The 57,078-nt window shown below is 56.0% G+C and carries 56 protein-coding genes and 1 tRNA gene (2 of these 57 only partly in view); 20 read left to right on the top strand and 37 right to left on the bottom strand.

The window, feature by feature from the left end; all coding sequences use genetic code 11:
• The 3 genes in view from rpsR to rpsF are tightly spaced (at most 5 nt apart) and all read right to left on the bottom strand, a layout consistent with a single transcriptional unit that may run on beyond the window.
• On the bottom strand, positions 1-19 hold the beginning of the coding sequence (rpsR, locus tag ABK821_RS04505; protein WP_000135199.1) for a 30S ribosomal protein S18. Its footprint begins 209 nt before the window's first position; 19 of the gene's 228 nt are visible here — the first part of the coding sequence; it begins with the start codon at positions 17-19; its stop codon lies beyond the left edge, outside the window.
• Positions 20-23: 4 nt separating this feature from the next.
• Positions 24-338, bottom strand: a complete 315-nt coding sequence (gene priB, locus ABK821_RS04500) for a primosomal replication protein N (protein WP_138358634.1) — start codon at positions 336-338, stop codon at positions 24-26.
• Between the two features lie 5 nt (positions 339-343).
• Positions 344-739, bottom strand: a complete 396-nt coding sequence (gene rpsF, locus ABK821_RS04495) for a 30S ribosomal protein S6 (protein WP_138358632.1) — start codon at positions 737-739, stop codon at positions 344-346.
• Positions 740-1,077: 338 nt separating this feature from the next.
• Between rpsF and ABK821_RS04490 the strand changes: the two genes are divergently transcribed.
• Positions 1,078-1,353, top strand: coding sequence for a DUF1471 domain-containing protein (locus ABK821_RS04490; RefSeq protein ID WP_138358657.1), 276 nt, complete (start codon positions 1,078-1,080; stop codon positions 1,351-1,353).
• A 73-nt stretch (positions 1,354-1,426) separates the two neighbouring features.
• Here ABK821_RS04490 and ABK821_RS04485 read toward each other — a convergent pair whose 3' ends face one another.
• Genes ABK821_RS04485 through ulaA form a run of 6 tightly spaced genes read right to left on the bottom strand, consistent with a single transcriptional unit; the run spans position 1,427 to position 5,835 of the window.
• Positions 1,427-2,113: an L-ribulose-5-phosphate 4-epimerase gene (locus ABK821_RS04485; protein ID WP_138358630.1), complete on the bottom strand. Its 687-nt coding sequence runs from the start codon at positions 2,111-2,113 to the stop codon at positions 1,427-1,429.
• A complete protein-coding gene (locus tag ABK821_RS04480) occupies positions 2,113-2,967 on the bottom strand; it encodes an L-ribulose-5-phosphate 3-epimerase (protein WP_142502874.1) in 855 nt (284 codons plus the stop codon). Before ABK821_RS04480 ends, ABK821_RS04485 begins: the two co-directional genes overlap by 1 nt.
• A 9-nt stretch (positions 2,968-2,976) precedes the next feature.
• The gene (gene ulaD, locus ABK821_RS04475; protein ID WP_138358626.1) at positions 2,977-3,627 is read right to left on the bottom strand and encodes a 3-keto-L-gulonate-6-phosphate decarboxylase UlaD; all 651 of its coding nucleotides are present in this window, start codon (positions 3,625-3,627) and stop codon (positions 2,977-2,979) included.
• Positions 3,628-3,639: 12 nt separating this feature from the next.
• Positions 3,640-4,107, bottom strand: a complete 468-nt coding sequence (ulaC, locus tag ABK821_RS04470) for a PTS ascorbate transporter subunit IIA (protein WP_138358624.1) — start codon at positions 4,105-4,107, stop codon at positions 3,640-3,642.
• A gap of 9 nt (positions 4,108-4,116) precedes the next feature.
• Positions 4,117-4,422, bottom strand: a complete 306-nt coding sequence (gene ulaB, locus ABK821_RS04465) for a PTS ascorbate transporter subunit IIB (protein ID WP_138358622.1) — start codon at positions 4,420-4,422, stop codon at positions 4,117-4,119.
• Positions 4,423-4,434: 12 nt separating this feature from the next.
• Complete coding sequence (ulaA, locus tag ABK821_RS04460) at positions 4,435-5,835, bottom strand: PTS ascorbate transporter subunit IIC (RefSeq protein WP_138358620.1); 1,401 nt, start codon at positions 5,833-5,835, stop codon at positions 4,435-4,437.
• Positions 5,836-6,200: 365 nt separating this feature from the next.
• On the opposite strand from ulaA, the gene ulaG reads away from it, so the two are divergent.
• Complete coding sequence (gene ulaG / locus ABK821_RS04455; protein WP_138358618.1) at positions 6,201-7,265, top strand: L-ascorbate 6-phosphate lactonase; 1,065 nt, start codon at positions 6,201-6,203, stop codon at positions 7,263-7,265.
• A 117-nt stretch (positions 7,266-7,382) separates the two neighbouring features.
• Entirely contained in the window at positions 7,383-8,138 is a 756-nt protein-coding gene (gene ulaR, locus ABK821_RS04450) for an HTH-type transcriptional regulator UlaR (protein WP_138358616.1), read from the top strand.
• Here the strand turns inward: ulaR and yjfP are convergent.
• Complete coding sequence (gene yjfP / locus ABK821_RS04445) at positions 8,135-8,851, bottom strand: esterase (RefSeq protein ID WP_138358614.1); 717 nt, start codon at positions 8,849-8,851, stop codon at positions 8,135-8,137. The genes ulaR and yjfP overlap by 4 nt on opposite strands.
• A gap of 176 nt (positions 8,852-9,027) precedes the next feature.
• On the opposite strand from yjfP, the gene bsmA reads away from it, so the two are divergent.
• Both bsmA and ABK821_RS04435 read left to right on the top strand, forming a co-directional pair.
• On the top strand, positions 9,028-9,363 hold the full coding sequence (gene bsmA, locus ABK821_RS04440; RefSeq protein WP_138358612.1) for a biofilm peroxide resistance protein BsmA: 336 nt from the start codon (positions 9,028-9,030) through the stop codon (positions 9,361-9,363).
• Between the two features lie 131 nt (positions 9,364-9,494).
• Positions 9,495-9,770, top strand: coding sequence for a DUF1471 domain-containing protein (locus ABK821_RS04435; protein WP_171034802.1), 276 nt, complete (start codon positions 9,495-9,497; stop codon positions 9,768-9,770).
• On the opposite strand, the gene ABK821_RS04430 is transcribed toward ABK821_RS04435, so the two are convergent.
• The 6 genes from ABK821_RS04430 to ABK821_RS04405 all read right to left on the bottom strand — a co-directional run bounded on the left by ABK821_RS04430 (position 9,761) and on the right by ABK821_RS04405 (position 16,999).
• The gene (locus tag ABK821_RS04430) at positions 9,761-11,398 is read right to left on the bottom strand and encodes an isovaleryl-CoA dehydrogenase (protein WP_138358608.1); all 1,638 of its coding nucleotides are present in this window, start codon (positions 11,396-11,398) and stop codon (positions 9,761-9,763) included. The two genes, ABK821_RS04435 and ABK821_RS04430, sit on opposite strands and share 10 nt — an antisense overlap.
• A gap of 129 nt (positions 11,399-11,527) precedes the next feature.
• A complete protein-coding gene (gene rlmB / locus ABK821_RS04425; RefSeq protein WP_138358606.1) occupies positions 11,528-12,259 on the bottom strand; it encodes a 23S rRNA (guanosine(2251)-2'-O)-methyltransferase RlmB in 732 nt (243 codons plus the stop codon).
• Between the two features lie 79 nt (positions 12,260-12,338).
• Positions 12,339-14,786, bottom strand: coding sequence for a ribonuclease R (gene rnr, locus ABK821_RS04420; RefSeq protein ID WP_343178151.1), 2,448 nt, complete (start codon positions 14,784-14,786; stop codon positions 12,339-12,341).
• A gap of 37 nt (positions 14,787-14,823) precedes the next feature.
• Positions 14,824-15,249, bottom strand: a complete 426-nt coding sequence (gene nsrR / locus ABK821_RS04415; RefSeq protein ID WP_138358602.1) for a nitric oxide-sensing transcriptional repressor NsrR — start codon at positions 15,247-15,249, stop codon at positions 14,824-14,826.
• Positions 15,250-15,400: 151 nt separating this feature from the next.
• Positions 15,401-16,699, bottom strand: a complete 1,299-nt coding sequence (gene purA / locus ABK821_RS04410) for an adenylosuccinate synthase (RefSeq protein ID WP_138358600.1) — start codon at positions 16,697-16,699, stop codon at positions 15,401-15,403.
• 102 nt (positions 16,700-16,801) lie between these two features.
• Positions 16,802-16,999 carry a DUF2065 domain-containing protein gene (locus ABK821_RS04405; RefSeq protein WP_138358598.1) on the bottom strand — a complete coding sequence of 66 codons (198 nt, stop codon included), beginning with the start codon at positions 16,997-16,999 and terminating at the stop codon, positions 16,802-16,804.
• Between the two features lie 209 nt (positions 17,000-17,208).
• On the opposite strand from ABK821_RS04405, the gene ABK821_RS04400 reads away from it, so the two are divergent.
• Positions 17,209-17,502, top strand: a complete 294-nt coding sequence (locus ABK821_RS04400; RefSeq protein WP_343178152.1) for a hypothetical protein — start codon at positions 17,209-17,211, stop codon at positions 17,500-17,502.
• 45 nt (positions 17,503-17,547) lie between these two features.
• Here the strand turns inward: ABK821_RS04400 and hflC are convergent, their stop codons facing one another.
• The 9 genes from hflC to nnr all read right to left on the bottom strand — a co-directional run bounded on the left by hflC (position 17,548) and on the right by nnr (position 27,779).
• Entirely contained in the window at positions 17,548-18,555 is a 1,008-nt protein-coding gene (gene hflC, locus ABK821_RS04395) for a protease modulator HflC (protein ID WP_308560787.1), read from the bottom strand.
• A 2-nt stretch (positions 18,556-18,557) separates the two neighbouring features.
• The gene (hflK, locus tag ABK821_RS04390) at positions 18,558-19,814 is read right to left on the bottom strand and encodes an FtsH protease activity modulator HflK (protein WP_138358592.1); all 1,257 of its coding nucleotides are present in this window, start codon (positions 19,812-19,814) and stop codon (positions 18,558-18,560) included.
• Between the two features lie 65 nt (positions 19,815-19,879).
• Positions 19,880-21,160, bottom strand: a complete 1,281-nt coding sequence (gene hflX, locus ABK821_RS04385; protein ID WP_308560786.1) for a ribosome rescue GTPase HflX — start codon at positions 21,158-21,160, stop codon at positions 19,880-19,882.
• A 75-nt stretch (positions 21,161-21,235) separates the two neighbouring features.
• A complete protein-coding gene (hfq, locus tag ABK821_RS04380; protein ID WP_138358588.1) occupies positions 21,236-21,544 on the bottom strand; it encodes an RNA chaperone Hfq in 309 nt (102 codons plus the stop codon).
• A 90-nt stretch (positions 21,545-21,634) separates the two neighbouring features.
• Positions 21,635-22,585: a tRNA (adenosine(37)-N6)-dimethylallyltransferase MiaA gene (gene miaA / locus ABK821_RS04375; protein ID WP_138358586.1), complete on the bottom strand. Its 951-nt coding sequence runs from the start codon at positions 22,583-22,585 to the stop codon at positions 21,635-21,637.
• Positions 22,578-24,467 carry a DNA mismatch repair endonuclease MutL gene (gene mutL / locus ABK821_RS04370; RefSeq protein WP_395033823.1) on the bottom strand — a complete coding sequence of 630 codons (1,890 nt, stop codon included), beginning with the start codon at positions 24,465-24,467 and terminating at the stop codon, positions 22,578-22,580. The genes miaA and mutL overlap by 8 nt, the downstream gene beginning before the upstream one ends.
• A gap of 10 nt (positions 24,468-24,477) precedes the next feature.
• Positions 24,478-25,797, bottom strand: a complete 1,320-nt coding sequence (amiB, locus tag ABK821_RS04365; protein WP_142502885.1) for an N-acetylmuramoyl-L-alanine amidase AmiB — start codon at positions 25,795-25,797, stop codon at positions 24,478-24,480.
• Between the two features lie 16 nt (positions 25,798-25,813).
• A complete protein-coding gene (gene tsaE / locus ABK821_RS04360; RefSeq protein WP_138358580.1) occupies positions 25,814-26,275 on the bottom strand; it encodes a tRNA (adenosine(37)-N6)-threonylcarbamoyltransferase complex ATPase subunit type 1 TsaE in 462 nt (153 codons plus the stop codon).
• The gene (gene nnr / locus ABK821_RS04355; protein WP_395033822.1) at positions 26,268-27,779 is read right to left on the bottom strand and encodes a bifunctional ADP-dependent NAD(P)H-hydrate dehydratase/NAD(P)H-hydrate epimerase; all 1,512 of its coding nucleotides are present in this window, start codon (positions 27,777-27,779) and stop codon (positions 26,268-26,270) included. Before nnr ends, tsaE begins: the two co-directional genes overlap by 8 nt.
• Before the next feature lie 13 nt (positions 27,780-27,792).
• Between nnr and queG the strand changes: the two genes are divergently transcribed.
• A complete protein-coding gene (gene queG / locus ABK821_RS04350) occupies positions 27,793-28,932 on the top strand; it encodes a tRNA epoxyqueuosine(34) reductase QueG (protein ID WP_395033821.1) in 1,140 nt (379 codons plus the stop codon).
• A gap of 272 nt (positions 28,933-29,204) precedes the next feature.
• On the opposite strand, the gene ABK821_RS04345 is transcribed toward queG, so the two are convergent.
• Positions 29,205-29,280: transfer RNA gene (locus ABK821_RS04345), tRNA-Gly, on the bottom strand.
• Positions 29,281-29,464: 184 nt separating this feature from the next.
• Between ABK821_RS04345 and ABK821_RS04340 the strand changes: the two genes are divergently transcribed.
• The 9 genes from ABK821_RS04340 (at position 29,465) to ABK821_RS04300 (ending at position 39,129) form a co-directional block, all read left to right on the top strand.
• The gene (locus tag ABK821_RS04340) at positions 29,465-29,737 is read left to right on the top strand and encodes a hypothetical protein (RefSeq protein ID WP_395033819.1); all 273 of its coding nucleotides are present in this window, start codon (positions 29,465-29,467) and stop codon (positions 29,735-29,737) included.
• A 101-nt stretch (positions 29,738-29,838) separates the two neighbouring features.
• Positions 29,839-30,846 carry an N-acetyltransferase DgcN gene (gene dgcN / locus ABK821_RS04335; RefSeq protein ID WP_138358574.1) on the top strand — a complete coding sequence of 336 codons (1,008 nt, stop codon included), beginning with the start codon at positions 29,839-29,841 and terminating at the stop codon, positions 30,844-30,846.
• A gap of 1 nt (position 30,847) precedes the next feature.
• Positions 30,848-31,813: an N-acetyl-D-Glu racemase DgcA gene (gene dgcA / locus ABK821_RS04330; RefSeq protein WP_138358572.1), complete on the top strand. Its 966-nt coding sequence runs from the start codon at positions 30,848-30,850 to the stop codon at positions 31,811-31,813.
• An 18-nt stretch (positions 31,814-31,831) separates the two neighbouring features.
• Positions 31,832-33,703 carry an ABC transporter ATP-binding protein gene (locus tag ABK821_RS04325; protein WP_138358570.1) on the top strand — a complete coding sequence of 624 codons (1,872 nt, stop codon included), beginning with the start codon at positions 31,832-31,834 and terminating at the stop codon, positions 33,701-33,703.
• Positions 33,704-33,723: 20 nt separating this feature from the next.
• A complete protein-coding gene (locus ABK821_RS04320; RefSeq protein ID WP_395033818.1) occupies positions 33,724-35,265 on the top strand; it encodes a glutathione ABC transporter substrate-binding protein in 1,542 nt (513 codons plus the stop codon).
• Between the two features lie 62 nt (positions 35,266-35,327).
• Positions 35,328-36,257: an ABC transporter permease gene (locus ABK821_RS04315; RefSeq protein ID WP_138358566.1), complete on the top strand. Its 930-nt coding sequence runs from the start codon at positions 35,328-35,330 to the stop codon at positions 36,255-36,257.
• The gene (locus ABK821_RS04310; protein ID WP_138358564.1) at positions 36,257-37,141 is read left to right on the top strand and encodes an ABC transporter permease subunit; all 885 of its coding nucleotides are present in this window, start codon (positions 36,257-36,259) and stop codon (positions 37,139-37,141) included. The genes ABK821_RS04315 and ABK821_RS04310 overlap by 1 nt, the downstream gene beginning before the upstream one ends.
• Before the next feature lie 2 nt (positions 37,142-37,143).
• Positions 37,144-38,190, top strand: coding sequence for a P1 family peptidase (locus ABK821_RS04305; RefSeq protein ID WP_142502891.1), 1,047 nt, complete (start codon positions 37,144-37,146; stop codon positions 38,188-38,190).
• Positions 38,191-38,307: 117 nt separating this feature from the next.
• Positions 38,308-39,129, top strand: a complete 822-nt coding sequence (locus tag ABK821_RS04300) for a M55 family metallopeptidase (protein ID WP_138358560.1) — start codon at positions 38,308-38,310, stop codon at positions 39,127-39,129.
• Between the two features lie 3 nt (positions 39,130-39,132).
• Here ABK821_RS04300 and ABK821_RS04295 read toward each other — a convergent pair whose 3' ends face one another.
• The 6 genes from ABK821_RS04295 to ABK821_RS04270 all read right to left on the bottom strand — a co-directional run bounded on the left by ABK821_RS04295 (position 39,133) and on the right by ABK821_RS04270 (position 45,798).
• A complete protein-coding gene (locus ABK821_RS04295; protein WP_395033817.1) occupies positions 39,133-40,653 on the bottom strand; it encodes a serine hydrolase domain-containing protein in 1,521 nt (506 codons plus the stop codon).
• Positions 40,650-41,390 carry an ABC transporter ATP-binding protein gene (locus tag ABK821_RS04290; RefSeq protein WP_308560781.1) on the bottom strand — a complete coding sequence of 247 codons (741 nt, stop codon included), beginning with the start codon at positions 41,388-41,390 and terminating at the stop codon, positions 40,650-40,652. The genes ABK821_RS04295 and ABK821_RS04290 overlap by 4 nt, the downstream gene beginning before the upstream one ends.
• Positions 41,391-41,468: 78 nt before the next feature.
• On the bottom strand, positions 41,469-42,296 hold the full coding sequence (locus tag ABK821_RS04285; protein WP_138358554.1) for an ABC transporter ATP-binding protein: 828 nt from the start codon (positions 42,294-42,296) through the stop codon (positions 41,469-41,471).
• A complete protein-coding gene (locus ABK821_RS04280) occupies positions 42,297-43,196 on the bottom strand; it encodes an ABC transporter permease (RefSeq protein WP_138358552.1) in 900 nt (299 codons plus the stop codon).
• Positions 43,193-44,203: an ABC transporter permease gene (locus ABK821_RS04275; protein WP_138358550.1), complete on the bottom strand. Its 1,011-nt coding sequence runs from the start codon at positions 44,201-44,203 to the stop codon at positions 43,193-43,195. The genes ABK821_RS04280 and ABK821_RS04275 overlap by 4 nt, the downstream gene beginning before the upstream one ends.
• Positions 44,203-45,798: an ABC transporter substrate-binding protein gene (locus ABK821_RS04270; protein ID WP_308560779.1), complete on the bottom strand. Its 1,596-nt coding sequence runs from the start codon at positions 45,796-45,798 to the stop codon at positions 44,203-44,205. The genes ABK821_RS04275 and ABK821_RS04270 overlap by 1 nt, the downstream gene beginning before the upstream one ends.
• A gap of 198 nt (positions 45,799-45,996) precedes the next feature.
• Between ABK821_RS04270 and ABK821_RS04265 the strand changes: the two genes are divergently transcribed.
• Positions 45,997-47,061, top strand: coding sequence for a dipeptidase (locus tag ABK821_RS04265; RefSeq protein ID WP_343178157.1), 1,065 nt, complete (start codon positions 45,997-45,999; stop codon positions 47,059-47,061).
• A gap of 3 nt (positions 47,062-47,064) precedes the next feature.
• Positions 47,065-47,979, top strand: coding sequence for a LysR family transcriptional regulator (locus ABK821_RS04260; RefSeq protein ID WP_138358544.1), 915 nt, complete (start codon positions 47,065-47,067; stop codon positions 47,977-47,979).
• A 140-nt stretch (positions 47,980-48,119) separates the two neighbouring features.
• Here the strand turns inward: ABK821_RS04260 and ABK821_RS04255 are convergent, their stop codons facing one another.
• Positions 48,120-48,728: a TetR/AcrR family transcriptional regulator gene (locus ABK821_RS04255; RefSeq protein WP_138358542.1), complete on the bottom strand. Its 609-nt coding sequence runs from the start codon at positions 48,726-48,728 to the stop codon at positions 48,120-48,122.
• A 438-nt stretch (positions 48,729-49,166) separates the two neighbouring features.
• Between ABK821_RS04255 and ABK821_RS04250 the strand changes: the two genes are divergently transcribed.
• Together ABK821_RS04250 and ABK821_RS04245 are read left to right on the top strand one after the other, a co-directional pair.
• Positions 49,167-50,633 (top strand): aldehyde dehydrogenase family protein, encoded by a 1,467-nt coding sequence (locus ABK821_RS04250; protein ID WP_142502895.1) that lies wholly within the window; start codon positions 49,167-49,169, stop codon positions 50,631-50,633.
• Positions 50,634-50,676: 43 nt separating this feature from the next.
• Positions 50,677-52,128, top strand: coding sequence for a carotenoid oxygenase family protein (locus ABK821_RS04245; RefSeq protein WP_138358538.1), 1,452 nt, complete (start codon positions 50,677-50,679; stop codon positions 52,126-52,128).
• Between the two features lie 261 nt (positions 52,129-52,389).
• Here ABK821_RS04245 and ABK821_RS04240 read toward each other — a convergent pair whose 3' ends face one another.
• The 4 genes in view from ABK821_RS04240 to ABK821_RS04225 are tightly spaced (each overlapping or abutting the next) and all read right to left on the bottom strand, a layout consistent with a single transcriptional unit that may run on beyond the window.
• Positions 52,390-54,408, bottom strand: a complete 2,019-nt coding sequence (locus ABK821_RS04240) for a CocE/NonD family hydrolase (protein ID WP_138358536.1) — start codon at positions 54,406-54,408, stop codon at positions 52,390-52,392.
• Positions 54,405-56,030, bottom strand: a complete 1,626-nt coding sequence (locus tag ABK821_RS04235; RefSeq protein WP_343178158.1) for an ABC transporter ATP-binding protein — start codon at positions 56,028-56,030, stop codon at positions 54,405-54,407. The genes ABK821_RS04240 and ABK821_RS04235 overlap by 4 nt, the downstream gene beginning before the upstream one ends.
• Complete coding sequence (locus tag ABK821_RS04230; RefSeq protein ID WP_138358532.1) at positions 56,027-56,857, bottom strand: ABC transporter permease; 831 nt, start codon at positions 56,855-56,857, stop codon at positions 56,027-56,029. Before ABK821_RS04230 ends, ABK821_RS04235 begins: the two co-directional genes overlap by 4 nt.
• Positions 56,854-57,078: the final stretch of an ABC transporter permease gene (locus ABK821_RS04225; RefSeq protein ID WP_138358530.1), read on the bottom strand. 729 nt of this gene lie beyond the right edge of the window; only the last 225 of its 954 coding nucleotides appear in the window; the start codon falls outside the window, past its right edge — the gene reads right to left on this strand; its stop codon occupies positions 56,854-56,856. The genes ABK821_RS04230 and ABK821_RS04225 overlap by 4 nt, the downstream gene beginning before the upstream one ends.

Genomic DNA, 57,078 nt, shown 5'->3' with positions numbered 1-57,078 from the left:
GACGGAAATAACGTGCCATATGGCTAGTCTCCAGAATCTATCAATTCAATCTGCTCGGCATGCAGAACCATTTTACTCAGGCCGTTCTTTGCCTTGTGGCAAGAGATGAACCCTCGAACGGTTATGCGGCTGCCGACCGTTATACTGTGAGTAATGGCCTGGTTCTCGTGTCCGCTAACAATCACGGGCATCTGGCACCACGCCTGCCGGTGAAAACCGGCTTCCTCCTGCACTGAACGATGCTCAAGCACGAACTGGCAGTGTGGAATTCCTGACGGGCTGACCTTACGAAGTGGAGTCCTGCATACCATGCCGGACAGCTCCAGACGATTGGTCATCAGGATTACTCTTCAGAATCCCCAGCTTCAGAATCATCTGTGGTTTCGTTAGCGAAATCTTCGCGACGCTCACGGCGCTCGTCTTTCGCTTTAACCATCGGAGATGCTTCGGTAACGGCGTGCTTAGTACGCATTACCATGCTGCGGATAACGGCGTCGTTGAAGCGGAAGTTAGTTTCCAGCTCATCGATCACTTCCTGCGGCGCTTCAACGTTCAGCAGAACGTAGTGGGCTTTGTGCAGTTTGTTGATCGGATAAGCCAGCTGACGGCGGCCCCAGTCTTCCAGACGGTGGATCGTACCTTCTGCTGCAGTGATTGCACCAGTGTAACGTTCGATCATACCCGGAACCTGTTCGCTCTGGTCAGGATGGACCATAAAAACGATTTCGTAATGACGCATCGAATTGCTCCTTACGGATTATTCAGCCTCCTGTCTGGGTCAGCCGCGGCCCATGGAGGCAAGGAACGTGTTAAAGGGCGGCTGAAAAATTGACGCGTCATAATACGTGCGAGCGTGGATTAAGACAAGTGAATTGTGCAAACAATTCGCACTTAGCGCCAAACTCAGCGCCGCCAGTGATTTAAAATTAACCAACGACAGAAACGACATTTTTTTGAACAACTGCATCAAAAATGGTCGCGATACGCCAGACAGGCAGCGATTACACTTAGATCAGAAATATCCATAACCCAAAGGAACCCAGGTTAACGTCAGGACTGTCGTAAGGAGAGCAGATGATGAAATCCATCCTCATAACCCTAATGGCAGCGCTTTTGTTAAGCGCCAACGCGCAGGCTGCTATTAAAATCGACGCCCGCCAGGCCCGTAACATGGACGATGTGCAAAGCCTCGGCGTTATTTATATCAATCACAATATCGCTACTGAACAGGAAGCGGAGCAGGCGCTTAATCAACAGAGCGACGCTCAGGGCGCGAAGTATTTTCAGCCGATCCTGATTCATGAGCCAGGAAGCCACGGCCTGATTCACGCAAGCGCGGTCATTTACCGCTAATGCTTCGCCTCTCGACTTCGCTCTGTATAAGGGCGAAGCCGTAAGACGATGACGAACGATTTTTCCGCGTCTTTCACTTCTGTCCATAATAGGCGTTTGGCCCGTGTTTACGCATAAAATGTTTGTTCATCAGCCAGCTATCAATAGGCTTCAGTTGCGGATTAATACCGCAAGCAATCCACGCCATCCGCGCCACCTCTTCCATTACTACCGCGTTGTGCACTGCCTCGTGCGCATCCTTACCCCAGGCAAAAGGCCCGTGCTGGTACACCACAATGCCCGGCGTATGTAGCGGTTCTGCCTCGCCCAGGGTTTCGATAATCACCCTGCCGGTGTTCAGTTCGTAAGCCTCTTCAACTTCGCTGGCGCATAGTGCTCTGGTGCAGGGAATATCGCCAAAGAAGTAGTCCGCATGGGTCGTTCCCAGCGCGGGAATGGCCAGGCCCGCCTGCGCCCAGGCCGTCGCATGGGTCGAGTGAGTATGCACCACGCCGCCGAGGCCCGGATAGCGACGATATAACGCCAGATGCGTCGCGGTATCGGAAGAAGGGCGATATTCTCCTTCAACCACATTGCCATCCATATCCACAATGACCATATCATTCACTTTCATGCTCTCGTAGGCCACGCCGCTGGGCTTAATCGCCACCAGCCCGCGTTCACGATCAATGGCGCTGACGTTACCCCATGTAAAAGTCACCAGTCCGTAGCGCGGTAAATCCATATTGGCGTCAAAGACCTGCTGTTTGAGCGTCTGCATTATGCTACCTCCAGCAGGCCTGCGCTGACCATCCGCGCTTTCACCCAATCGCGCGCTTTCACCACCTCCGCCGCCGGATCGTCAGTGGTTTCACTCCACATTTCGATCAGCCAGGGGCCACAGTAGCCGCACTGCTTGAGCGTCGTAAAACAGCGCTCAAAATCCACTATCCCTTCGCCGAACGGCACGTTTTTAAACACGCCGGGTTTCGTGTCTTTAACATGCACCGCCACGATATGCCCCATCCCGGCCTGAAGCTCCATCTGCACGTCGTTATCCCACGCAGAGAGATTGCCGATATCCGGGTATATCTGGAACCATGGATTATTCAGATAGTGGGCGTAGCCCAGCGCCTTGCTGATGGAATTCATCAGCGGATAATCCATAATCTCCATCGCCAGCGTCACCTGCGCGCGGCTCGCCATCCTGACACTCTCTTGCAATCCATCACGGAAACGACAGCGCGTCTCGTTGTTGGCTTCCTGATAGTAAACGTCATAACCGGCAAGCTGGATGACGCGGATACCCACATCCTGGGCCAGTTGGATGGCTTTACGCATAATGTCCAGCCCCTGTGCCCGCACTACGTCATCTTCGCTACCGAGCGGAAAACGTCGATGAGCGCTCAGGCACATAGAAGGGACGCGAATCCCGGTTTCCGCAATCGCGCTGACCAGCGCCAGGCGTTGTTCCCGGTTCCAGTCGAGCCGCGCCAGGCGAGCGTCGGTTTCATCTACCGACATTTCGACGAAGTCAAAACCTAATTCTTTCGCCAGCCGCAGGCGCTCCAGCCAGCACTCCCCGGCGGGGAGCGCTTTTTCATAAATGCCGAGCGGAACTTTTTTCGACAGCATATCCGCTCCTTAGCCCCAAATCTGGGCAATGGAACGTTTAAACTGCCGTGCAGCTTCGACCGGAGAAGCCGCGTCGCGAATACTGCGGCCGGCGATAAAGACGTGAATCGGAATCCCCTGGAACAGCGGCAAATCGTCCAGTGCCAGACCACCGGTTACGGTGACTTTAAATCCCATCTCAGACAGGCGTTTGATCGCGCTGATATCCGCTTCGCCCCACGCTACGCCTGCGGCCTGCGCATCGCGGCTACGGTGATAAACCACCTGCTGAATACCCGCGTCGCGCCACGCCTGCGCCTGCTCCCAGGTCCAGTAGCCGGTCAGTTCGATCTGGACATCGCCGTCAAACGCTTTCGCCACATCCAGCGCACCTTTAGCAGTGTTGATATCGGCACAGCAGATCACCGTCACCCAGTCGGCGTTGGCTTCGAAGCACATACGGGAGAGGATTTTACCGGCATCGGCAATTTTGGCGTCCGCCAGCACGATTTTATGCGGATACAGCGCCTTCAGGTCGCGCACGGCGCGCACGCCCTCGGCGACGCAAAGGATGGTTCCGACTTCGATAATATCGACTTCTTCGGCAATCAGACGCGTCGTTTCATACGCAGAGGACATGGTTTGATTATCCAGCGCAACCTGTAACATAGGTAATGACATATGATGTTCCTTTTAAACAGCCGCCGCATTGGCGTTATCGATTAAATCAAGAACGTCCTGCTCAGTGCGGCAGGCGCGTAAACGGTCGAAATTCGCTTCGTCTTCAAACAGGTTAACGATCTGCATGATGCCCACTTCCTGGTGGGTAGTGGCATCGACGGCCGCCATAGTGATCAGAATATCGACCGGATCGTTATCCTCATGATTGAAAATCAGCGGCGTTTTTAAGGTCACCAGCGCAAAGCCGGTTTTCTTGACGCCCTCTTCCGGACGCCCGTGGGGCATCGCCAGACCGGGTGCAATCACAAAATAAGGGCCATGTTGAGCAACGCCATCCAGAATGGCCTGGTAGTAGCGCGGCTCGACCACATCGGCTTTAACCAGTAAATCAACGCCCAGCTTTACCGCTTCCTGCCATGTGCTGGCATCGGCCTGTAAAAGGATGGAATTATTCTCCACAAGAGAATCACGTAATTTCATTTGCCATCCTTACTTCATATCCTGCGGAAAATGCGCTTTGATCACTTCCAGCAGTTTCGGGCCAAAATCCGCAGGCGACAGCATATTGCGTACGCCAACCACATATTTATTGCCGGAAACGCTAATCTCACCGGCGATATGGGTGGAGGCGATGATGATATCCGCGCCGCTTAATTCGCTTTTATATTCACCCACCGCGCAACTGTTCACCGTGTGATCGATATTTGACTGGGTCAAAAACTGGTCCACTTTCATCTTCATGATCATGGAACTCCCTTGCCCGTTGCCACATACAGCCAGAATACGTACGGTCATCGTCAGAACTCCTTATTGGGCAGAAGAATCTGCCAGTTGTTTTTCCGCGTCCTCTTCAGCACGCAGCGAGCGCCCTGCAAAGAACATATAAGCCAGCGCAATAATGATCATGACGACCATAAACGCGATGCCGACAGAGGCAAAACCCTGCATCATCGGCGGCGCCAGAATCGACCAGTCCGCCATCCCCATCCAGGCGCTCATGCCGGTAAGCTTGACCGCCCAGACGCAGCCAAAGATTTCAATCATCCCCATCACCAGACAAATCTTCAGCGCCGCACGCCAGCCGCCGAAGTGATTAGCGAAGACTCCGATGGTCGCGTTAGAGAAGAACATCGGGATAAAGCCCGGGATAATCAGAATGGAAGAGCCACAACCCACCAGAATACCGACAGCGATCAGCTGGCCGATGGTCCCCCACATAAAACCCCAGACGACGGCGTTTGGCGCGAAGCTATAAATCGCCGCGCAGTCAATCGCCAGAACGGCGCCTGGGATCAAGCGCTGGGAGATGCCATTAAACGCTTCGGAGAGTTCAGCAACGAACATACGAACGCCCTGGGTGATGATGAAAATAGCCACAGCAAATGAAAAACCGGTTTGCAGGATATAGATCGTCCAGTGGGTTTTCCCCGCCATCGCCTGTACGGTATTGATACCGAAAGAGAGGAGAATCGCGCCGAAGAAAACGGTCATCACAATCGCCGTTGAGACGATATTGTCATGGAAGATATGCAGCCAGCCCGGCAGTTTAAGATCTTCAACGCTCTCTTCTTTTTTCCCCAGATACGGCGCAACCTTATAAGCAATCCATGACGCGAACTGTTGCTGGTGACCAATGGAGAAACCGCAGCCGTCGGTCACATCCTGGGTTGGCTTATACATCATATTGGAAGTGATCCCCCAGTAGAGCGACACCAGCACCGCGGTGCAGATAATGGTGGTCCACATTGGGTAACCGAAGATATAGAAAAAAACGGCAATCAGCCCGGCCTGCTGGAACATGATGTGCCCGGTCAGCATGATGGTACGGATACCAGTAATACGCCGCAGCAGGACATAGCAGATGTTCAGCGCCAGCGCCAACAGCACCGCATAGCCGACCCAACTGTATGCATTCCCCATCCGCTCAATCGTCGCCATCATCGAAGCGTAAGTATCAGAGATAGCGCCGTTAATACCGTAGACCTCGGACATTTTCGCCACCACGGGTTTAAAGGTGCTGGTCAGAATGCCGGACCCCGCCTGCAACAACATGAAGCCGATGATGGTTTTAATCGTGCCTTTAACAATAACGCCTGCGTTTTTACGCAACAGGATATAGCCCAGGCAGGTCACAATCCCCAACAGCAGCGGGGCGTTGGTCATGACCTGATTAAAGAAAACGGTAAAGATGTTGTAGAGAATCTCCATAACACACTCCAGAAGGTGGACGCGCTGAACTCAGGCTACGCCCAGGATTTGTTGTTGCAAACACTCTAATAATCAAAAATAATCACAACAAGATTATATTTGATTAAATGTGACGCACACCGCAAATAATCATTTAATCTGTTGTTGTAGTAATTCTCATTTAACAAAAATAAAAAATAATCAATTAAAATCAATTAAATAAAATTTAATGCGTATCATAAAGTAAGCCTGTTCCACCGTCTAACCCTCCATCACTGTCCTGTAAAGGACAAAACTCAGGATTGCATTCCTGAATAAATGATGACAGTATTTGTCAAAACAAATCATTAAATGATTACTTATGATAACCATTGAGGGAAAAATCAATGAGTAAAGTACAAACCATCACCCGCGAATCATGGATTCTGAACACGTTTCCGGAATGGGGTAGCTGGCTAAATGAAGAGATTGAACAAGAGCAGGTTGCACCGGGTACTTTTGCCATGTGGTGGCTGGGTTGTACGGGCATCTGGCTGAAATCGGCGGGCGGAGCCAATATCTGCGTCGATTTCTGGTGCGGTACCGGCAAGCAAAGCCACGGTAATCCGCTGATGAAAACGGGCCATCAGATGCAGCGCATGGCGGGTGTCAAGAAGCTCCAGCCCAACCTGCGTACCACGCCGTTTGTTCTGGATCCATTCGCCATTCGCCAGATTGATGCCGTACTGGCCACCCACGATCATAACGATCATATCGATGTAAACGTTGCGGCCGCCGTGATGCAGAACTGCGCCGATAACGTACCGTTTATCGGGCCGCAAACCTGCGTCGATCTGTGGATTGGCTGGGGCGTACCGGAAGCGCGCTGCATCGTAGTGAAACCGGGCGATGTAGTGAAAGTGAAAGACGTGGCGATCCATGCCCTTGATGCTTTTGACCGTACTGCGTTGATTACTTTACCGGTCGATCAAAAAGCGGCGGGCATACTGCCGGATGGCATGGATCGGCGCGCGGTGAACTATCTGTTTAAAACATCGGGCGGCAACCTGTATCACAGCGGTGATTCCCACTACTCCAACTACTATGCGAAGCACGGTAATGAGCACCAGATCGATGTGGCGTTAGGTTCTTATGGCGAGAACCCGCGTGGTATTACCGACAAAATGACCAGCGCTGATATTCTGCGTATGGCGGAGTCGCTGAATACCAAAGTCGTGATCCCGTTCCATCACGATATCTGGTCAAACTTCCAGGCGGACCCGCAGGAAATCCGCGTGTTGTGGGAGATGAAGAAAGATCGGCTGAAGTACGGCTTTAAGCCTTTCATCTGGCAGGTTGGCGGGAAGTTCACCTGGCCGCTGGATAAAGACAACTTCGAATACCACTATCCACGGGGATTCGACGACTGCTTCACCATGGAACCGGACCTGCCCTTCAAGTCCTTCCTGTAAGCCTTCTTCGGCGAGCGATTAACGATTAGCGCTCGCCGGAAATTATTCCGTCGGCATTAGTATTTTCACCTGATTTCAAATATCATCTTTGCTTATCACTTTTAATCGGATTTGCTCATGACGGAAGCGCAAAGACATCAAATTTTACTGGATTTGCTGGCACAAACGGGATTTGTCACCGTGGAGCAGGTGATTTCCCGGCTGGGAATTTCTCCGGCGACGGCGCGTCGCGATATCAATAAACTCGATGACAGCGGCAAACTGAAAAAAGTCCGCAATGGCGCGGAAGCAATTAGCGAACAGCGTCCGCGCTGGTCGCCAATGAATATTCATCAGGCGCAAAACCATGACGAAAAAGTACGCATCGCCCACGCGGCTTCGCAACTGGTCAACCCTGGTGAAAGCATCGTCATCAACTGCGGGTCGACCGCTTTTCTGCTTGGTCAGGAACTGTGCGGTAAACCGGTGCAGATCATCACTAACTATCTGCCGCTGGCTAATTACCTGATCGATCAGGAACACGACAGCGTTATCATTATGGGCGGTCAGTATAACCGCAGCCACTCCATCACCCTGAGCCCACAGGGCAGTGAAAACAGCCTGTATGCCGGGCACTGGATGTTCACCAGCGGCAAAGGACTGACTGCCGAAGGGCTCTATAAAACCGATATGCTCACGGCGATGGCGGAGCAGAAGATGCTTAACGTCGTCGGTAAACTCGCTGTGCTGGTCGATAGCAGTAAAGTCGGGGAACGCGCCGGAATGCTGTTCAGCCAGGCCGGGCAAATCGACCTGGTGATTACGGGAAAACAGGCCAATGAAGCGATCCTCAGACAGCTTGAGGATCAGGGCGTCAAGGTCATTCGCGTTTAAAGATGACGCTGGAAAAATGCCACCGTCGCCGCTAACGCTTCAGGCGTAATGCGGTGACGGACGCCTTTCTGCCAGATGCAGGTCAAATTGTCGGCCAGATCGTTTTGCTGCAACGCCTGCTGAAGACGGAGCGTCTCGTCCGGCGGCACAACATCATCTTCATCGCCGTGCCAGAGCAGCAGCGGCCGACTGGCAAGCGTCGCCAGTTGCTGGCTGACGTCCCACTCCGCCAGTTGTTCTGCACGCAGTGAAGGTGAAGGGAAAAGCGCCTGTGAGAGTGAGCTGAAATAGCCAGACCCCATCAGGCAGGCCACGCATTTCAGCTCCGGATGATGCGTCATCACGCCCAGGGCCGTCATGCCGCCCATTGACGCTCCGGCAACTGCCAGCCTGTCGTCGGCAAGCCATCCCTGAGCGCGAATCGCCTCCTGCAATGCCGGGAATTCGACAAAATTCTGCATCAGGATCGGCCAGAAGCGCTGCATTCGCCCTTGCGCGTCCCCTTGATAGCGTGCACCGTGTTCCGCCGCATCAGGCATAATAACCCGAAACCCGGCCTCCGCCAGCGCAACGGCAAAATAGCTATAGACCAGCTTAGAAGAGGTAAAGCCGTGATAAAATACGATACACGGCAATGGTGTATCCGCTGCGTTCTGCGGGTATGCGTGGAGAACATCCCCACCCGCAAGGTCACGCATTTCTAGTGCAATCATTTACCGTCTCCCTTCTCTATAGTGATGTTTTGTTATTACTCAAGTAACTTGTTCGCACATAGCGCATAATCTTGAGAAGCAGATTACGCTTTCACGATATTTTCATTCGAAAATCGCGTACCGGATAACACTTCGGGAACATTCCCCGAAAATGACATTAAGGCTACCACTACACTATGACTATCAGGAAACGAGATAGGGTTATGCGTAGGTTTACACCGTGGTTACTGGCTATCGCCTTAACTGGCTGTAGCGCCCTGCAAGGGACGCCAGAAGCGCCGCCGCCAGCAACCGACCATCCGCAAGAGATCCCGCGTAACCAGACGAAGGGTCTGCAGAAGATGGGGACGGTGAGCGTATTACTGTACGGCTCGCCGATGGATGTAGAAGCTGCGCTAAAGGCCAAAGCAGAGGCCGCTAAAGCGGAATACTATGTCATCATCATGATTGATGACACCCAGGTTCCCGGTCAGTGGTATTCGCAGGCAATTTTATACCGAAAATCGCGGTAATCTTTAAGCCAGCTTTACTTTGCTTTGCATCCATTCACATTCTCCTGTGCATAATACTGTTCAGCCAGCGGTAATTCTGGCGGGACGCCAGTAACGGAATGCCCTCAGGACGATGTGGAATGGAGCTGACGATGAAAAGAACCTTTACCCTACCCGGTATGATGCTGGCCCCCGTCACCGCCAATACCTCTGCTCAGCCAGCAGAATTGGCCAGCGCCGATTGCGTAACGGGCCTGAATGAAATTGGTCTGATTTGCGTTAACAACATCTCCGGTAGTCAACAGGATGTGGAACACGCTATCGCTGTGCAGGCCGATGAGCATGGCGCATCCTGGTATCGTATTGTTCAGATGTACGAAGATCAGCAACCAGATAACTGGCGGGTACAGGCCATTCTCTACGCCTGAGGCGCCTGGCGACCACGTCCCATTGCCCGTAATAATAAATCGTCCAGCGTCTGCGCATCCAGGCGCATACCACCGCGCGTGTCGAGCATCATACGGCACCATGACTCAGCCAACGGTGGCGAAGCGAAGCGCAATACCTGCGCGCCAACCCCAAGCAGATAAACCAGCCGGGTAATCTCTCGCCCCTGCTCTTCCAGAGGCCGCCGTAGCCTTTGTTGCAACTGCCGCCAGGTGCGATCGAAATGGCGATTCTGTCCTTTCACCTCCGCACATTCCGCCGCCAGAAGCTCCAGCGCCTGGGGTTGCTTGATGAGAACGCGCATCACATCAAGACACATAATATTGCCCGACCCTTCCCAGATACTGTTTACCGGCATTTCACGATATAAACGCGGTAATTCGCTCTCTTCGCAGTAGCCTGCGCCCCCCACAACCTCCATCGCCTCGGCGACAAACGACATCCCGGATTTGCAGATAGCAAACTTCGCCGCTGGCGTGAACAGCCTTGCCCACAGTGCCTCCTGCACATCGGTACGCCTGTCCCAGGCGCGCGCAAGACGGAACAAAAAGGCCGTTTGCCCTTCGAGTTGCAATGCCATCTGGCCAAGTACCTGACGCATCATCGGCTGATCGGCCAGATTTTTACCAAACGCCTGACGGCGCATAGCGTGATAGAGCGCCACCGAATAGGCCCGGCGCATCAGCGCGTGGCTACCCAGGGCACAATCAAAGCGAGTCAGCCCCCCCATTTTGAGGATTTGCCGAACGCCATCGCCCTCTTCGCCTACCAGCCAACCGCAGGCGTCGAAGAATTCAACTTCGCTACTGGCGTTTGACCGGTTACCCAGCTTCTCTTTCAGCCTTTCCAGGCGAACACCGTTGCGCTGGCCGTCCGGCAGCAGGCGCGGGACAAAAAAGCAGGATAACCCGGCCGACGTCTGCGCCAGCACCAGATGGGCATCACTTTGCGGGACCGAAAAAAACCACTTATGCCCGACAAGATGATAAAAACCTTCGGCGGTTTTCTCCGCTCGCGTGGTATTGCTCAGAACATCAGACCCACCCTGCTTTTCGGTCATGCCCATGCCAATAAGTAGCCCGCGCTTCTGGCTGCCCGGCACCAGATGAGAATCATAGCGATCGCTTAACAAGGGGGATAACCAGTCGCTAAATAGCCTGGGTAATGAACGCTGTAGCAGCGGGATCGCGGCAAAAGTCATCGTGATGGGGCATAAGGTCCCCGCCTCTACCTGGGCATGCAGCATAAAGCGGGCGGCCCGAGCGACAAAAGCGCCTTCACGCACCTCTTCCTGCCAGGCGAGATTATGTACCCGGTTTGAGCACAATCCCTGCATCAGCAGGTGCCACGCAGGATGAAAACGCACATCGTCAAGGCGCGAGCCCGTCGCATCGTAGCGCAGCAGTTCCGGCGGGTTGCTGTTGGCCAGGCGACCCAGTTCCAGTGATTCTGCCGTCCCCAGCTGTTGGCCAATGCTCGTCAGAAGATCGCCATCCCAGCCCGCGCCTTCACGCACTACGGCTTCACGCAGAGCGCTATCGGACAAGAATAAGTTACTGTTACACAGCGGCGTAGGTTGGTTGAATACCGTATGAGTTTGCCAGTGCATGGTGTTTCCCTCCTTCAATGGCGTCGCCATTAAGTATGGTCACCGGGAACAAACCACGCCCGCGAAAGCAGTCACAAAAAAACCATCCCGAAGGATGGTTTGGGGCTTTTGGTTTTATAGCGGCTTTAATTAGCTGCGCTGGCGTACCGCTTCAAACAGGCAAATCCCGGTGGCGACAGATACATTCAGCGACGAAACGCTACCGGCCATGGGAATACTGATTAATTCATCGCAGTGCTCGCGGGTCAGGCGACGCATACCTTCGCCTTCCGCGCCCATCACCAGCGCCAGCGAGCCGGTCATTTTGCTCTGGAACAGCGTATGGTCGGCCTCGCCGGCGGTGCCGACGATCCAGACGTTCTCTTCCTGCAGCAGGCGCATGGTGCGCGCCAGGTTGGTAACGCGGATCAACGGAACATTTTCCGCCGCCCCGCAGGCCACTTTTTTCGCCGTAGCATTCAGCTGCGCGGAGCGATCTTTCGGCACAATCACCGCATGCACGCCAGCGGCATCGGCGCTCCGCAAACAGGCGCCGAGATTGTGCGGATCGGTCACGCCGTCGAGGATCAAAAAGAACGGCTGATCGAGAGAGGCGATCAGATCCGGCAGATCGTTCTCCTGGTACTGACGCCCGGGCTTCACGCGGGCAATAATTCCCTGATGAACGGCACCCTCGCTTTTCTCATCAAGGAACTGACGGCTGGCGACCTGAATCACCACCCCCTGTGCTTCCAGGGCATGGATCAGCGGCAGAAGGCGCTTATCCTCGCGGCCTTTCAGAATAAAAACCTCCTGAAAGCGCTCAGGAGCGCGTTCCAGCAGTGCCTGCACCGCGTGGATGCCGTAAATCATTTCACTCATTTATCTACTCGTTTTAATTTCTGTTATCAGTTCCCTTTCTCCGCTCTTCCCGCGATACAGGGAGTTAAGGGAATCCAATTTACTCAGCGATTTTCTTTTTCGCCGCGCGCTTAGCTTTGGTCGCGGCGGCGATTTTTTGCGTTTTCGCCGACGGCTTCTTCGCTTTCTTCTCGCCTTTTGGCTGAGCGGCCTTCGACTGAGATTTGCCTTTCGGTTTGCGGAATGCGCTATCCGGCTCGAAGTTTACCTGCTTCCCAGCCTGACGACGACGCCCGGATGATTTACCCGCAGCACCTTTTTTTGCCTTTTCACGCTCGGTCTTACCGACGTTGCGCGGCGCCCGTTCGCTGGAGATAAGCGAGAAATCGATCTTACGCTCGTCCATATTAACCGCTTCAACGCGCACTTCTACCCGATCTCCCAGACGGTACGTCTGACCACCGGATTCGCCAATCAGACGTTGCCCCACCTGATCGAAACGGTAGTAATCGTTGTCGAGCGAAGAAACGTGCACCAGACCGTCAATAAACAGTTCATTGAGACGCACAAAGAAGCCGAAGCCGGTGACGCTGGCGATCACGCCTTTAAAGACGTTACCCACCTGATCCAACATAAAATCACACTTCAGCCAATCCGACACATCACGAGTAGCTTCATCCGCGCGACGCTCGGTCATCGAGCAGTGGACGCCCAGTTGCAGCATCTCTTCCATGCTGTAGTGCCAGCCGCCTGTCTCGGTGCTATTGCCTTTATGCCCCTGCTGCTTCGCCAGCAAATACTTGATAGCGCGATGCAGTGACAAATCGGGATAGCGACGAATCGGCGAAGTGAAATGGGCATAAGACTGGAGCGCAAGGCCAAAGTGGCCGCGGTTTTCCGGATCATACACCGCCTGTTTCATCGAGCGTAGCAGCATGGTTTGCAACATTTCCGCATCCGGCCTGTCGGCAATAGATTCCAGCAATTCCGCATAGTCGCGCGGTTCCGGCTTATTGCCGCCGGGCAGCTCCAGCCCCAGTTCCGCCAGAACGGAACGGAACGCGGTAATCGCTTCCGTACTGGGTTTATCATGAATACGGAACAGCGCTGGCTCTTCAGCCTTCTCAACAAAACGCGCGGCGGAAATGTTCGCCAGAATCATGCACTCTTCAATCAGTTTATGCGCGTCATTACGCTGAGTTTGCTCAATGCGTTCAATACGGCGTTCAGCATTGAAGATAAATTTCGCTTCTTCACTCTCAAATGAGATACCGCCTCGCTCCTCACGTGCGCTGTCCAGCACTTTGTAAAGGTTGTGCAGCTCTTCGATATGCTTCACCAGCGGCGCATACTGTTCACGCAGATCCTGGTCGCCCTGCAGCATATGCCAGACCTTGGTATAAGTCAGGCGGGCATGGGAGCTCATTACCGCTTCATAGAATTTGAAGCCGGTCAGCCGACCTTTTGCCGAAATCGTCATCTCGCACACCATACACAACCGGTCGACCTGCGGATTCAGGGAGCACAGACCATTAGACAGCACCTCCGGCAGCATCGGGACCACTTGCGACGGAAAATAGACTGACGTACCGCGGCTACGCGCTTCGCCATCCAGCGGCGTGCCCGGGCGCACATAGTAACTGACGTCAGCAATCGCAACCCACAAGCGCCAGCCGCCGCCGCGTTTCTTCTCGCAATACACCGCGTCATCAAAGTCGCGGGCATCTTCGCCATCAATGGTGACCAGCGGCAGGCTGCGTAGATCAACGCGCCCTGCTTTCGCCTCTTCCGGCACCTGCTCTTTCAGTCCGGCGACCTGTTTTTCTACCGCAGGCGGCCAGACGTAGGGGATTTCGTGGGTGCGCAGGGCCATATCGACCGCCATGCCGGTTCCCATGTTGTCGCCCAGCACTTCAACAATTTTGCCGACCGCTTTAGTGCGGCGGGTTGGGCGTTGGGTGAGTTCAACCACCACCACGAACCCCATTCTCGCGCCCATCACCTCTTCCGGAGGGATCAGGATGTCAAAGCTTAAGCGGCTGTCATCCGGTACCACAAAGCCCACGCCCGCATCGGTAAAGTAGCGGCCGACGATCTGCCCGGTTTTGGGCACCAGCACGCGGACGATACGCGCTTCCCGACGGCCTTTACGGTCAGCGCCCAGCGGTTGCGCCAGCACCTGGTCGCCGTGAATGCAGGTCTTCATCTGCTCAGAGGACAAATAAAGGTCATCTTTACGGCCCTCCACGCGCAGGAAGCCATAACCATCGCGATGACCGATAACGGTACCTTTCAATAGATCAAGACGTTCCGGCAGCGCATAACACTGGCGACGCGTGAAGACCAGTTGACCATCGCGTTCCATGGCTCGCAGCCGACGACGCAATGCTTCTTGCTGTTCTTCACCCTCAATATTCAGTTCTGTAGCCAGCTCATCCCGGCTGGCGGGTTTTTCGCGTTTTGCTAAATGATCGAGGATGAATTCCCGACTCGGGATGGGATTGGCGTACTTTTCAGATTCGCGCTCAAGGAAAGGGTCTTGTGACATGTCGGTTCCTCCGTTGTCATCTCTGGTGAAGTTTACGTCACTCCACCAGCAATAATTTATAAAGCGGTTGATTCTTTTCAACCAAATCGGCCAGCGTGTAGTTGTCCAGTTCCTTGAGAAAACTTTGCGCGGCTTCTGCAAGCGCCTGTTTCAGACGACAGGCAGGCGTAATATGGCAAAATTCGCTGCTGCAATTAACCAAAGTGAGCGGTTCCAGATCGCGAACGACATCCCCCACACGAATCATATTTGCGGGTTTACCGAGGCGAATACCTCCGTTCTTTCCCCGAACGGCCATGACATAGCCTATCCGACTTAACTGATTGATTATTTTAACCATATGATTACGTGAAACGCCGTAAACCTCCGTCACCTCAGTGATGCTGGTCATTCTTCCTTCCGGTAGCGACGCCATATAAATCAGCGCGCGTAACCCGTAATCAGTGAAACTCGTTAACTGCACAATCAACCTCAGGGAAAAGAAATACAGGATGTGTCGGTAGACGTCATTTCTATTGATGATAAACCAGCCAGCGCTCAGGCCGCTAATTTATTTAAAATGGGCGGGCTAACAGCAAAACAAGAGGCGCCTGAACGGCGCCTCTGGAAGACCATTATGCGTCGAACGGATCGCGCAGAATCATCGTCTCGGTACGGTCAGGACCGGTGGAAATAATATCGATCGGTACGCCGGTGAGTTCTTCAATGCGCGCGATGTAGTTCAGCGCTGCCTGCGGCAACCCGCTGCGATCTTTCACGCCAAAGGTGCTTTCAGACCAGCCGGGCATGATTTCATAAACCGGCTCAATACCTTCCCAGTTGTCGGCGGCCAGCGGAGTGGTGGTCACTTCTCGGCCATCCGGCATACGGTAAGCGACACAGATTTTCACCTCTTTCAGGCCGTCCAGCACGTCCAGTTTGGTCAGGCAGAAGCCAGACAGGGAGTTAATCTGCACCGCGCGGCGCACCGCGACAGCATCCAGCCAGCCGGTACGACGACGGCGGCCAGTCGTTGCGCCAAATTCATTACCCTGCTTGCACAGGAACTCGCCGGTTTCATCAAACAGCTCAGTCGGGAACGGACCCGCGCCGACGCGAGTAGAGTAAGCTTTGATGATGCCCAGAACGTAGTCGACATAACGCGGCCCCAGACCGGAACCCGTCGCCACGCCACCGGCGGTGGTGTTGGACGACGTCACGTACGGATAGGTACCGTGATCGATATCCAGCAGCGTACCTTGCGCGCCCTCGAACATCACGAAGTCGCCGCGCTGACGCGCCTGAGCGAGCAGGTCGGAAACATCAACCACCATCGCTGTCAGAATGTCGGCAATCGCCATCACATCATCCAGCACTTTCTGGTAATCAACCGCTTCCGCTTTATAGTAATTCACCAACTGGAAGTTGTGATATTCCATCACTTCTTTCAGCTTTTCAGCGAAGGTGGCTTTATCAAACAGATCGCCAACGCGCAGACCGCGACGAGCCACTTTATCTTCGTAAGCCGGGCCGATACCGCGGCCGGTGGTACCAATGGCTTTCGCGCCACGCGCTTTCTCACGCGCAACATCCAGCGCCACATGATATTCAAGGATAAGCGGGCAAGCTTCAGAAAGCAGCAGGCGCTCGCGGACGGGGATCCCACGGTCTTCCAGTTCTTTCATCTCTTTCATCAGCGCAGACGGAGACAGCACCACACCGTTACCGATGATGCTGGTGACATTCTCGCGAAGAATACCTGACGGAATAAGATGGAGGACGGTTTTTTCACCGTTGATTACGAGAGTATGGCCTGCGTTGTGACCGCCCTGGTAGCGCACAACATATTTAGCCCGTTCAGTCAGAAGATCGACGATCTTTCCTTTACCTTCGTCACCCCATTGGGTGCCCAGTACGACGACGTTGTTACCCATTTTTCAAAATCACCGTTTGCTTAAAAATGGATTCTACCATCGCTTTTTCAGAGTTACAGCACTTTTTGCACGCTAAAACCGGCAAATCCGACCACTTTTTGATCAGCCAATCGTTTTCCTCAACATGTAGTAGATGACGACTCCGGCAACCACAAGCCCCCCGCCAAACCGGCGTAATAAATTATCTGGCAGTTGGCTCATGGTAGCGACCATCCGACGCCACGCGCGTGGATAAAGCAGTGGCCCAAGCCCTTCAAGTATTAAAACCAGCGCCAGTGCCAGCCAGATAGTTGAGTTCATTTTTCACCTTATATATAAACGCCGCGCCGTACGGACGACGGGTTGCCCACGTTATGTTTGCTTTCGCAGCATATTGTCCGCTATTTCACTGCTATTATGAATCAATTTTATAAAATAAAATTTATAACCTGTTGTATTAAATGTTCTTTTTAAAGCGTCAATTATAATGTCGCATATCAGATTCAGATGCGGGCAATAAGATAATCAGGATGATGATTATCGGAGAATTGATCGCTGTTGAAATCAATGTGGTAAGCGGCGCCTGCGGGCGACAAAGTGGTTTTGGCGCTCAGGGCCAAGCCAACAAAGCAAGTTCTGCAATATTCTTTCCCTGCGACAATCTGAATGTTGATTTGCCCATATTTGGTCCGGTGAATATTCCCGATATTGTTGAAAATACTGGCGCAATGATCAGCGGCGCTATCGTAGAAACGCCAGCACGGGTCCCTGTTGTCGATGAACTGCTGAATGGGCGCCCTCGTCACTCACTCTGCGCAATGTAAAAAGGCGCCTGATTACGGCGCCTTTTTTACTTACATCATCACTTATCAGCGAATTGCCGCCGCCTCAGGCGATTTCATATAGCGGAAGAAATCGCTGTCCGGGCTGAGCACCATCACATCCTGATTGCTCTGGAAGCTGTTCTCATAGGCGCGCAGGCTACGGATAAAGGCATAAAAACCCGGATCCTGACTGAATGCATCAGCAAACAGCTTCGCCGATTCAGCATCGCCTTCACCGCGCAGGATACGCCCCTGACGTTCAGCTTCTGCCAGCGTTTTCGTCACTTCATAGTCCGCTGCCGCGCGCAATTTTTCAGCTTCTTCCTGACCTTGCGAACGATGACGACGAGCAACCGCTTCACGCTCGGCGCGCATACGGTTGTAGATCGCTTCAGAAACTTCGGCAGGCAGGTTAATCTGCTTGATCCGCACATCAACCACTTCAATACCCAGCGCGGCCATACTGTTCGGGTTAATCACCTGCACTTTACCGTTAGTTTCTGCTTCGATACGCTCCGCCGCTTTGGCAATCGCATCATCGGCAGCCGGCGTGCTGACTTCATCTTCGGTCCCGGCGGAGCCGGAGTTCAGCGCATCGCGCACTTCCAGAGTCAGACGACCACGGGAGTCGGTTACGATGTCTTTCACATCCAGACGACCAATTTCAGAACGCAGACGGTCAGAGAATTTACGCTTCAGCAGCACCTCGGCCTGGGAGACGTCGCCGCCGCCGGTCGCCAGGTAGTAGCGGCTAAAGTCACTGATACGCCATTTGATATAGGAGTCAACGATCAGGTCTTTTTTCTCTTTGGTGACAAAGCGATCGGCCTGGTTATCCATCGTCTGGATACGCGCGTCCAGGGTCTTCACTGATTCAATGAAAGGGATCTTGAAGTGCAGACCCGGTGCGTATACCAGTGGTTTGTTTTCATCGTCGCGCAGCACTTTACCAAAACGCAGAGTAATGCCGCGCTCGCCTTCTTTAACCACAAAGATGGACATGTAGAGCACCACCAGCACGATGACAATTATCGCGATAACAGATTTACGCATCGTTATTCCCCCTGACGCTGGTAGTCGTTACGCTGCGCGTTGGCGCGGCGTTGGTCCATAATGGTGCCTCCCGTTGAGGTCTGAACATTACTGGCGCTGCTTGAACTGGACGCAGGCGGAAGACGCAACAGATCGCTTGCACTACTGCTATTGCTCTTTACCGCTGGCGCACCCGCGCCTTTCAGCATCTGATCCAGAGGCAGAACCATCAGGTTATTCCCTTTATCGTTCACCAGTACTTTGCGAGTATGGCTCAGCACTTTTTCCATGGTTTCGATATACAGACGCTCGCGAGTGATTTCCGGCGCTGCTTTATACTCAGGCAGGATCTTGGCAAAACGCGCCACCTCACCCTGTGCTTCGAGAACAGTCTGCGTCTTGTACGCCCGCGCCTCTTCAAGGATACGCTGCGCCTGACCGTTCGCCCGCGGCTGAACTTCGTTAGCGTAAGCTTCAGCCTCACGAATGTACTGCTGTTCGTTCTCACGCGCGGCAATCGCATCGTCAAACGCGGCTTTCACTTCCTCCGGCGGACGCGCGGTCTGGAAGTTAACGTCCAGCAGGGTAATCCCCATGTTATATGGACGGATCGTCTCTTCCAGCTCACGCTGGGTATCGCTACGAATCACGGTACGACCTTCCGTCAGGATACGATCCATGGTGTATTTACCGATAACCCCGCGCAACGCGCTGTCGGTCGCCTGACGCAGGCTGTCGTCGGCATTGGTTACGCTAAACAGGTAACGCTCCGGATCGGTCACGCGGTACTGCACGTTCATCTCAACGCGCACCACGTTTTCATCAGACGTCAGCATGACACCGGAGGCCGCCAGCTCGCGTACGGATTCAACGTTAACCGCCTGGACATTATCAATAAAGGTGGGTTTCCAGTTAAGACCGGGCTCAACCAGATGGCTGAATTTGCCAAAACGGGTGACAACACCGCGTTCAGCTTCCTTAATGGTATAAAAACCGCTGGCGGCCCAGATAATAACCGCAGCAGCAGCAACGATACCGACAATACGTCCCCCCATTGGGCCACGCGATCCCTGGGAGCCGCTACCGCCGCCCAGTCCACCTTTTCCGCCGCCCAGGCCGCTAAGTTTTTTACTTAGCTTACGGAAGATATCATCCAGATCGGGCGGCCCTTGTTCGCGACCACCTTTGTTGCCATTTCCCCCAGAGTTGCCGCCTTGGTTATTGCTGCTTCCCCACGGGTCGCGGTCCTGTCCGTTATTACCGGGCTGATTCCACGCCATGTATATGCTCCATATTTGTTTTTGATATCCCCACAGGGGTTAATATCTTCAGGCAAGCTGCAAGGTCAAATCACGTATTCAACCAGCGCTGGCTCTTGTTTACAGAGGCGACGCCAGTCAACGATCGGCATGCGCACCTGCAGACCAACGCTACCGTCATCCTCCATCCACTCCTTTTCTATCGCCTGAAGCTGATAAAACCGGCTCCGCAGACGCCCTTCCTGGGGCGGCAGATGCAGCGTATGCTGGGCCACCTCACCCGAAAGTCGCTCCGCTAAAGCCTGAAAAAGAAGTGGCACACCGACCCCGGTCTGAGCGGAAAGCCAGACCCGAATCGGTTTATTTTCTTCATCCCGATCGATACGCGGCGCAAAATCATCCAGCATGTCGATTTTGTTCATGATCAGCAGCGCGGGGATCTCATCGGCCTCGATTTCGGCGAGGACTGTATTCACAGCATCAATATTCTCCTGCACGCGAACATCCGCCGCGTCAATCACATGCAGCAGCAGCGCCGCCTGACGTGTCTCCTGCAGGGTCGCTTTAAATGCCGCGACCAAATCGTGCGGTAAGTGGCGGATAAAGCCCACGGTGTCGGCCAGAACGGTTTCTCCCACATCAGGGACATCAATCCGGCGCAGCGTTGGGTCAAGCGTGGCGAACAGTTGGTTCGCGGCATAGACCTCAGCTTCAGTGATCTGGTTGAACAGCGTTGATTTCCCGGCGTTGGTATAACCGACCAGCGACACGGTGGGAATATCGGCTTTGGCACGTGACCGCCGTCCCTGCTCACGCTGTTTTTCAACTTTTTCCAGTCGTGACAGGATCTGCATAATACGATTACGCAACAATCGACGGTCAGTTTCGAGCTGGGTTTCCCCCGGACCGCGTAAACCAATCCCGCCTTTTTGTCTTTCAAGGTGGGTCCAGCCACGAACCAGACGTGTTGCCATATGACGCAACTGCGCCAGCTCAACCTGTAGTTTCCCTTCGTGGGTACGCGCTCGCTGGGCAAAAATATCTAAAATCAGACCGGTTCTATCAATAACCCGGCATTCGCATAAGCGCTCAAGGTTTCGTTCCTGCGCCGGACTCAGGGCATGATCGAAGAGCACGACCGACGCACCGGTCGCTTTTACGGCTTCCGCAATTTCGACAGCTTTACCTTCACCAACAAAATACTTCGGGTGCGGTGCTTTACGGCTACCGGTAATCACCTGCATTGCTTCGACACCGGCGGAAGAGGCCAGAGTTTCAAACTCCTGGAGATCTTCCATATCTTTGTCTTGCGAAAAATAGATGTGTACCAGTACCGCCTGCTCACCGGCATCATAACGGTCAAACAAGCGTAAACCCCTTATAAAATACCAGCGGGGAACGCAGAAAATCTGGCTCCCCGACGTGGAAAAACAGCACTGACCTTATTCGGTGTCTTCGCTGTCTTGCTGCGACGCAGACGACCCCTGCGCACCACCACCGTGGTGATAGTTGTTTGTACCGCCACTCGCGTTATTGCTGTGGTGTGACACCGGACGAGACGGGACAACGGTAGAAATTGCGTGCTTATAGACCATCTGGCTGACCGTGTTTTTCAACAGAATCACGAACTGATCGAAAGACTCAATTTGCCCCTGCAGCTTAATACCATTCACCAAATAAATAGAAACCGGAACACGTTCCCGACGCAAAGCGTTCAGGAACGGATCTTGTAAAGATTGCCCCTTAGCCATTCTCTCTTTTCCTTATATGTATGCTTGTTTTGTACTCAGAACCTTACGATTCTTAAAAATTACGCACGATACCCGTTCAATTGTACACGTTCAGTCCAGGCTAGCACCAACAACCTGTAATACTTTGTTGAACGCCTGTTCAGGTTGTTCACTGTCTAACCAGTGAACCCCTTCCCAACCGCGCAACCAGGTCACCTGACGTTTCGCCAACTGTCTCGTAGCGCAAACACCTCGATAAACCATTTCATCATACGGGATCTCGCCATTGAGGTATGACCACATCTGGCGATATCCGACACAACGAATGGAAGGCATATCCGTATGCAAATCTTCCCGGGCAAATAGCGCCCGTACTTCAGCTTCAAAACCTGAAGCCAACATCTGATGAAAACGCTGTTCTATGCGTTGATGGAGCAGTTCACGGCTCGCCGGGGCGATGGCGAACTGATGCACCTTATACGGCAGAGCATCACCTGACGTTTGCGTCAGTTCCGTTAAAGTTTTACCCGAAATGAAAAAAACTTCCAGTGCTCGGGAAAGTCTTTGCGGATCATTTGGATGAATACGCGCGGCGGCAACCGGATCGATCGCCTGTAACTGCTGATGTAACGCGTTCCACCCCTGCTCTGCGGCTTGTCGCTCAATTCTGGCCCTGACCGCTGGATCAGCGGAAGGTAAAGGCGACAACCCCTCCAGTAACGCTTTAAAATACAACATCGTTCCGCCGACCAGCAGCGGGATACGCCCGGCAGCGACAATTTCCGCCATCCCGGCCAGCGCATCGCGCCGAAAATCCGCGGCGGAATAAGCCTCAGCCGGATCGAGAATATCCAGCAAACGATGCGGCGCAGCGCGCAGCTCTGCGGCATCAGGCTTGGCCGTCCCAATATCCATTCCTCGATAAATGAGGGCGGAATCAACGCTAATCAACTCCACTGGCAAAACTTTACGTAAGGCGATCGCCAGCGCGGTTTTCCCGGAGGCCGTCGGGCCCATTAAAAATATTGCCTTAGGCAGGCTCGCCTCGGTTACATCACTCATCTTTCAGGGCATTCATCGCCGAATGTAAATCAACAGGTTGCAACAGACCACCCGGCGGCGCCTTAACCAGTTGCGGACATAAACGTTCAACGTCCGCCAGTACAGCAACCGCCTGCGCCATATTCCACTGCGCATGCTCGCTCGCCAGATTACGCGCCATCCACTGAGCGATATTGCCAACATCGAATTTTTGCTGCTGCGCCAGGTAGCCTATCAGTTCAGGAATCAAGATTTGTAAATTTTGTTGTCGTAAGGGTAAAGGCACCGCACGAATAGTCACGTGCTGCGCATCGGGCTGCAGCTCAATACCGACCTGGGCCAGCGTCGACCGCGCGTGGTTCAGCGCGTCTTTTTCCTTTTCGGACACCTTTATCCGCAGTGGAATAAGCAGCGGCTGAGCGCAAACCGCCTCCGCGCCAGGCGTCAGCTGCGCCTGACGCAGCCAGCGTTCAGCAACCGGCAACGCCAGTAGTGCTAACTGCCCGTCGCGCTCCAGCAGCGCACAATCGCCATCGACAATCGTCAATACGCGGCCAAAGCTTTGGCTGTGCCCCGCCAGACCTTCCTCTGCCGGAGCAGGTGATTTCGCTTTTCGCTCCGCTGCCGGGGTATCCAGCAACTGGCGATACAGCGCTCCCTGCTGTTTTTGATAGCCGGGCTGAGCATGCGGCCAGTTAGCGCCACCAGAGGAACCGGAAGCCGAGGGCTCTCGTGAACCTCCGGCATTAAAACGCGGCGTAGCGGGCTCGTCGCGATAGCGGGGAGCCTCCGTTTCACGCGCGACTGCCGGCTGAGCGAAATGGTTGCCGCCTGCCGCGATACGGTTTTCCGGCACCATCCGCGGCGCGGGTTCACTGCCCTCTGCCGACAATGGCGCCTCCAGTTGCTGCTGAAGCACGCTCAGCACGCCCTGATAGATAAAATCATGCACCAGCCGCGACTGATGAAAGCGCACTTCATGCTTCGCCGGATGAACGTTCACATCCACCTGATGCGGATCGATCTTCAGATACAGCACAAAGGCAGGCTGCTGATCGGTGCCCAGTTTATCTTCGCAGGCCTGGCGAATCGCGTGATTAATCAGGCGATCGCGCATCATCCGTCCGTTGACGTAGCAATACTGAATTTCCGCCAGCGACGGGTTGGTGTGCAGAGGATCGGCCACCCAGCCGCTGAGCATGAGATCGCCGTGCTGCCACTCAATAGCCAGCGCATGCTCAAGAAAAGGCGTACCGCATATGGCGCCAAGCCGCCGCTCACGCTGGCTGTCCTGCGACACGGCGCGATACTGACGTACCGCTTTACCGTTATGACTCAGGTTGATAGTGACGTCAAAACGCGCCAATGCGATACGCCGCACAATTTCATCAATATGGCCAAACTCGGTTTTTTCGGTACGCATGAATTTGCGGCGCGCGGGAGTGTTATAGAATAAATCCAGCACTTCCAGCGTCGTCCCCACCGGGTGGGCCGCCGGTTTGACGGTCACCGCCTGATCGCGCCCTTCAGCATAGGCCTGCCAGGCCTCCTGCTGTTCCTCAGTGCGCGACGTCAGCGTCAGTCTGGCCACGGAACTGATACTGGCTAACGCTTCTCCGCGAAAACCGAGGCTGATTATCGCCTCCAGGTCGTCAAGCGACGCGATTTTGCTGGTTGCATGACGCGCCAGCGCCAGAGCCAGTTCGTCTTTTTTAATACCGCAGCCGTTATCACGAATACGGATCAGCTTCGCGCCACCGCGCTCAATATCAATATCGACGCGTGTCGCCCCGGCGTCGAGGCTATTTTCCACCAGCTCTTTAACCACCGACGCCGGACGTTCCACGACTTCACCGGCGGCAATCTGGTTGGCGAGCTGCGGCGGCAGAACCTGAATCGGCATGGACGTCTCCTTAATTTAACAACATACCGTCCGACGCACCTGCACTGGCCGTCTGCGCCGCCGCTCCACGCGGCGCCGATTGCAGCGGATGTTGCATAAAGTAGTTACGCAGACCGTGATAAATTGCTTCCGCGATCTGCTGCTGGTAAGCGTCACTGGCCAGCAAGCGCTCTTCCCCGGTATTGCTGATAAACCCCGTTTCAACAAGGATTGACGGGATATCCGGCGAGCGCAGCACGCCGAGACTTGCATGCTCTGGACGGCGCTTATGTAAATCGCCGATACGTTGTAGCTGACTTAACACATAAGTCGCCACATCATACCCGACGCGCTGGGAATGACCGAACTGTAAATCCAGCACCGCCTGACTCAGATAGGGATCCGACTGGCTATTGGCCAGCACATCGCCCGCACCGCCAAGTAGCTCGGACTGTTTCTCATGCTGTTCGAGCCAACCGGCCATTTCACTGTTTGCCCGGCGATTGGAGAGCACCCAAACCGAGGCGCCTGTCGCATCGCGGTTCGGTGCCGCATCGGCGTGAATGGAGACCAGGAAGTTAGCGTTTTGCTTACGCGCGACCTCGGAACGGCCCATTACCGAAATAAAATAGTCGCCGTCACGGGTCATCACCGCTTTAAACTGCGGGTCGGCATTCAGTAACGTGCGAAGCTTACGGGCAATCGCGATGGTGACATTCTTCTCTTTTGTGCCGTTCTGGCCGATAGCCCCCGGATCCTGACCGCCGTGACCGGCATCAATAGCGATAATCACTTTATCGTTGGTCGATACGGTGCGGGCCGCAGAGCCCGTTGCGGTACGCGTACTGGTCACCGCAGTGAGCCGGTCATTATCGGCTTTAAACGGATTACGCGGCGGTTCACTCGGACGAGCAGGTTGCAGAACGGGCTTCTCGACCTGTTTCACCACCACCGGCGGTGGTGGTGCGTCGGCATTAATGGTGAACACCACGGTATAGTTAGAGCCGTGTTGTTGTTTCACCGCCCGCGTTTTCCCATCGGCGGTTAAATCAACCAGCAGGCGTAACGACTGGAGGTTCTGCGGTGCACCGGAACGAATGCTTTTCACCAGATTATTGCCGCTAAACTGCAGCGGTAGACCCTGAAGCACACCTGTTTGCTTGATATCCAGCGCCACCGTACGTTTGCCCTGAGGGCTAAACGAATATTCAGGATCGCCGATAAAGTTAAGGGTAATGCGGGCCTGCTTATCTCCGTTTGAGACCTGAATATCGGATAAACTTGCCGCAGAGACCTGAATACTGAACAGTATCAGTGCGGCGGCCAGCCAACTGATTATGCGATATATCATCCCGTCGTCCTTCAGGCTAATTCGCCAAACGCGCCAATAAAGACTCACCCAATGCGGAGACCGCCGTTACGCGCGCCTCACGCCCTTGCGCCTGATACTCAAGGTGAATTTCGACATCCGGTTCAGGCAGGACACCCGTGCCCTGTTGCGGCCACTCCACCAGGCAGATGGCATCGTCAGAAAAATAATCGCGGATCCCCATAAATTCGAGCTCCTCAGGATCCGCAAGGCGATACAGATCAAAGTGGTAGACCACGAAACGATCAAGGTGATAAGGCTCGACCAGGGTATACGTCGGGCTTTTGACATTGCCGCGGTGACCGAGCGCATGCAGAAAACCGCGGCTAAAGGTCGTTTTCCCCGCACCTAAATCGCCATACAAATAGATAACCGTGGCGCCAGTGCACGCCTGTGCTACGCGGTCGCCAAGGTGTAAAGTGGCCTGTTCATCAGGTAAAGGAATCACTCGGTTAATCATGGTCTACGTCAATCACATCCGGGTTAACAACACGCCTGAGCGTGGAAAAAAGATCGGTCGCCAGCATGCCGCGCGTGCCATTTCTGGCCGCAAGCTGGTCGGCGGCTTCGCCATGAGCAACGCATCCGGCGCAGGCAGCATCATATGGCGTCAGACCTTGCCCTAACAATGCGGCAATGATACCAGTCAGTACATCGCCCATCCCACCGCTGGCCATTCCTGCGTTACCGGCATCAATAATGCCTGTTGCGCCAGCGTCGTTACTGACAATCGTGCCCGCCCCCTTAAGCACAACAACGCCGCCATACCGTTTTACCAGACGTTGTGCAGAATGTAAGCGATCGCTTTCAATTTCTGCCACACTCACGTTCAGCAGACGGGCGGCCTCGCCGGGATGCGGTGTCAGCACGCGATTGTGACGTTTATCGGGATTGATTGCCAGCAGGTTAAGCGCATCCGCATCCCAGACCATCGGTTTACGAAAATTCTCCGTCTGGCGCAGCGCATTTTTGCCCCACTCACTCTGCCCCAGCCCCGGGCCAATCGCGACGATATCAGCCCATTGCAGGCTTTGTGCCAGCGAGCGCGCTGTCAATTCATGGACCATCAGTTCCGGCCTGGCGGTCAGAATCGGCCCAATATTGTCTTTATGGGTCAGAACCCGCACCAGTCCCGCGCCTGCGCGCAACGCGGCTTCGCCGGTCATGCGGATAGCCCCCGCCGTTCCCGGTTCGCCGCCGATAATCACCAGCTTACCGTGGTCGCCTTTATGCGATGTGGGACGTCGCGGCGGCAGCCACTCCGCGAGCTGTGAAGCATCAAAACGGTTTAATCGCGTAGATTGCCCTGCCAGCCAGCCCTCAAGCCCCAAAGCATGATGATGCAGATGGCCCACGACATCGCGGGCTTTACCGGTCAGCAGGCCGGGTTTGAGCGCGATAAAGGTAATGGTATGCGCGGCATTGATCGCCGCCCCCGGCGTCGTCCCGGTCTGCGCGTTCAGCCCCGAAGGAATATCCAGCGCCACAACCGGGGCAGGATGCGAGTTCGCATGGGCGATAATCTCGGCTATTTCTTGCCGCGGGGAGCTGTGCAGCCCGGTTCCCAGCAGGCCGTCAATAATCAGCGTGATATCTTCCGGCCAGACAATGTTTGCAGCATGGATCGTACCGCCAGCGCTCAACCACGCTTCACGCGCGGCACTGGCCTCTTCCGGCAACGGTTTCTCGCTCTCCAGCGCCAGCAGGGTAACCTTAATCCCCTGCGCCTGCGCCAGACGGGCCACCACATAACCGTCGCCGCCGTTATTACCATGACCGCAGAGAATCAGCCAGTGCTGGCTGGCCGGATATTGCGCGCGGGCAAGCTGGAAGGCCGCTTCACCCGCGCGGCGCATCAGTTCAAATAGGGTAAGCCCGAGGCTATCCGCCGCCTCTTTTTCCGCCTGCCGTAGCGCATCTGCCGGCCAGATGATGTGTGGTATACTGTCAGAGTTTTTTGTCATCGTATGGTCCATCATGTCACAACCCCTCGATCTCAATCAGTTAGCGCAGCAAATCAAACAATGGGGCACAGAGTTGGGGTTCCAGCAGGTCGGTATTACCGATACCGATCTCAGCGCCAGTGAGCCTAAACTGCAGGCATGGCTGGATAAACAATACCATGGCGAAATGGAGTGGATGGCGCGCCACGGAATGATGCGCGCGCGCCCTCATGAACTCCAGCCCGGTACATTACGCGTGATTAGCGTGCGGATGAACTACCTGCCCGCTAACGCCGCTTTCGCCCGTACCCTGAAGGATCCCGCGCGGGGTTACGTTAGCCGCTATGCCCTCGGTCGGGACTATCATAAGCTGTTACGTAATCGCCTGAAAAAATTAGGTGAGAAGATTAAGGAACAGTGTGCTTCGCTCAATTTTAGACCTTTTGTCGATTCCGCGCCGATTCTTGAACGTCCTTTAGCCGAAAAAGCAGGGCTTGGCTGGACAGGTAAGCACTCACTCATCCTCAGTCGCGATGCCGGCTCGTTCTTTTTTCTCGGAGAACTGCTTATCGACCTCCCGCTGCCCGTCGATCATCCCGTCGAAGAAGCGTGCGGACGCTGCGTCGCCTGCATGACTATCTGCCCAACCGGCGCTATCGTCGAGCCCTATACCGTTGACGCCCGGCGCTGCATCTCCTATCTGACCATCGAACTGGAAGGGGCGATCCCGGAAGAATTTCGCTCGCTGATCGGTAACCGCATTTACGGCTGCGATGACTGCCAGCTCATTTGTCCGTGGAACCGCTTCGCGCAACTCACTGATGAAGAGGACTTTAGCCCGCGTAAGGCATTACACGCACCTGCGCTCCAGGAGCTGTTCACCTGGAGTGAGCCTTATTTCTTGAAAGTGACTGAAGGGTCAGCCATTCGGCGTATCGGTCATCTGCGCTGGCTGCGTAATATTGCCGTCGCATTGGGAAATGCGCCCTGGGATGAAGCGAATCTTACGGCTCTGGAAAGTCGCCGAGGTGAGCACCCACTTCTCGATGAGCACATAGAATGGGCGGTTGCGCAGCAAATTGACAAGCGAAATGCCAACGTGATTGAAGTGCAATTGCCGAAGAAACTACGGCTGGTAAGAGTGGTGGAGAAAGGATTGCCGCGAGATGCCTGAGTGATTCACAGGCTGTGGATAAAAATAAAAATGCATTGCGTTTCAATGAGCAGTCATTCGTCAAGTGATCGAATTAACAATTTTCATTGAAATTTAATACTTATGTTTCAATAACATAAAAACACACCGTTTACACCGCAGACAATTTCCTCGTGAAAAGCCGCCAAAAACAATCTGTGGATAACTCTGTTCACAGTATTTTGCATGGCCTGACGGAAATCATCTCTGACGCGATCTTGCGCTGTGGATAAAATAAGTACCGGAAGAAATTTTGGAGCGGGAAACGAGACTCGAACTCGCGACCCCGACCTTGGCAAGGTCGTGCTCTACCAACTGAGCTATTCCCGCTTAATTGTCGTTTCAAGCTGCCTGAGCACTAACGGCTTTGCCGCAACCTGAAATTCAGTGATTAGAATGGAGACATTCAAATTCTGAACGTGGAAAGATAATTTAAAATCATGAGCTTAACTTATTGATTTTAATAACCTTTACACCTATCCTGCAACAGGATGGACGGCATTATGGACTAACCATGAGGCAATGGCAAGCCCTGTTCTTAATTTTATGCACAACTGAACAATTTCCATACAGAAAAAACAACAACGCCCCCCATACGCCCGACCGTCACGTCCCTGTATCAGACAGGAGCGCCGATGAGTTTTTCATCGCGAAGGACACAGCTCGCTATGCGCGTCGAGCGGTAAATATCAATGATTTTCTTATCTCTCACACGGATGATTTTCCCCACACGCCCTTAAAATCACCATTTTCCCCCGTCAAACATCAGTTTTTCTTCTGGATATAGCCTGAAGTTATATCCTGCCACTAAACAAGCATTCCTCCCTCAGCCCGCAGCATGGAATAGTCAGTACAGATCCTTTTCACCTGTCTGATACGAGAAACATCATGCTGATCCCTCAACCCTATTTACTCTTTCTTGGTGATGTCACCGATCCCCTGGCGGCAAAAACGGCGCGCGGTATTCACGTCTGGCGGCCGGAACAGTGCGTTGGTGAAATCAAACTGGCGGGTTGCACCGTCAGCCTCGGTCTGGAAGAGATCGACATTGCCACCGCCAAAGCGCGCGGGGCAAAAACCCTGGTACTCGGTACCGCCAACGCCGGAGGATATCTGCCGCCGCACTGGCTGGATACTGTACGCAACGCTATCAAAGCCGGAATGAATGTCGCCAGCGGCCTGCACCATCGTCTGGCAGATGAACCGGAGCTCGTAGCGTTAGCGCAGGAATTTGGCGTGGAACTGTTTGATATCCGCCACATGCGTCCGAAGCTGAGTGTTGGCAGCGGTAAAAAACGTGCCGGTAAGCGTGTGCTTACTGTCGGCACCGACTGCTCAGTCGGCAAGATGTACACCTCACTGGCGCTGGAAGCGGCAATGCGCGACGTCGGTCTGAAGGCCGATTTCCGGGCCACCGGCCAGACCGGTATCCTGGTTGCCGGAGCCGGTATCGCCATCGACGCGGTCATTGCAGACTTTATCGCCGGCGCGGCGGAAGCGCTGTCCCCCGCCAACGAAGACGACCATTGGGATATCGTCGAAGGTCAGGGTTCACTGTTCCATCCTTCCTATGCAGGCGTATCGATGGGGCTGATCCACGGCGCCCAGCCACAATGGCTGGTGATGTGTCACGAAATGGGTCGCCAAAAAATGCGCCATCTGCCGCATCAGCCGATGGTCAGCCTGAAGGATTGCGTCGACGCCAACCTGCGCGCCGCCGCTGTCACCAGCGACACCGTGCAGTTGGCGGGTTTTGCCATCAACACCTCAAACTACAGTGAAGAAGAAGCGCGCGCTTACTGCGCCGAAGTCAGCGCCGAATTTGGCGTGCCCGCCACCGATCCGGTGCGCTTTGGCATCACGGAAATCGCAGCCTTCCTGAAGGAGCGCGGCTAAGATGCGACGTATGCAGATAGAGGTGCTGGAACTGCCGCTGGCGCGCCCGTTTGCCATCTCACGCGGCACACGCACCGCGGTGACGGTGATTCGCGTCACCCTGGAGCAGAATGGCTTTATTGGTCGTGGTGAATGCACGCCTACCCCGCGTTACGACGAAACGCCGGAAAGCGTCAACGCCGAACTGGAAACGATGCGCGGCGACATCGAAGCCGGTCTCAGCCGAGTCGATCTGCAAACCCGTCTGCATGCGGGTTCAGCGCGTAATGCGCTGGACTGCGCGCTGTGGAGACTGGATGCCGCACTGGCGAAACAGACGCTGTGGCAGATGAGCGGCCGGACTCCCCCCGTCTCGGTCATCACCGCCGAAACACTCAGTCTGGATAGCGTGGACAATATGGCGCGGGCCGCCGCTGACGCGGTGTCACGTGGCGCCATCCTGCTGAAAATTAAACTCAACCGTGACGATATTCTGGAAAAAGTGGCCGCGATCCGTGCCGCCGCGCCCCACGCCACGCTGATTATTGATGCCAACGAAGCCTGGTCCGGTGTCGATCTGCACAGCCTGTTCAACGCGCTGTTGCCCTATAACATCGCGATGATCGAACAACCGTTACCGGCCGGTCAGGACCAGGATTTACAGCGTTTCACTCATCCAATCCCGGTCTGTGCCGACGAGAGTTGCCACACGCGGGAAGATATCGCCCAACTGCGTAATCGCTACGAGATGATCAACATCAAACTGGATAAATGTGGCGGATTAACCGAAGCGCTGGCGATGGTGGCAGAGGCGAAAAAGCGGGATATGCGTCTGATGGTGGGCTGTATGCTGGGTTCATCGCTGGCAATGGAAGCCGCGCTGCCGGTGGCGATTGCCGCCGAACATATCGATCTCGATGGCCCGATCTGGCTGGCGGCAGACAGTTCGCCGTTCCTCTCCTATTCCAGAGGTCAAATCTGGCTATAACCCGCACACGGAGCAACGATGACGGACACTTTACCCATGCAGAACGCCGCCAGCGTTGCCGGTTCCGCCTCTGCGCCGGTACTCGCTATTCAGGATCTCAGCGTCAGCTTTCGCGGCCGTAGCGGCGTTAACCAGGCGCTGAAAGGCATCAACTTTGAGATACACCAGGGCGAAATCGTCGCCGTAGTGGGCGAAAGCGGATCGGGAAAATCAGTCACCTCGCTGTCGGTAATGGGGCTACTGGCTGCCTCAGGTCATATCGATCACGGCAGCATTCAGTTCCGCGATCGTCATGGTCAATTACATCACCTGGAAAAACTCGACGAAACGCAGCGCAATGCTTTGCGTGGTCGTGAGATGTCAATGATTTTTCAGGAGCCAATGACGTCGCTGAACCCGGTACTGCGTGTCGGCGATCAGCTGACGGAAGCCCTGCTCGACCAAAAAATTTGTGGTAAAGCCGAGGCGAATGCACGCGCCCGCGAACTGCTGCGCCAGGTCCGTATTGCCGATGTCGATCGGGTCATGAAAAGCTATCCGCACTCGCTGTCGGGCGGGATGCGTCAGCGAGTGATGATTGCCCAGGCGCTGGCCTGCGATCCGCGACTGTTGATTGCAGATGAACCAACCACCGCGCTCGACGTCACGGTACAGGCGCGCATTCTGCAAATTCTGCGTGATTTGCAACGCGCCAGGCAGATGGCGGTGCTGTTTATCACCCACGATATGGGCGTCGTGGCAGAAATCGCTGACCGTGTGGTGGTGATGTATCGCGGCAATGTGGTGGAACAGGGAACGGTGGAAGCGATTTTTAACGCGCCGCAGCATCCCTACACCAAAGCGTTACTGGCAGCGGTGCCAAAACTGGGGGACATGCGCGAACACGCATGGCCACAGCGCTTTCCGTTACTCGGCGCAGAAGAAACGGAGAAGGATGAACAACGCACCGCCCGTTACGATGATAACCCCCTGCTTGATGTACGCGGCCTGAAAGTCTATTACCCCATTCGCAGCGGTATTTTCTCGGCACTGACCCATGAAGTTCATGCGGTAGAGCAGATCGACTTCACCCTGTGGCCGGGGGAGACGCTGGCGATTGTTGGCGAGAGTGGTTGCGGTAAATCCACCACCGGTCGCGCGCTGATGCGTTTAATCAACAGCGATGCCGACAGCATCCATTTCCAAGGTAACGAAATCGCCAACCTGAAAGAGGCCCAGTTTCAGCCGCTACGGCGTGAAATCCAGATGGTGTTTCAGGATCCCTATGCCTCGCTTAATCCGCGTTTAACCGTGGGATTCACCATCGCCGAGCCGCTGCTGCTGCATGGCGTGGTGCAGTCGCTGGAAGAGGCGACGCCTCAGGTGGCGGAACTGCTGAAAAGCGTTGGCCTGCAACCGGAACATGCGCGCCGTTATCCGCATGAGTTTTCCGGCGGCCAGCGTCAGCGTATCGCCATTGCCCGCGCTATGGCGCTGAAACCCAAAGTGATCATTGCGGACGAAGCGGTTTCTGCGCTGGATGTGTCGATTCAGGCGCAGGTGGTGAATCTGATGATGGATCTGCAACAGCAAACCGGTGTGGCGTGGATTTTTATCTCCCATGACATGGCGGTGGTGGAGCGTATTGCTAACCGCGTGGCGGTAATGTACCTCGGCCAGATTGTTGAACTGGGGCCGCGCCAGTCGGTATTCAATAATCCGCAACATCCTTATACCCAACGGCTGCTGGCCTCGGTGCCGGTCGCTGATCCACTGAACCGTCCACAACGCGCTTTCGAGGACAGCGAGATCCCCTCGCCGTTACGCAAAGCAGGAGAAACGGTCATTAAACCCCGTTATCGCCAGGTTGCCCCGCAGCACTGGGTCGCTGATGGCATTGTTCCGTGCTAACCCCAATACCAGGAGATTTTATGAACCCGTTCTTCCGTCGCACCTCGCTCGCTCTCGGACTTACCCTCTCCCTGGCGGCTGCTGTGCAGGCGCAGGATCTGCATATCTCGATGTATGCGGATATCACCGGCCTCGATCCACACGATACCTCAGACAACGTCAGTTATTCAGTGCAAAGCGGCATCTTCGAGCGCCTGTTCCAGTTCGATGCCCGGATGAAGCTGCAACCCTGGCTGGCAACCGGGTACACCAGTAATGACAGCGCCACTGAATTCACCCTGACGCTGCGCAAAGGCGTTACCTTCCAGGACGGCACGCCCTTCGATGCAGAGGCGGTGAAAGCCAACCTCGATCGTCTCGCCGATCAGACCAAAGGACTGAAGCGCAACAGTCTGTATAAGATGATTGAGAGCGTTACGGTACTGGCGCCAGACAAAGTGAAAATTGATCTGAACCAGTCATTTGGCGCATTCATCAATACCCTGGCCCACCCGTCAGCGGTGATGTGGAGCCCGGCGATCCTCAAGCAGTATCCGGACGAAGCGCAGTTGCGCCTGCATCCGGTGGGCACGGGTCCGTTTAAATTTGTCAACTGGCAGCCGGGGAAAGCCGTCACCCTGACCAAATACGACGGTTACTGGCAGAAAGGCTGGCCGAAGGTGGATAAGGTGGTTTTCTCCCCCAGCCCGGAAGATGCCACCCGCGTGGCAGCGCTGAAGTCAGGTCAGGCGGATGCGATCTGGCCGCTGCCGTCCGATCTGATCAGCACCGTACAAAACGACAGCAAACTGGCAATCCAGCGCGATCCGAGCATTTACCTCTACTACATGGCGATCAATAACCAGCATAAACCGCTGGCGGATGTGCGCGTACGTCAGGCGATTAACTACGCCATCGACCGTAATCTGTGGCTGAAAGTGGCGTTTGCCGGTATGGGCAAACCCGCCAGTTCAGCCATTCCGGAAGGAGTACAATTCTACCAAAAGCAGAGCGACCCCAACTATCGCTATGCACCGGATGAAGCCAAAGCGCTGCTGAAAGCGGCAGGATACCCGAACGGTCTCGATCTGAAACTGTGGACCACCAATGCCACCGCCAGCGTGCGTGCGGCACAGTTTCTGAAAGCGCAGCTTGCTACCGCAGGGATTCGCGTCACCGTGACGCCAATGGATTCCGGTACGCGTAACGCCAAACTGTGGGGGGTGAAAGATCCGAAGCAGGCGCAATTTGACCTCTACTATGGCGGCTGGTCTACCTCTACAGGCGATGCTGACTGGGCGCTGCGTCCGCTGTACGCCACCGAATCCTGGGTGCCAACTTCCTACAACGTCTCCTACTTCAGCAACCCGGCGGTAGATAAAGCGATTGCCGAGGGCCTGGCTACCGCTGATCCGGCGAAGCGCGCCGTGGCGTATGCCGAAGCGCAGAAGCTGCTGTGGAAAGATGCGCCGGTTGCCTTCCTCGGCACGCCGGATAACCTGGTAGGCAAACGTCGCGATCTGAGCGGCGTCTCGATGTTGCCGGATGGTAACTTGCTGTATACCCAGGCGGCGTTTAAGTAAGCCCTGCATCCCCCTCGCCATTAATGGCGAGGGGGATGTCCGTACCGAATTAAAGGAAACGCATGTTCGCATACATTATTCGTCGTCTGCTGGAGATGATCCCGGTTCTGCTGGTGGTCTCACTGCTGGTATTCGGCTTTATCAAACTGCTTCCGGGCGATCCGGCACGCATCTATGCCGGGCCGGATGCGCCGCTGGAAGCAGTGGAAGCCGCGCGCCAGCATCTCGGTCTTAACGACCCGCTGCCGCAACAATATCTGCACTGGCTGGGCGGCCTGTTCCGTGGCGATCTCGGCGTAACCTACCGCACACAGCAGCCGGTGCTGGAAGTGATCGAAAAAAGCTTTATGCCTACCATGTGGCTGGCGCTCGCCGGTTTTGCCTGGTCAGTGATCCTCGGCCTGTTTCTTGGCGTGCTGGCAGCCCTGAAACGCGGAAAATGGCAGGACTGGACGCTAATGAGCGTTGCCGTGGGCGGTATTTCCATGCCGACATTCTGGCTGGGCCTGTTGCTGATCCAGTTTGTTGCTATGCCATTTGGCCTGTTTTCGGTCAGCGGCTTCAATAAGCCCACGGATATCATTCTCCCCGCCATCACGCTGGGTTCCTCGGTGGCTGCGGTGATGGCGCGTTTTACCCGCTCAGCCTTCCTTGAGGTGGCGCAGGAAGATTATGTCCGTACCGCCAAAGCAAAAGGCCTGCGCAATCGTCTGGTGACCTGGAAGCATGTAATGCGCAATGCGCTGATCCCGGTCATCACCATGCTCGGTTTGCAGTTTGGTTTTCTACTGGGCGGCTCGATCGTGGTGGAAAGCGTGTTCAACTGGCCGGGATTAGGCTGGCTGCTGATCGAATCGATCAAAGCGCAAGACCAGCCGGTGATCCAGGCGCTGGTGATGCTGTTCGTGTTTGAATTTATTGTGATTAACCTGCTGGTCGACCTGCTGTATGCAGTAGTGAACCCGGCGATTCGCCTGCGACAGGAGCCATGATGAGCCTACAATCTCTGCCTGCCAATGCGCAGGAGGCGATCCGTTCGCCGTGGCGCGATTTTCTGCATGCCTTTGTGCGCAATCCACTGGCGCTGGTCTCGGGCGGGTTTGTGCTGTTGCTGGTGCTGGTGGCGATTTTCGCTCCGTGGCTGGCGCCCTGGGATCCGATGGCGCCGGACTGGATGGCGCTCTCCTCACCGCCCTCTGCCGCGCACTGGATGGGCACCGATGATCTCGGTCGCGACCTGCTGAGCCGTATCATCTATGGCGCGCGTATCTCGTTGTATATTGGCGTCGTCTCGGTAACGCTTGGCATGGTGGTGGGAGTACTGCTTGGGCTGCTGGCCGGCTATTATGGCCGCTGGATCGACATGCTGATTATGCGGGGTTCCGATGTCCTCTTCGCTTTTCCAGGCATGTTGCTGGCGATTGCGGTGGTGGCGATTCTCGGTCCGGGTCTGAATAACGTGATTATCGCGGTCGCGGTGTTCAGCGTGCCGGTGTTTGCCCGTATCGTACGCGCCTCGACGCTGTCGCTGAAACAGGCCGCTTATGTTGAAGCGGTACGCTGTGCTGGCGCGCCAAACCGCGTCATTCTGTTGCGCCATATTCTGCCGGGTACCCTGTCGAACGTGATTGTTTACTTCACCATGCGTATCGGCACCAGTATTCTCACCGCAGCCGGACTGAGTTTTATCGGCCTTGGTCCGGAGCCGGACGTTCCTGAGTGGGGCAACATCCTGGCGATGAGTCGCAATATGATGATGGCTGGCATGTGGCACATCAGCGTCTTCCCCGGCCTGGCGATTTTTATTACGGTACTGGCGTTTAACCTGCTGGGCGATGCCCTGCGCGATACGCTCGATCCCAAACTGAAGAGTTAAACATGGATTTTCAACAGAGGCAGCGTGACCTGCTGCTGCAACGCTGGCGTGAAGATCGTCAGCTCGGTCAGCCGCGCAGCCACTGCGGGCCGACCAACCTGATCAGCGATGTACCTGGCGTACGCGTCGGCCACGCCACTCTGGCAGAAGGCGAGATCCAGACCGGGGTCACGGCGATTGTGCCGCCGGGTGATAACCTTTTCCGACAACCACTGCCCTGCGCGGCGGCGGTATTTAACGGCTTTGCCAAACCGGTCGGGCTGGTACAGCTGGAAGAACTGGGGGTATTGCAGACGCCGATCCTGCTTAGCAACACTCTGGCGGTCGGCACGCTGTTTACCACCCTGGTGCGCGATGCCATCAGCCGCAACCCGGAGCTGGGCCGCAGTATGCCCACGGTCAATCCGTTGGCGCTGGAGTGTAACGACGGCTGGCTCAATGACATCCAGGCGCTGGCGGTGACAGAAACGCTGGCGCAACAGGCCCTACAGAATGCGCAGAGCGATTTCGCCCGTGGTAGCGTTGGCGCCGGGCGCGGTATGAGTTGTTTTAGCCTGAAAGGCGGCATTGGCAGCGCCTCGCGCCTGATCCCCGCTCTGAATGCCACGCTTGGCGTACTGGTGCTGGCGAACTTTGGCGCGCTGACAGCGTTAACGCTGGATGGCGTGCGTCTTGGCGAGATGATCGCCCCGCTGTTGCCGGAACTGGCGCCCCAGCGCGATGCGGGCTCGATCATCATCATTATGGCCACCGATGCGCCGCTTGACGCGCGCCAGTTGAAGCGTGTGGCAAAACGCGCCGGGGCAGGCCTCGGACGACTGGGCAGTTACTGGGGACACGGTTCCGGTGATATTGCGGTGGCATTTTCTACCTGCGTTCAGCCTCAGCCACCGGAGGATGCGGCGCTGGAGCCATTGCTCGCCGCCGCTGCCGATGCCACCGAACACGCGGTGCTGGATGCGTTGCTGAGCGCGGAAGCGGTCACCGGTTTTCGCGGCCACCACCGTCCGGCGTTGACCGAGGTGCTGAACAGGTTATCGCTACCGTAACGGCGCGATTGATCACATCATATTGGGGTTTATACCCGACACAGAAACGGGCGTAGCCAATGTACAAGCGACCTGAAATACAACGGGTATATCGCGATTAACGGAAAACATCAGACAATGAAAATCTTTATCTCCGCCGATATCGAAGGCATCGCGGGCGTCATGCGCCCGGAACAATGTTCGCCAGGCCATGCGGAATACCAGCTGGCACGCGGATTGATGGAACAGGAAGTTAATGCCGCCATCGATGGGGCGTTTGCCGGTGGCGCAACCGAAGTGGTAGTGGCTGACAGCCACGCGCAAATGACCAATCTGCGTGCGGAAAATATCGATCCCCGCGCCCGACTGGTCCAGGGCAAACCTCGCGGTCTGTCAATGGTGGAAGGGCTGGAACAGCAACCCTTCGATGGTCTGTTTTTTATCGGCTATCACAGCGCGGCAGGCGAGCCCGGCGTGCTGGCGCATACCATTAACGGGCGCGCGTTCTGGCGCATCCATATCAACGGCAAAGTGATGGGCGAAAGCGATATCTATGCGGCGGCGGCGGCCGAACAGGGCACGCCGTTGTGGCTGGTGAGCGGCGACGATCGGCTCCAGGGCTGGATTGGCGAACATTACCCGTCGGTTGATTACGTCTGCGTCAAACGCGCCATCTCCCATACCTGTGCGGAATCCATCAGCCCGCGGGCGGCGCAGGATGCTATCCGCGTCGCCGCCACGGCAGTCGTACAGCGTGCAGGTCAGGTTGAAACCACCCGCATCAGTTCCCCTTATGAGATGCAGCTTCAGGCGAGTAAACCGGTGCTGGCCGATCTCTTCAGCCTGATCCCGGGCGTAACGCGCATTGATGCGGTCACCGTGGGCTATCGCGCGGAGAAGATGGGCACGCTAATCAGCCTATTGAGCGCCTTCTCCTATCTGGCGAGTACGCAAAACTAAGGCTCATCGCTGGCGTCTGAAGGTCACAACGCGGCTGCGGTTGAGCAGCAGCCGCACGCTATCGCCCGCTCGCGCCAGCACAAAACGTTTCTCCCACGGGCCATCCTGCGCCGTTGCCAGCACACGATCGCCACCCAGCGATTGCAGCGTGGCGCGAATCGCCGCCGGGCCAATTCCCATCGTCAGGGTATCCGCCGCAACCACCATCTCACTACGCCACTGCGACGCGAACCAGCAGCCCTGCATATTGTCGAGGCTGGCGCAATCCGGCTGCACCGGTACAAAGCGGCGCGCCGCATGGCCGATTTCACCGGCAATCGCGGCGCCCTCGTGATGTAATCGCATCGGGAAAGTGCTGGAAAGTGAGATGGCATCACCAGCGTGTTCATCGCGCCATAGCGTTTCACCCGCTCCCAGCCAGGTGGCGGTCACGCCGCTGATCTCCAGCCAGTCGGCGGCATCCGGCGCCACATACAGCCCGGGCGTCAGATCGTGGCCTTTTTCCGGTAATGCGCGGCCCAACGCGGCGGCCAGAATGCGCAGAGCGCTTTCGGAAGTGGCGACATCTTCACGGTTTGCCACCAGCGCCACGCCGATCTTCAACGCCGGATGCAACAGGAAATAGCTTTTATAACCGGCGTGGGAACCGCCGTGACCAAACAGCGTCTGGCCGTCGATCGTCGAACGCGTTATCCCCAGCCCATAACCGCTGGCGCGCCCGTCATTCAGCCTGCGCGGCGCGCTCAGCCGTTGCAGCACACCGGCCCCCGGACCGGTATCCGCCAGCAGACTTTGCAGCCAGCGAGTCAGATCCCGCAGACTGCCGGTCACGCTGCCGGATGCCGACAGATGCAAACCGGCGCTGGAAAGTTGCCACTGCTGCCCGTTGTGCCAGTAACCCGGCACCAGGCCAGGGACAATATCAAACCAGCTTTCCGCCGCGAACAGATTAACATCCAGGGGGTTGCACACGTATTGCTGTAACAGCTCGTTAAACAGCACGCCTTTGGCTTTCAGCGCCTCCTCCACCAGACGGTAGCCGGTGTTGGTATAGGAGATCTCGCTGCCCGGCGGGTAGTTCAGCTCGCCTTCGCGAGCGACAAAATCGAGCAAATCGGCGGCAGTAGTGGCGTTATACACCGATAAACCCAGCAGCGACAGGGTTTCACGCACGTCCGGCAGGCCGCTGCTCATATCCAGCGCCTGCCCTATCGTCACCGCGCCGTTGGCGCCGGTCAGCTGCGGCAGATGTTGCGCCAGCGTGTCATCCAGCTGCATAAATCGGCTTCCCGGGCCGGTGACCAGGGCGGCAAACAGATGTTTGGTTATTGAGGCAAAACGCACCACGCTGTCCACCGTAAACGGCGTTTGCCGGGACAGATCGGCCAGCCCGGCGTAATGCGTTGAGTGAATATGGTCGGCATCAAACAACACGATCGCACCGCCTGGCGCACCGGGTTGTCGCCAGCTTTGCACGATCGAATCTGCCACATCTGCGGCCTGCTGCCAGCGGGCTGTTGTCATACCGGTTCCTCCAGCGTCATGCTGAGATCAAACAGTTGCGCGGTGTGCGGATGCTGGATGCGGCGGGCGCGCAGATCGTCAGCGCTCAGTTGCTCGACCATCTCGCCATGCTGCATCACGCCAATGCGCTGACACAAATGCGTCACCACCGCGAGATTATGTGTCACCATAATGTAGGTCAGTTTACGCTCGCTGCGAAGATCGCTCAGTAGATTAAGGATTTCCGCCTGTACCGATACATCGAGCGCCGAGGTGGGCTCATCCAGCAGCAGGACCTCCGGCTCCGCAATCAGCGCCCGGGCGATCGCCACACGCTGACGCTGCCCGCCGGAAAGCTGGTGGGGATAGCGAAAACGCACCGCCGCAGGTAGACCAACTTCACTCAGCGCCCGGCTGATGCGTTGTTCAGCACGATCGAACTGATGCACCAGCAACGGCTCGTGCAGAATGCGGTCAATGGTCTGCCGCGGATGCAGCGAGCCAAACGGGTCCTGGAAGACCATTTGAACCTGGCGAAAAAAAGCGCGGCTGCGTTTGGCGCCCAATGCCTGACCGCCAAAGATCATATTGCCCTGCCAGTGTTCATTCAGCCCGGCCAGCGCTCGCAGAATGGTGGATTTACCGGAACCGCTTTCGCCAACCAGGCCGAAACTCTCGCCATTAGCAACAAAAAAGCTGACGTCTTTTACCACCGTAAGCGAACCAAAAGAGATACGCAGATTATCAATTTGAATCATGTATTTTGCCTGTTGAGCTAAAATCCGCCCCCTGCATTGCAACCCGCGCGATAAATCGCGCAATACCTGGATGCGGCATTAATCCCGCCACGCCGCATCACGCTGCAGCACCGGTAATCGATCGCGCGGATGGCGCAGCGACGGCAGGCAGGCCAGCAACCCGCGGGTATAGGGATGCTGCGCCTGTTGCAGTTGTCCGGCCGCTAACTGTTCGACGATACGCCCGGCATACATCACCGCCACGCGATCGCAAAAATGCGACACCAGCGGCAGATCGTGACTGATCAGGATCAGTCCCATGCCACGAGCAGACACCAGGTCGTCAATCAGTTTGAGGATCTCCGCCTGTACCGTGGCATCCAGCGCACTGGTAGGTTCATCCGCAATCAGCAACTCCGGGTCCGGCGCCAGCATCATGGCAATCATCACCCGCTGGCCCATCCCACCAGAAACTTCATGTGGATAGCGTTTCGCCACCGATTCGGGATCGCGGATTTTTACCTGTTCCAGCAAGCCAATCGCGGCCTGCAGCGCCGCCTTTTTGCTCCCCCCCTTATGTTCGCGCCAGGCTTCGGAAATCTGCTGACCAATCGTCATCACCGGATTGAGCGAATATTTCGGGTCCTGCAAAATAAAACCAACGCGCTTGCCGCGGATCTGACGTAGCACTTTTTCGCTGGCGCCGCGCAGGTCGATGCCATCAAAACGCAGGACGTCCGCCGTCACCGCCGCGTTGCCTGGCAGCAGTTGCATCAGGCTGCGTGCCGTCAGCGATTTGCCGGAACCGCTCTCGCCGACAAGGGCAAACTTTTCCCGGCCAACGCTAAAACTGACGCCGCGCACCGCTTCAAAGGTGTCGGCGCGGTTGCGAAAGGCAATGCGCAAATTTTCAATTTCTACCAGCATTTAGCGCTCCTTCGGATCGAGCACGTCGCGCAGACCGTCGCCCAGAAAGTTGAACGCCAGCGAGGTCAGGAAAATGGCGATGCACGGCATCAGCGGCACCCACCACTCGCTAAACAGGAAACGACGCGCAGTGGCAATCATCGTGCCCCATTCCGGTGAAGGCGGCTGAGCGCCCATACCGAGAAAGCCGAGGCTGGCGGCGGTGATAATGATAGAACTCATGTCAAGAGTGACGCGCACAATCAGGCTCGGCACGCACAATGGCATGATATGGCGCAGAATAATACGCAACGGCGCTGCGCCGGTCAGACGGCTGGCGGCGATAAAATCACTGTTGCGGAACTGTAAGGTCTCCGCCCGTGCCAGACGCGCATAGGGCGGCCAGGCAGTCAGCGCGATGGCCAGAACCGCACTCTCGACGCCCGGTTTCAGCGCGGCAACAAACGCCAGCGCCAGAATCAGGCGCGGGAAAGCGAGGAAAATATCCGTCAGTCGCATCAACGCCTTGTCCACAATCCCGCCTGCATAACCGGCGATACAGCCAATCAGCAGGCCGAGCGGCGCGGTCAGCACCACGACCGCGATCACCATACCAAGCGTGGTACGTCCGCCATAGATGATTCGCGTCCAGACATCGCGGCCCAGTTCATCGGTTCCGAGCCAGTGCGCCCATGACGGCGCCGCAAGGCGATTAGCCAGATGCTGCGTTCCTGGATCAAACGGCGTCAGCAGCGGCGCAAACACCGCCAGAAGTAACATCAGGAAAATGACCAGCAGCCCCGCCATCGCCAACGGGTTGTTACGCAGGCTGAGCCACAGGCGATAGCGACGGCCCCATACCGCCTGGCGGCGGTTCGCTGGCGTGTCATCAAGTAGCCAGTCACGAGAAAAGAAGATCATTTTACGCGCGGATCCCAAAGTCGATAGAGAAGATCGGCCAGTTGATTAAGCACGACATACACGGTGCCGACCAGCAGAGTGGCGCCAACTACCGGGTTCATATCAGCGTTCATCAACGAAGTGGTCAGATACTGTCCGAGCCCCGGCCAGGAAAAAACGTTTTCCGTCACTACCGCGCCCTCCAGCAGCCCGGCGTAAGTCAGCGCCAGTACCGTCACCAGTTGTACCGCTACGGTGGGAAAAGCGTGGCGCCAGATCACCCGCGCCGCAGACAATCCTTTGGCGCGCGCGGTGATCACAAACTCGCCGCTAAGGGCATTGAGCATAAAGGTGCGCGTCATCCGCGTGATGTAAGCCATGCTGAAATAGGCGAGGATCAACACCGGCTGGGCCATATGCGCCAGCGCATCGCGAAAGGCGTCATACTCACCCGCCAGCAGAGAGTCGATGGTAAGAAAGCCGGTGACCTGCGGCACCATATCCTGCCAGATAATGTCCTGACGTCCGGGTCCCGGCGCAATGCCCAGCACGGCGTAGAACACCAGCAGGCTAAGTAACGCCAGCACGAATACCGGCAACGAATGGCCGGCGAGACACACCACGCGAATGGTCTGATCCACCCAGCTACTTTGTCGCACCGCCGCCCACACGCCGAGTGGGATGCCGATCAACGCGGCGATAATAATCGCCGCCGTCGCCAGCTCCATGGTCGCCGGAAAGAAACGCGCGATATCGGTAGTGACCGGATTGGAGGTCAAAATCGATTTACCGAGATCGCCATGTAACAGCTGATTGAGGTAATGACCAAACTGGATGTAAAGCGGTTGATCCAGCCCCATTTCCGCACGCACGCGTTCCACTACCGATTGCGGGGCGTTATCACCGACCGCCGCCAGCACCGGATCGGTGGGCATCACGCGACCAATAAAAAAGGTCAAAACCGACAAGCCGAACAACGTCAGCACCAGGCTGCTCAGGGTGCTGACGATCTTTTTCAGTAACTGCATCAGGCTTTTTTCACCTGCTGATACGGCCACTGCTCCAGAACGGTCATGTGGACATCGCTGATATTTTTGCCAACGGCGACGTTTTTGGTTTTCTGCATCATGTAGATAAACGGACTCTTCTCACGCCCCATCTGCTGAAGCTGGTGATACAGCGCGATACGTTTGGCCGGGTCGGCTTCGTGCAGCGCCTGTGCGGTGAGTTTGTTGAACTCATCGTCAGACCAGCTACAACGCCACGCCAGCGTGCGGTTGCGCGCGTTATCGCTGTTGTCGGTGTTAACGCAGAAGGCTTCAGTATTGGAGTTCGGGTCGAAGTAATCCGCGCCCCACGCGGTGAGCGCCAGCTGATGCTGACGAGCGCGCATTTTGGTCAACACCTGGCGGTTCTCAGCAGCAATCAGCGATACCTTGATGCCAATCGCACCCAGTTGGGTCTGAATCGCCTGTGCGATATCCGGGTACGGCTGCATCGAGTAGTGATCGAGGGTGATGGCAAAACCGTCCGGATAGCCCGCCTCGGCCAGCAACGCTTTGGCTTTGGCAACGTCTTTATGGAAAGGGGTATCATCCAGCGCCGCCGGGAAACCGCTCGGCAGGAAGCTCTGATGAGTGGTGAAACTCATCGACAGAATGTTCTTCTGGATGCTGTCATAATCCAGCGCCCATTTCAGCGCCTGCCACACCTGCGGTTTTTTCAGGTACTCATTACTGGTGTTGCACGACATCAGCATGATAGCCGAAAGCGGCTGCGTCACCAGCGAGATCGCAGGATCGTTTTTCACCTGTAACAGTTGTTCGGTGGTCAGGTCGTAAGCTGCATCCACGTCGCCTTTTTTCAGCATTAACGCCTGTGCTGCCGGGTCAGTGATGTGTTTGAGGATCACGCGTTTGATTTTGCTCTGGTCCGCGAACTGCGGGCTGAGTTGCAGAATCACGGTTTCACTGGCTTTCCAGGTACGCAGGGTAAAAGCGCCAGAACCCGCGCTGTGCTGTTTCAGCCAGGCGTTGCCGAAGTCGTTATTCTGCTGATTTGCCAGGCAGGCTTTCTTCGACACAATGCTGCCGACGGTGGCCGACAGACAATACAGCAGGAAGGTTTCAGCCGCCGGAGCGCCCAGCTTCATCTCCAGCGTATGGGTGTCTTTCGCGGTCACCAGTTGGGTGACGTTATCTTTAGTGAAGCCAAACTGGTTGATGATAAACGCCGGGCTTTTATCCAGTTTTACGATACGTTCGATGGAGAACGCTGCATCTTCGGCGGTGACGGGGGTACCATCGGCGAATTTGGCCGTCGGGTCGATATGGAAGGTATACACGCTGTTGTCGGCATTGACCTCCCAGCTTTTTGCCAGGGCGCCAATCACCTTATCCGGCTGTTGCGGGTCAGGCATCACCAGCTTCTGATACAGGTTGCCGCAAATCTGCCCGCCAGTGGCTTCGAAACTCTCGTGAGGATCGAGGCTGGTCATATTATCCAATTGCATCGCCATCACCAGCATACTGGGCGGAGTGGCGCCAAAGGCGGAATTGAGGCTGAGATACGAAAGAAAAGGTACGGCGGTGCATCCTACAAGAAAACGTCTTCTGGTTACCATATCAACTCCAATTCATTGATTATTATAATAAAAAAATATCATTTGCTGTTTTTTTGTCTTGACATTCCCGCCGTGCGGGGGGATTAATAACAGGCATTAACCTTTTGTTTCATGTGCGGCCGCTCGCCCTGTTTTGGTGCATCCTGCCCTACTAACTGGCAGCTTTACGCTTTCCCCTGAATAAGCAACGGATACAACATGTCTGACTCACCTAACGCCAAGCAGATTGCCATTCCGGTTTTTGATGGTCACAACGATGTCCTGAACAAACTGTGGCAACACCATCAACCCGATGCGGTGAAGGTCTTTTTCAACGGCAGCGCATCAGGCCAGATGGACTTTCCCCGCATCCGCCAGGGGAATATGGCCGGTGGAATTTTTGCCACCTGGGTGCCGTCACATCCGTCAGTTGCAAGAAGTACGCCAGATCTCTCAGATTTTCCTCAGGAAATTATCAGCAGTGCACGCGATGCGACCTTCTCTATGCTTGCGTTATTGCTGCGTATTGAGCAGGCGTCAAACGGTCAGGTAAAGATTTGCCACAGCGTGCGGGAGATTCGTGAGTGCATGGCGAAAGGGGTGCTGGCGACGGTAATGCACATTGAAGGGGCGGAAGCGCTGGATACGCACGGCGAGCTGCTGGACATTCTCTACGCCAGCGGGTTGCGCACCCTTGGGCCGCTGTGGAGCCGCCCGAACCAGTTTGGCGAAGGTGTGCCGTTTCGTTATCCCTCCTCGCCGGATATCGGCAATGGACTGACCCCAGCGGGTAAGCAGCTGGTACGCGACTGTAACCAACGCCGCATCATGGTGGATCTGTCGCATATGGATGAAAAAGGCTTCTGGCAGACGGCGGACATCAGCAATGCGCCGCTGGTGGCAAGCCACTCCAATGCGCATGCATTGAGCGCCCAGTCGCGTAACCTTACCGACCGTCAACTGGCGGCGATTGCCGAAACCCGGGGTTTTGTTGGCGTGAACTTTGCCGTACCGTTCCTGCGTGAAGATGGCGATCGCCACGCCCCTACCACCGTGGAGGCTATCGTACGTCATGTCGAATACCTGCTGGAGAAAGTCGGTGAAGATGGCGTCGGCTTTGGCTCCGACCTCGATGGCGCGACAATGCCCGGCGATATAAAAGACGTAGCCGGTTTCCCGAAGGTAGTGGAGGCACTGGCAGCACGCGGTTATACGCAAAACCTGCTGGAGAAGATTTGTTACGGTAACTGGTTGCGTGTGCTCGAAGCCACCTGGGGCGAATAAACCATGCGATTGCGGCATATTGAAGTGTTTCAGGCCATAGTGCAGACCGGTAGCATCAGCGGTGCGGCACGCCTGCTGAATGTGTCGCAGCCAAATGTCAGCCGGGTGTTGAATCATGCCGAGCAGCAGCTTGGTTTTGCGCTGTTTGAACGGCGTACCCAGGGGATGATTGTCACCGCGGAAGGGCGGCGTCTGCTGCCGGAAGTGGAAGATCTGTATCAACGTTTACAAGCCATTACCCAGTTAACGGAGCAACTGCGGCACGGCGAAGGGCAGACGGTACGCGTCGGCGCCGCGCACGCTTTTGGCCAGATGGTGCTGGCCCCGGCGCTGGTGACCTGGCGTCAGCAGGCTGCGTCGGTCAGCGTAGAACTGGTCACCGAACACTTCAGCACCCTGTGCCGCGGCATTCTCGACAACCAGCTCGATTTCGCGCTGGTGTTTGGTCAGCAGGCGGATGCAAACCTGCTGGCGGAACCTTTATTCCAATCTTCGATGGTGGCGTTGTTACCGCTGGCTCACCCGCACAACGAACCGGTCACCCTCGAATGGCTGTGCGCTAATAACCTGCTGATGATGCAAAACCAGGACCCGCTGGGACGCGTGCTGCATCGCGCGTTGCGCGATAAAGGGTTAAATCCTGGGGTTTCGCTATCGATAAAAACCTACTCGGTGATTGCCGACATGGTACTGGCGGGCGGTGGCGTGGGGATTGTCGATCTGTTCACCGCCTGTCGCTATGCCGATCAACTGAAGCTGTTACCCGTAGCACAGCCGCTGCCGTTCGAGGTGATGCTGCTCAGCCGACGCGACCGACCTCAGTCACAATCGACCCTGCAGCTGAAGCAGGTGATCCGTAATAAGTTGTGGGAGATTGCGCGGCAATGTGAATCCCAGTTTTTTACGGTTAAACCGTAGGGGTTTACGGGTATCGAATGTGTGCCGTTAGCCACAGGCTATTGCACTTCATTATCCGCGTGACGACAGAGAATTCCGCCATAACGGGAGATTTAGCTTCCTGTTTTCATTACCAATACGCAATACCTGACGCGACGGCCCTAAGGCTGCGCATAAAGTTGAATAAACGCCGCGGTCGCGGTGCTGACTGCTGATTCCAGTTGGGCCGTATCGGCTGGAACAGGATCCAGACCCCACATAATCCGTTCGACAATCCCCGCCTCACATAGCGCTTTAAAATGCAGAGATAATGCCCGCGTGTCTCCCTGACGCAGCAACTTTTTCTCCATAAGCCCGCTGATGACCTCGCCAATATGCAACAACGTTTTTTTCGGCCCTAATTGATAAAACAAATTTGCCAGCTCCGGAAAACGCCCCGCCTCGCCGATGATCAGCCGGTTGAGCGCCACGATATCTGCTTTAGTGACCAAATCCAGATAAGCCATCCCCAGATGATGCAAGGTGTCAGACAGACTCTGGCTTGTCTTTGGCGCATCCAGCAAACGCTCCACCCAGCCTTTACCCGCCTCGATGATATAGGCCTCGAACAGCGCTTCCCTGGATGAGAAGTAGTTGTACAGCGTCACTTTGGAACTGGATGCCTCCGCAGCGATCGCTTCCATGGTGACCGAGGCAAATCCCTGAGTGACAAATAATTTCCCGGCAGCCATGACAAATTGCAGGCGGCGAGCTTCTGTTTTTTTACGCATTGTGTTTTCTGCTCCCTCATTTGTGAACGACATGGTACAGAAATGTTGATCTTTTATCTATACTGTGAATAAAGTAAACGGAGTCGTTCATTTATCTTTTGGAGACGGCCTGTGCATTGCCAGACCGGGCCCCGGTACCTGTCCACTACACCACCACGCGACGGAGGAGTGCTGTGAGAAAAAATCAACCCTTCAAGCCATCGGCCGACACGTTGGTGGATTGCCTGTTGCTGCGATGGATTGCGCCACAACTTAGCCAGGATGCGCAGTTCATCAGGTCAGGGCTTGCTATCTACGTCCGGGGCAGCGCACTGCTATCCAGTTTCACACTCACAATAACAAACGCGCGTTTAACCGCCAGAAAACTGACAACGGCCTGCACACAATGCTGGCAGCACGGCTGGTTCATCGCTATCTCACCTGCAACCGGAGTTCATCATGAACACACACCAACATGCTTACACTGGCCAATACATTAATGGAAACTGGCGTCCCGGCGCATCGGGCACCCCACTCATTGACATCAATCCTTTTAATCAATCAGTGCTGACCGAAATAGCCCAGGCCAGCCAGGCCGATCTTGACGAGGCCTATCGCAGTGCCGCCATCGCACAAAAAGCCTGGGCCGGGACGAGTGTCGCCCACCGTAGCGCCGTGCTGCTTAACGTCGTGCACATCATGGAGCAGCGTCATGACGAAATCGTCGACTGGCTAATTGCGGAATCCGGCAGTACCCGAATCAAAGCCGAAATCGAATATGCATCCGCGCGCGACTGCACCTTCGCCGCCGCGATGTTGCCGGGGCGTGTACAAGGCATCATACCGCCCAGCGATGTGCCTGGCAGGGAAAATCGAATCTACCGTTCCCCACTGGGTGTTATCGGCGTCATTAGCCCCTGGAATTTTCCGTTGCACCTGTCAAACCGTTCCGTCGCGCCAGCGCTGGCCCTGGGGAACGCCGTTGTGCTCAAACCTGCCGAAGATACCCCGGTAACGGGCGGCCTGTTGCTGGCCAGCATTTACGAACAGGCGGGTTTGCCTCCGGGTGTACTGAATGTCGTCATTGGCGATGTGCAGGAGATTGGCGACGCCTTCACGCTCCATCCCGTCCCTCGTCTGATTTCCTTTACGGGGTCCACGCGGGTCGGCAGGCATATTGGCAAACTGGCGGCGACGGGGCCGACGCTCAAGCATGTCGGACTGGAACTGGGCGGCAATGCGCCCTGCGTCGTGCTGGACGATGCGGATATCGCTCTGGCGGTTGATGGTGCCATCGTCGGACGTTTTTTGCACCAGGGGCAAATTTGTATGAGCAGCAATCGCATTATTATCGATGCCAGCATCTACCCACGATTCACGGAAGCTTTTGTGGAACGGGCGCGCCAGCTTAAAGTCGGCGATCCAAACGAGCCGGACACCGTGATCGGCCCGTTGATCAACCACAAACAACTAAACGCCGCGTTATCGCGTATTCAGTCCGCCCGTCAGGCTGGGATCGCGCTGGCGCTGGGCGGCGAGGCCGATGGCTGTCTTCTGCCGCCGCACGTTTTCATTGATGTACCAAACCACGCCGATCTGGCGCAATCCGAGCAATTCGCCCCGATAGCCCCGCTCATTAAGGCCGACAACGAAGCACATGCGCTGACATTAGCCAACGAAACTGAATTTGGCCTGTCCAGTGCGGTGTTCACCCGGGATGAAGGGCGCGGCATGCGCTTTGCCCGGCAGATAGAAGCGGGAATGACGCACATAAACGACATTTCGCCTAACGACGATCCCTACTGCATGTTCGGCGGAGAAAAAAACAGCGGTCTGGGCCGCTTTAACGGTGACTGGATGATCGCCGAATTTACGACAGAACACTGGATAAGCGTACAGAACTCGCGCCTTTCTTACCCATTCTGAACATGACGCGAAACCCATAACCATGATTAATGGAGCGTAATATATGAGCCTGCAATTTCCAGATACACCCGAATTCACCGGTCTTTACAAACCCAGTCGCGTGGAAGCCAGCATTGTCGACCTTGAGGTGGAGGGCACCATCCCGGAGGCCATCAACGGCACCTTCTATCAGGTAGCTCCCGATCCGCAATATCCTCCCATGCTTGGCAACGATATCTTCTTCAACGGCGATGGTATTGTCAGCGCATTTCGCTTTACAGGCGGGAAAGTCAGCCTGAAACGACGCTATGTCGAAACCGAGCGCCTGAAAGCACAACGCCGCGAACATCGTTCCCTGAATGGGGTTTATCGCAACGTCTACACCAACGATCCCCTGGCGGCCTCGAATAATACAACGGCGAATACCACAGTGATTACACACAATGGTATTCTGCTGTCCATGAAGGAAGACTCGCTGCCCTGGGCGTTGAACCCCGATACACTGGAAACAATCGGTGAATGGGATTTCAACGGGCAGATTAAATCCGCAACCTTTACCGCACACCCCAAACGGGACCCGGATAACGATGCGCTTCTCTGCTTTGCGTATGAAGCCAAAGGCGACGCCACGCCGGACATCGCCTATTTCGAAATCAGCGATACCGGGGAGCTGACCAGGGAAATCTGGTTCCAGGCCCCCTATGCCGCCATGATCCACGACTTTGCCGTCACGCAAAATTACGTCATTTTCCCGATTATCCCGTTGACAGCAGATCTTGAACGCATGCGCAAAGGCGGGCAACACTTCCAGTGGCAACCTGACCTGCCGCAGCTTTTCGGTGTCCTGCCGCGTAACGGCTCGGCGCAAGATATACGCTGGTTTTATGGGCCGGTGAATGGCTTTCAGGGGCATACGCTCAATGCTTATGAAGAGGGCAATAAAATTTTTGTCGATATGCCGGTCACAAACGGCAACGTCTTCTATTTTTTCCCTCAGGCCGATGGCGCCGTCCCACCGCCGGAATCCCTGAAAGCCGCCTTGATGCGCTGGACATTCGACCTGGACGCCGAAGACCATGATGTTGTGCCGCAACTGTTGACGGCCACGCCCTTCCCCTGCGAATTCCCACGCTGTGACGAACGCTATAACGGCAAACCTTATCGTTATGGTTTTACGCTCGCCTACGATCCGCAGTTGCCCTTTGATTCGGCAACGCTGGGCGCCCTTCCGTTCCAGTTTTTCAACCAGTTAGCGCGTATTGATGTTGTCACCGGGAAAAGTGAAATGTGGTATCCAGGCGATGCGCAGTGTTTCCAGGAGCCAGCCTTTATCCCGCGCAGCAAAGATGCGCCAGAAGGTGATGGATGGGTTGTGTGCGTCATGAACGACCTTCGGGCGCACACCTCTGAGCTACTTATTATGGATACTGCGCACTGGGTACAGGGTCCGCTGGCCAGAGTCAAAATTCCCTTCCGTTTACGCATGTCGCTACATGGTAACTGGTCCGGAGACTAACCCCTGGCGGAATACGCAGCCATGATAAACAAACGGGCCTGACCCCGTCGTTTAACGATACGGGGGATTGACCGTCCGTACCTTCCGGGTTTGTCGGAGAATCATCCGGTAAACCCGGTCAAAGGTGCTGGCAGGTATCCGTTGGCGGATCAGCGAAAAACGCCGGGAGTGGGAAACAAAACGAAAATCCACACATTAACTCGTTGAGTTAAAAAATTTTTCCGCTCTCCCCGCGGGAAATCCCACCGGGAGAGCGGCTAATTACTGACGAGGAATGCGCTGTTCCCAGCAACGATGCCAGACAGATTGATCGTTGTGCGTGACCGTCATTTCCCCGCTAATCAGGTAGTCGTCTTTGTCGCCGCGTAGCGTCAACGCGACATCCGCCTGCGTCCACCAGCCTTCCCGGCCAATCTTCATCGTCTGGGTAAGCTGGTAGCAGGCCGACAATGGATCCTGGTTGCAGATAGTCAGCTCGCGGCGCAGGCTGTGATCTACCGTGGTGTCGATATCATCAAAGCGATACACCCCTTCCCCGAATACCCCACCTACGCCCTGCGTGACGCAGATCCAGCTATCCGTCACCACATCATAATGCAACTCGCGATCCACCCGGCCTGGACTTAACACCGTCAGCGGAGTATCCGGCGCCGTTTCCGGATGCGGGTTGGGGCCAGGGATCGTAGCCAGACTATCGCACACCGGCAGATGCAACACCGCCCGCGCGAGATCCAGCGTCAGCGTCGCCGCCTCCGGCATGGGCCAGACCATAGGCCAGAAGGTGGTCGCCAGCGCGATACGCACCCGGTGTCCGGGGGCAAACCGCCAGGCGATGCCATCTAACTGCACCTCAACATCAATGGTTTCCCCGGGCGTTAATGCCTGCGCCTGGTGTTGCCCCTGATGATGACAGAGATTGACCCAACCATGAGTGATGCGTGTCACCGCCCCGTCCGGGGCGACATCCGACAACCGGACATACAACATGGCCGCCGGTTTATCGCTCTGCAGCGCCACCCGAAAACGCGGGAAGCCATAAATAGTCAGGGGAGCATCCAGCGGTGCGCTCTCAAAACAGGTCGCCTGGCCGTCGTCGATACGCTGGTCCGGCGGGCTTTCCCCCAGAACGCCCGCCCCCATCCACTCGCCGCCCATCAGTCCGTGGCTTTGCGGGGAACATATCGCCTGCCAGCCTGCCTGTGCGTCGGGCTGAAGCGCGAGGCGGCCATGTGCGGGATACCAGGCCATCTGACGCGCGGCATCGGCGGTGTCGCAATCCACGGCGACCCATGTGCCACTCGCCGTCGGGCGACTGGCGGCAGGCGGCTGGCTGTCATTCAGCCAGACCTGGAGGCGCGGCCCTGCCAGTGCGTCGTTGTCTTCCCCCTTCAACCAGTGATTCCACCAGCGCACCGCTTCCTGAAGGAAACCTATTGCTGGCGCGGGCGTACCGTCCTGCGGATAGATATGGGCCCAGGGACCGATTATCGCCCGACGCGGCACCGTCAGATTATCCATCAAACGAAACACCGCATTGCTGTAGGAATCCGCCCAGCCACCGACCGCCAGGACCGGGCACTGAATCGCCGCCCAGTCCTCCCCGACGGAACCATGTCGCCAGTAGGCGTCTTTGTGCGGGTGTTCCATCCACAACGCCGGGAAAAAAGGCATGTTCTCCAGGCGCTCACGCCAGGCATCGAACCAGCTATCACCCACCAGCGCCGGGTCCTGGGGTCGGCTCTGGTAGGCCAGCATGATCCCGCCCCACCACAGGTTGTCGTTCAGCAGGCAACCGCCTTTGTAGTGGATATCGTCGTTATAACGGTCATCCGTGGAGCACACCGTAATGATCGCTTTCAGCGCCGGCGGGCGACGTGCCGCCAGTTGCAGGCAATTAAACCCGCCCCAGGATTTGCCCATCATGCCCACCGCCCCGCTGCACCAGGGCTGGCGGCTTATCCAGTCGATAACTTCCAGTGCGTCTTCCTGCTCCTGAAGCAGATATTCATCAGCCAGTAAACCATCGGATTCGCCGCTACCGCGCATATCCACGCGCAACACGGCGTACCCATGGCCCGCGAAATACCCGTGCATGGGTTCATCGCGGGTACGGGTACCATCCCGTTTGCGGTACGGGATATATTCCAGAATCGCCGCCACGGGTTGTGGGCTGTCGGGGAGCCACATCCGCGCGGCCAGCCGGGTGCCATCGGCCAGCGGGATCCACACGTGTTCACTGACTGTGACCGAATAAGGGAAGTGGGTAAGGATTTTTTTCATGACGCGCCTGCCAGTAAATTATTGCCGCCCCGCTTCCCCAGCACATCATCCAGCCAGGTGGTGCGCATTTCAGGCACCGAGGTCAGCAGTTTTTCAGTGTAAGTGTGCATCGGCGCGCTAAAGACATCGCTGGTCGCGCCCTGCGCGACGATGTTGCCCTGATACATCACGGCAACCTGGTGAGCGATGCGTTTTACGGTGCTCAGGTCGTGGGTGATAAACAGATAGGACAGCCCCAGTTGCTCCTGTAAGCGGCGCAACAGATTCAGCACCTCTTCCGCCACCAGCGGGTCCAGCGCCGAGGTCACTTCATCACAAATGATCAGATCCGGGTTGGCGGCCAGCGCACGGGCAATACAGACGCGTTGTTTCTGGCCACCGGATAACGCGCCTGGCGTGCGTTCCAGTAAGGTTTCCGGCAACTCCGTCAGGCGCAGCAGTTCCCCGACCCTGACGCGCACCTGTTTTTTGTCGAACCCGAAATAAAACACCAGCGGGCGGCCGATTATCTCCAGCACCGTCTGGCGCGGGTTCAGCGCGATATCCGGCAACTGATAAATCATCTGGATACGGCGCAGCGTTTCTTTATCGCGCTGTTTGTAGTGATTCGCCAGCGTGGCCCCCTGAAAGCGCACCTTGCCCTGAGTTTCATTATTTAAGCCGCACAATGCGCGGGCCAGGGTGCTTTTGCCGCTACCGGATTCACCAATAACCGCCAGCGTCGCGCCCCGAGTCAGGCTCAGGGAAACGTCATGCACCACGGTTTTACCGCTGTAGCTGGTACTGAGCCGCTCCAGCGCCAGCAGTGGTTGCGGGTCTGATGTTTGCGCCTGGGCTGGCGCCAGCGGGTGGGTGCGTTCACTCACCAACTGGCGTGTATAGGCTTCCTGGGGTTGCTGGAGGATTTGCCCGGCCGTGCCACACTCCACCTCCCGCCCCTGACGCAACACCATAATGCGGTCGGCGATTTGCGCCACCACCGCCAGGTCATGGGTGATATACAGCGCCGCCGTGTGGAATTCACGCACCAGTTTGCGCAGCATCACCAGTACCTCAATCTGGGTGGTCACGTCCAGCGCGGTGGTCGGTTCATCCATCACCAACAGATCGGGCTTGCAGGACATCGCCATCGCCGCCATCGCGCGCTGGAGCTGCCCGCCGGAAAGCTGGTGCGGATAACGTTTGCCAATATTTTCCGGGTCCGGGAGATCCAGCGCCCGGAACAAGGTCACCGCCCATTGCCAGGCCGCCTCTTTGCTCATCAGCTTATGGCGTACCGGTCCTTCGCATACCTGCTGGCCAATGGTAAGCGAGGGATTAAATGCCGCCGCCGCGCTCTGCGCTACATAAGCCACGCGTTTGCCGCGAAAATCGCGTTTTTGCGCGGAAGACAGCCCCAGCAGATCGGTGCCATTGATACAGACTTCCCCACCGCCGAACCGGCAACCGGGGCGCGCGTATCCCAACGCCGCGAGGCCGATGGTGGATTTCCCCGCGCCAGATTCGCCAATTAGCCCCAGAACCTCGCCAGGAAGCAGCGTCAGGGAAATGTCCTGCACCAGCGGTAAGCCTTCGTACGTTTCGATACGCAACTGGCGCATCTCAAGAACAGGTTGCGTCATAATTCCCCCCCGACAGAAAGGTGCTGGCGGGTTAACAGCCAGTCCACGACCAGATTTACGCCAATGGTCAGCAACGCGATAGCCGCCGCCGGATAAAGGGGCGCCAACAGGCCGAAGTTAATCGCCTGCGCGTTGTCGCGCACCATACTGCCCCAGTCGGCATAAGGCGGTTGAATGCCCAGCCCCAGGAAGCTCAAGCCCGCGATAAACAAAAACGTAAAGCAAAAACGCATGCCGAATTCCGCCAGTAACGGGGGAATCGCGTTGGGCAGGATCTCTTTACGCAGTACCCAGCCAATCCCCTCCCCGCGCAGGCGAGCGACTTCGACATATTCCTGGCACACAATGTCCTGGGCAACCAGGCGCGCCAGGCGGAACACACGGGTCGCGTCCAGCAAGGCGATGGTCGCCACCAGGACCGGAATGGAGGTGCCGAGCACCGACAACACAATCAACGCCAGGATAAGCACCGGAATAGACATCAGGGTATCGACGATACGCGTCAGCAAGACATCCACCCAACGGCCATAAATCGCGGCCGTAAAACCGGTGATAATCCCCAGCAGAAACGAGCAAAATGTGATGATCAGCGCGATAGAAATAGTGGTGCGCGCGCCAAACAACAGGCGGGAAAGCATATCGCGCCCCAGGCTGTCCGTGCCAAACGGCAAACCCGCCGCCGACTGCATCCAGACATCACCCACCTGCGCGGTTTCACTGTGCGGCGCGATCCAGGGCGCGAACAACGCGGCGACCAGGTTCACGCCAATAATCGCCAACCCCAGCATAGCCGACAGCGGTATACGCCATTGTCTCACTCTGTTCATGAAGACCTCGCGTGACGTAAACGAGGGTTACACCAGATAGCCAACAAATCCGCCAGCATATTCAGGATAATATAGGTGCCGCCGAAAATCAGTCCACACGCCTGCACTACCGGCAGGTCGCGCCGGGTAACGGCATCCACCATGTACTGACCCACCCCCGGGTAGACAAACACCACTTCCACCAAAATGACCCCTACTATCAAATAAGCCAGGTTAAACGC

The sequence above is a fragment of the Klebsiella sp. KE9456 genome (genome assembly GCF_043832615.1).
Lineage (GTDB): Bacteria > Pseudomonadota > Gammaproteobacteria > Enterobacterales > Enterobacteriaceae > Klebsiella > Klebsiella indica.
Note: the sequence above shows the minus strand (reverse complement) of the source record. Positions and strands in the feature narration are given on the sequence as shown.

Coding starts and splice junctions, on each gene's coding strand:
- ulaD (WP_138358626.1), bottom strand. CDS start 3,627: ATGTCATTACCTATGTTACAGGTTGCGCTGGATAATCAAACCATGTCC.
- ABK821_RS04405 (WP_138358598.1), bottom strand. CDS start 16,999: ATGAACTCAACTATCTGGCTGGCACTGGCGCTGGTTTTAATACTTGAA.
- ABK821_RS04240 (WP_138358536.1), bottom strand. CDS start 54,408: ATGAAAAAAATCCTTACCCACTTCCCTTATTCGGTCACAGTCAGTGAA.
- ABK821_RS04265 (WP_343178157.1), top strand. CDS start 45,997: ATGTCTGACTCACCTAACGCCAAGCAGATTGCCATTCCGGTTTTTGAT.
- dgcA (WP_138358572.1), top strand. CDS start 30,848: ATGCGACGTATGCAGATAGAGGTGCTGGAACTGCCGCTGGCGCGCCCG.
- ulaC (WP_138358624.1), bottom strand. CDS start 4,107: ATGAAATTACGTGATTCTCTTGTGGAGAATAATTCCATCCTTTTACAG.
- amiB (WP_142502885.1), bottom strand. CDS start 25,797: ATGATATATCGCATAATCAGTTGGCTGGCCGCCGCACTGATACTGTTC.
- ABK821_RS04430 (WP_138358608.1), bottom strand. CDS start 11,398: ATGCACTGGCAAACTCATACGGTATTCAACCAACCTACGCCGCTGTGT.
- ABK821_RS04490 (WP_138358657.1), top strand. CDS start 1,078: ATGAAATCCATCCTCATAACCCTAATGGCAGCGCTTTTGTTAAGCGCC.
- rlmB (WP_138358606.1), bottom strand. CDS start 12,259: ATGAGTGAAATGATTTACGGCATCCACGCGGTGCAGGCACTGCTGGAA.
- tsaE (WP_138358580.1), bottom strand. CDS start 26,275: ATGATTAACCGAGTGATTCCTTTACCTGATGAACAGGCCACTTTACAC.
- rnr (WP_343178151.1), bottom strand. CDS start 14,786: ATGTCACAAGACCCTTTCCTTGAGCGCGAATCTGAAAAGTACGCCAAT.
- ABK821_RS04300 (WP_138358560.1), top strand. CDS start 38,308: ATGAAAATCTTTATCTCCGCCGATATCGAAGGCATCGCGGGCGTCATG.
- purA (WP_138358600.1), bottom strand. CDS start 16,699: ATGGGTAACAACGTCGTCGTACTGGGCACCCAATGGGGTGACGAAGGT.
- queG (WP_395033821.1), top strand. CDS start 27,793: ATGTCACAACCCCTCGATCTCAATCAGTTAGCGCAGCAAATCAAACAA.
- ABK821_RS04290 (WP_308560781.1), bottom strand. CDS start 41,390: ATGATTCAAATTGATAATCTGCGTATCTCTTTTGGTTCGCTTACGGTG.
- ABK821_RS04285 (WP_138358554.1), bottom strand. CDS start 42,296: ATGCTGGTAGAAATTGAAAATTTGCGCATTGCCTTTCGCAACCGCGCC.
- priB (WP_138358634.1), bottom strand. CDS start 338: ATGACCAATCGTCTGGAGCTGTCCGGCATGGTATGCAGGACTCCACTT.
- ABK821_RS04305 (WP_142502891.1), top strand. CDS start 37,144: ATGGATTTTCAACAGAGGCAGCGTGACCTGCTGCTGCAACGCTGGCGT.
- ABK821_RS04280 (WP_138358552.1), bottom strand. CDS start 43,196: ATGATCTTCTTTTCTCGTGACTGGCTACTTGATGACACGCCAGCGAAC.
- ABK821_RS04315 (WP_138358566.1), top strand. CDS start 35,328: ATGTTCGCATACATTATTCGTCGTCTGCTGGAGATGATCCCGGTTCTG.
- ABK821_RS04310 (WP_138358564.1), top strand. CDS start 36,257: ATGAGCCTACAATCTCTGCCTGCCAATGCGCAGGAGGCGATCCGTTCG.
- mutL (WP_395033823.1), bottom strand. CDS start 24,467: ATGCCGATTCAGGTTCTGCCGCCGCAGCTCGCCAACCAGATTGCCGCC.
- ABK821_RS04435 (WP_171034802.1), top strand. CDS start 9,495: ATGAAAAGAACCTTTACCCTACCCGGTATGATGCTGGCCCCCGTCACC.
- ABK821_RS04270 (WP_308560779.1), bottom strand. CDS start 45,798: ATGGTAACCAGAAGACGTTTTCTTGTAGGATGCACCGCCGTACCTTTT.
- ulaA (WP_138358620.1), bottom strand. CDS start 5,835: ATGGAGATTCTCTACAACATCTTTACCGTTTTCTTTAATCAGGTCATG.
- ABK821_RS04250 (WP_142502895.1), top strand. CDS start 49,167: ATGAACACACACCAACATGCTTACACTGGCCAATACATTAATGGAAAC.
- ulaR (WP_138358616.1), top strand. CDS start 7,383: ATGACGGAAGCGCAAAGACATCAAATTTTACTGGATTTGCTGGCACAA.
- ulaG (WP_138358618.1), top strand. CDS start 6,201: ATGAGTAAAGTACAAACCATCACCCGCGAATCATGGATTCTGAACACG.
- hflC (WP_308560787.1), bottom strand. CDS start 18,555: ATGCGTAAATCTGTTATCGCGATAATTGTCATCGTGCTGGTGGTGCTC.
- miaA (WP_138358586.1), bottom strand. CDS start 22,585: ATGAGTGATGTAACCGAGGCGAGCCTGCCTAAGGCAATATTTTTAATG.
- ABK821_RS04485 (WP_138358630.1), bottom strand. CDS start 2,113: ATGCAGACGCTCAAACAGCAGGTCTTTGACGCCAATATGGATTTACCG.
- ABK821_RS04260 (WP_138358544.1), top strand. CDS start 47,065: ATGCGATTGCGGCATATTGAAGTGTTTCAGGCCATAGTGCAGACCGGT.
- ABK821_RS04320 (WP_395033818.1), top strand. CDS start 33,724: ATGAACCCGTTCTTCCGTCGCACCTCGCTCGCTCTCGGACTTACCCTC.
- ABK821_RS04245 (WP_138358538.1), top strand. CDS start 50,677: ATGAGCCTGCAATTTCCAGATACACCCGAATTCACCGGTCTTTACAAA.
- dgcN (WP_138358574.1), top strand. CDS start 29,839: ATGCTGATCCCTCAACCCTATTTACTCTTTCTTGGTGATGTCACCGAT.
- ABK821_RS04275 (WP_138358550.1), bottom strand. CDS start 44,203: ATGCAGTTACTGAAAAAGATCGTCAGCACCCTGAGCAGCCTGGTGCTG.
- ABK821_RS04400 (WP_343178152.1), top strand. CDS start 17,209: ATGATGATTATCGGAGAATTGATCGCTGTTGAAATCAATGTGGTAAGC.
- ABK821_RS04480 (WP_142502874.1), bottom strand. CDS start 2,967: ATGCTGTCGAAAAAAGTTCCGCTCGGCATTTATGAAAAAGCGCTCCCC.
- ABK821_RS04340 (WP_395033819.1), top strand. CDS start 29,465: ATGAGGCAATGGCAAGCCCTGTTCTTAATTTTATGCACAACTGAACAA.
- ABK821_RS04230 (WP_138358532.1), bottom strand. CDS start 56,857: ATGAACAGAGTGAGACAATGGCGTATACCGCTGTCGGCTATGCTGGGG.
- ulaB (WP_138358622.1), bottom strand. CDS start 4,422: ATGACCGTACGTATTCTGGCTGTATGTGGCAACGGGCAAGGGAGTTCC.
- ABK821_RS04295 (WP_395033817.1), bottom strand. CDS start 40,653: ATGACAACAGCCCGCTGGCAGCAGGCCGCAGATGTGGCAGATTCGATC.
- yjfP (WP_138358614.1), bottom strand. CDS start 8,851: ATGATTGCACTAGAAATGCGTGACCTTGCGGGTGGGGATGTTCTCCAC.
- ABK821_RS04235 (WP_343178158.1), bottom strand. CDS start 56,030: ATGACGCAACCTGTTCTTGAGATGCGCCAGTTGCGTATCGAAACGTAC.
- bsmA (WP_138358612.1), top strand. CDS start 9,028: ATGACTATCAGGAAACGAGATAGGGTTATGCGTAGGTTTACACCGTGG.
- hfq (WP_138358588.1), bottom strand. CDS start 21,544: ATGGCTAAGGGGCAATCTTTACAAGATCCGTTCCTGAACGCTTTGCGT.
- ABK821_RS04325 (WP_138358570.1), top strand. CDS start 31,832: ATGACGGACACTTTACCCATGCAGAACGCCGCCAGCGTTGCCGGTTCC.
- ABK821_RS04255 (WP_138358542.1), bottom strand. CDS start 48,728: ATGCGTAAAAAAACAGAAGCTCGCCGCCTGCAATTTGTCATGGCTGCC.
- rpsF (WP_138358632.1), bottom strand. CDS start 739: ATGCGTCATTACGAAATCGTTTTTATGGTCCATCCTGACCAGAGCGAA.
- nnr (WP_395033822.1), bottom strand. CDS start 27,779: ATGACAAAAAACTCTGACAGTATACCACACATCATCTGGCCGGCAGAT.
- hflK (WP_138358592.1), bottom strand. CDS start 19,814: ATGGCGTGGAATCAGCCCGGTAATAACGGACAGGACCGCGACCCGTGG.